A 57,671-nucleotide genomic window follows, 5' to 3' on the forward strand; every position below is an offset into this window, starting at 1 on the left:
AGTCGCCAAACTCAGGACCGGATTAGAATCAATGTCATGCGCTTGTACAACCAATTTTTGTGCCGGACAGCCGTGGGCTCGTCCCGGCCATCCACGCCGCAACGCCGAGGTTTCTCGCAATTTTAGGCTCGACGACTTGGCTTGAAGCGTGAAATCCGCAGATCGAGGCTGTTTTCTCGGCGTGTCTCCGCGGCTTGGCGTGGATGGCCGGGACAAGCCCGGCCATGGCGGCGGCATGCATAGCAAGACGGGTGCATGCGGTAGCCTTAAAGGGGAGGGTAGTACGCCTCTTCCTGCGTTCACCCCATTGCCCTGTGTGGCGCCTCGGCGACAGTGTGCGGAAACCGTCTCTCGACATCGAGGTCGTCATGCGCGCGAAAACCGTGCTCTCGTCGCAAATCGAGGGCGCGCAACCGACCCTCGCCGAGCGTCATCTCTCGTTCAAGACCTGCAACAGATAGGCGCCATATTGGTTCTTGGCGAGCCTGCGCGCCGCGGCGCGCAGCGCATCCGCGTCGATCCAGCCTCGATGAAAGGCGATCTCCTCGAGGCAGGCGATTCGCTGGCCCTGGCGCAGCTCGATGGCGCGCACATATTCGGCCGCCTCCAGCAGCGAGGCCGGCGTTCCCGTGTCGAGCCAGGCGAAGCCGCGTCCGAGCCGCTGCACATTCAGATCCCCGAGCGACAGATAGACATTGTTGAGATCGGTGATCTCGAGCTCGCCGCGTGACGAGGGCTTCAGCTCGGCGGCGAAGCGCGGCGCCCGCTCGTCATAGAAATAGAGCCCCGTCACCGCCCAATTGGATTTGGGCGTCCTCGGCTTCTCCTCGAGCGACAGAGCGCGTCCCTCGGCGTCGAACTCGACGACGCCGTAACGCTCGGGATCGCTGACGTGATAGGCGAACACCGTCGCGCCGGCGCCGGAGCCCTCGGCCCCTGTCAGCGCCTCGATGAGCCCGTGGCCATAGAAGATGTTGTCGCCGAGCACGAGCACGGATTGGCGTCCCTCGACGAAGCTCGCCCCGATGACATAGGCCTGCGCGAGTCCGTCCGGACTGGGCTGCACGGCATAGGTGAGCGAGATGCCCCATTGCGCGCCGCTGCCGAGCAGCCGCTCGAACGCCGACATGTCCTCCGGCGTCGTGATGATCAGAATTTCCCGCACGCCCGCCAGCATCAGCGTGCTCAGCGGGTAATAGATCATCGGCTTGTCATAGACCGGAAGCAATTGCTTGGAGGTGGCGAGCGTCACCGGATAAAGCCGCGTGCCGCTGCCGCCGGCGAGAATGATTCCGCGCATGTCAGACTCCTCGGAGAGACGGCGTCGCCAGCAGGCGGTCGACGCGGGCGGCGAGCGAGGCCCGCCAATGGGGAAGCGCGCGGCGGTGAAGCCGCGCGAGTTCGTTGTTGTCGAGACGCGAATTCGCCGGGAGCCGAGCCGGCGGCGCGCTCCAGCAGATCAAGAGATGATTTGGCCCTGCGCTCCGATGACGGCGGCGCATGGAGGCCGTCAGTCGAATGCGTCCGGGAGGTCGCGCAGGCGTGGCCAGCGGCGGTCCTTGTCGGAGAGGATGGCGCGCTCCGGCGTGACCGGCCATTCGACGCCGAGATCGGGATCGTCGAAGGCGAGCCCGCGATCATTGGCGGCGGAATAGAAATTCGTCACCTTGTAGACGACTTCCGTGTCCGGCTCCACGGTGCAGAAGGCGTGCGCGAAGTCGATCGGCACGATGAGCTGCCGCCAATTCTCGGCGGAAAGCTCCACGGCGACGTGGCGTCCGAATGTCGGCGAGGAGCGGCGGATGTCGACGGCGACGTCGAGAATGCGGCCGCGCACGACGCGCACCAGCTTGGCCTGCGCGAAAGGCGCCGTCTGGAAATGCAGGCCACGGATCACGCCGACCTCGCGCGAGAGCGAATGATTGTCCTGCACGAAGCGATAATGCAGGCCATGAGCGTCCCATTTGCTCTGATTATGCGTCTCGGAGAAGAAGCCGCGCTCGTCGCCGAATTTCTTGGGCGTGACGATCTTGACGCCCTCGAGCGCCGTCTCTTCGACGATCATGCCTTCACTCTCCGGCCGCGACGGCCATGGTCGACGGCCGCTCGCTCGGCGCCGTGAACTGGCCGAGCCGCTCGCCGCGATATTTGCCGGAGCGGATCGCCTGCCACCAGTCCTCATTGTCGAGATACCAGCGCATGGTCTTGCGAATGCCGGTCTCGAAAGTCTCCGAGGCGCGCCAGCCGAGCTCGCGCTCGATCTTCGCGCAATCGATCGCATAGCGCAGATCATGGCCTGGGCGATCGGTCACATAAGCGATGAGCTCGCGATAGGGCCCCGCGGCGCGCGGGCGGATTTCATCGAGAATGTCGCAGATCGTCGTGACGACGTCGATGTTGCGCATCTCCGAGCGGCCGCCGATGTTGTACGTCTCGCCGACGGCGCCGCGCGTCGCCACCAGCAGCAGCGCCGCGGCGTGATCGTCGACGTAGAGCCAGTCGCGCACATTCTCGCCGCGGCCATAGACCGGCAGCGGCCGTCCCTCGAGCGCATTGAGGATCATCAAGGGAATCAGCTTCTCGGGGAAGTGATAGGGCCCGTAATTATTCGAGCAATTGGTGACGATGGTCGGCAGGCCATAGGTCTCGCGCCAGGCGCGCGCCAGATGGTCCGAGCCGGCCTTGGACGCCGAATAGGGCGAGTTGGGCGAATAGGGCGTATCCTCGCGGAACAGCCCGGTGGCGCCGAGCGCGCCGAACACTTCGTCGGTGGAGATGTGCAGGAAGCGGAAGGCGGCGGCGCGCTCGGCGTCGAGCGCGCGCCAATAGTCGAGCGCGGCGTCGAGCATGGTGAAAGTGCCGACGACATTGGTGTGGATGAAGGCCGCGGGACCGTCGATCGAGCGATCGACATGGCTCTCGGCGGCGAGATGCATCACAATGTCGGGCTGAAACTCCCGCATCGCCGCAGCGACCGCCTCGCGATCGCAGATGTCGGCCCTGCGGAAGGAATAGCGCGGGTCATCGGCGACAGGCGCGAGCGAATCGAGATTGCCCGCATAAGTGAGCTTGTCGAACACGAGGAGATGATGAGGCGTCGCCTCGATGATGCGCCGGGAAACGGCCGATCCTATGAACCCCGCGCCGCCGGTGACGAGCATTCGCATAGTGTGGTTAATCCATGTCAGAGAATTTCTCGTATCGGGAGCAATCCGATAGCCTGGAACCCGACCGAAGAACAGCGTCGAAATCTTTGGCGTCGATCCGAACGGCGCTCTCGAGATCGCCGAATTCCGGGCGACGGATCGCGCCAGAAAGATCGAATGTCGTTACCTCATTCAGGATCGTCGTCACCGGTTTGGGCCGCGCATCTCGCCGGCTTCGCGCAAGAAATGGGCCTCGCGCGTCGGGGCGGCGTCGGTCACATCAGCGCGCGCCGTCGCGGGGCTGGCCCCCGTCCCTGAGCATTTCGGCGAGAGACTCCAAGGCCCCCTGCAAGGACGGCCGTTCGAACTCGTTCGATGCAGGGCGGCTCGGCGGCTCGAGCTGCTCCGCTCGATCGTCGTCTCGACGCTCGAGCGCTCGATCCTGTCCGACGATGTCGGACTGCTCCGCAGCCCTTGCTTTCGCCGAAAGCACAGATGCGGCTGGAGCGACCGAACGCGGGCGCGGCGACATCCTCTTCTCGATATGCGACGCCGCCGCATTCGGTCCTTTGTCGTTGCGGATTTGGCTGGGCGCGGACGCCGGCTTCGCGTCCGCGGCGGCAGGAGATTCGACGCGCGGCGACGTCGAGAAGCGTATCGAGCCCACAGCCGACGACGCTCCATTGTCGGAGAACGAGAAGCGGCCCGGCCAAATCCTGGCGTTCGGCGGCGACGGCGCAGCGGCCGCCGTTGTCTGCGGCGGAGCGACGTGCGCGCCGAGGGAGGGCGTCTCCATGGCGATTTCCGAAGACAGGGGCCTCGCCTGCTCTGTCGTGGCGTCGACGGGCGCCTCTTCGATCGTCTCCTGCGAATGCTTTACCTTCGGCGGCTCGGCGATCGCTTCGTCCCGGGTCGCGGGTCGCGCCGCTTTCGGCGCAACGTCCGTCGCCCGGACAGTCTCGACCCTATTCGGTCGCGGAAGCGGATCGACGGCGTCGTCCGGCCAAACCAGCCGAGCCCCGAGACCCGACGCGACGAGCAGGACCGCCGCAGCGATATAGCTCACAGCGGGCAGCCTTTCCGGCCGCCCCGCGGCTCCCGCCGGATTGCGATTCGGCGTGGCCCGCGCGCGACGCCGATCCGTCGGCTCGCTGTCTTTCTCGTCGGATCTCGCGTTTCGCTTCGCTTTCGGCCGCGCGGCGGCGACATCACGGGCCCGGGGACTCTGAAATCGCGCTCCGTCCGCGGCGACGCTGCCGCAGGAGCGACGTTCGTCGTCGAGGCGACCGCGCTTCGGCTCGGTCCGAACGGCGCTTTCCCCACAGGCGTTCGAAGGAGCTCGCGGCGGCTTGTCAAAAATGAGCTTGCGAAGCTCTTCCTTTTCCAGAGTCAGGCGGAACTGCTCGTCGTCGGCGCTGCGATGATCCGGTTTTTCCGGACGACGGCCGACGACGGCCTCGAATTCCACGGTATCTTTCACCATCCGCTCGGCCTCCTGGCTGCCGGCGCATCTCCGAAGAGGATGCAGCGGCCGGATCGGATAGACGCACGGAACAAAAACAGGAGAATCGCATCGGATCAACGGCGGCGCCGGATGGAGCAGAGCCTCGAGATCGTCGATGTCGAGATTTGACGCGCGATCCGATCATGCCGATCATCGGCCAATCAGGGAAAGATGCGGAAAGCGCGGATCGCCGAAATAACGGCGGCCGCTAAACAAGCCGATCGACCGTGTAGCGGACGAGATGGCGTCGTGGCGCGACGCGGGCATGGCCTGTCGATGGGTTCGAACGGCCGTTCGACAACCGCGGGGAGGATCGGCGAAGAAGGCGGCCATCTGTCTCCTGAAGCGAATGCCCTGCATGAAAAACCTTCCCTGATTTCAGAACCCGACTCTCAAACGGCGGCGTAGGCGCCGACGCCGACAATTCGCCGACGGACGCTCGCGCCGATTTTTGGCGACGGGCCGTCTTTGCCTGCACACACGCCCAACTCTCATCGGCACGCCCTCTCGCCGAGGCCGATCAGTTCACGGCCGGTGAGAGTATTCTCGGGATTCAACGTCATGTCGTCGAGCATATGGCGCCGAAGCACCTCCTCTCGCACTCGCGACGGATAGGCGTCGAGCAGCAATGCATTCCCGGTCGTCGAGACGAACGAGCCCTCCAGCGCGGCGTGGAACCAGAGGATGGCGTTCGGTCGCACGCATCTGTTCTTCGCAGCCAATTTGATCGTGCAAGCGGAAGCGCAGGTGCCTTCGATCACAACCAGAGCCTCCGATCTGTTCGCAGCGGCGACGGCGTTCACATAGCTCGAAATGTCTCCGCCACGATCCACGGGATGCGGCCCAAAGAGCTTCGCCCAGCCGGTCACCTCGTTGTGCGACGATGCGGCCGTTCGAGGGACGAGCAACAGCAGACAGGCCAGGACGACGACCAAGCCAAAGGCCGGAGTCGCGCTCGGCTTCGCCGTTACCGAATGGTCGAACCGCGCCATCACGCAATCCCTTCCGCGTCAGCGCAAAATTTCCTCTGGAATTTCGAAGCCGATCGGATCCGGGCAATATTCGTGACCCCGAAAATAGGCGCACGCCACATAAGAATGGACGCGCCCTGGAACGACGTCGGCGTCGAACAACTGCCCCGATAGGCCATCCGCCTGGACATATTTCGATCGTCCGGCGGGGATGCGATATATTCTCAAGTCGTGGGGCGTCGGCTCCCAGGTCAAGACGACGCCCATGGCGCCCTCGCGCCAATCGAAACCCGCCCGGAGCTGGGCCGGAGCAAAGGCCGCCGTCGACAGATCGTCGGAAAGGTGGAGCTTTTCATTCCCGGCGGAAATAGCGACGACCTCTGAACGAACTCGTGTCTCGAACGGTGAAGATCCGATCAGATGGACTGCGCCAGCCGCGACAAGCACGGCGAACGCCACGCCTCCTTTGACCAGATAGCTTCGCTCGAAGAAGCCGCCGAGTCGCCGAGCGGCTCTCGCGGCCGTGAGCAAATTTTCGATCCAGCGGAAAGGCGGACGCAAATTCAGATCTGTGGCCATTGCGCCGAGATCCTCCTCAAAGGCGCTCGAAAAAACAGCCGCGAGCGCAACAAGCGTTGCCCATTCTGGAGACCTTTCCGTCGCCGATGGAAACAAGGACTGGCCGCGTGATTCAGCCGATTTGACAGGGCCGACAGAGCGCGCCTGAAGGCTCGCGGTCCAAGCGCGGCCCTGGACCGCGAGCCTTCAGGCATCGCTCTCGAGATGCTTCAAATTCGTCGACGCAAGCCACTAGCGAGCCGCGGTCCGATGCGCCGAACGAACGACCAGGCGGTCGTCCAACGCGCCGACTCCTGCAACCGCCGCGACGTTACGCCAACCGACCAGATTCCCGCACGCCAGGGCAAATACGCAGGCCAGGGCGGTCGTGCGCAGCGGGTAATCCACCAGGGAATGAATCGCCAGCAGCAAAACCACGATGCTGGATGCGCGCGCCAGTCTCTGGTCGAAATCGTCGACGCCATTGCCGACGTCGCGCCAGACTCGCCTGCTCGCGGCCAATAGGCTGACGGACAATACGGCGACGACCGCCAAGCTCGGCAAGCCGCCTTCCAGCCACAATTCCAACCAGTCGTTATGAGCGCGATTGATCAGCTCCGGCGTGATCTGCTGCGGAGTCTCGAACCATTGATAGATCGACGCAAAGGTCCCGAATCCCGCCCCGACCGGCGTATACGCGCTCGCCGCAGTCCATGTCGTGCGAAAAATCTCGACGCGCGGCTCGATCCTCTCGACGATCTGGACGAGCGCGTCGCTCCAGACCGCCGCCGCGAGGACGGCGGCGCTCGCCGCAACCGCCAACAGCTTGCCGAGACGCCGAGAAACCTCTCCGGCGCGAGCCGCGACGAGGCTGTCCAAACGACCGAACTCGCGCAAAGCCATCGCCCCGAGCCCCAGCCCCGCCAAAACCATGAGCGACAGTCCTGCGCGCGAGCCCGCGGATACGACGCCGAAAATGAGCGTGACATAGAGCAAGAGACAGAGGACGAGCGGAACGGCTCTGATCTCGTCTCTGTCTCGAGCCAGGCCGATCGACCACGCGCCGAGCAGCGCCGCCGCGCTGTAGGACAACGCGCTGTAGTGATTTCTATTGGCGAAGAACCCCACCGCCGCGTTCACATTGGTGGTCTCGAAGAAGCGCAGCGGCGACTGAGGTCCGCCAGCGACCTGCGCAACTCCGAGAACGACGTTCAGCGCCGCGAACATCAGCACGAGAAACGCCATCGATCGGCGCGTTCCCGGCCCGAGAAACGCGGCTGACAGGAACACGGCGATCGGCGGAGCGAGCGAGAGACAGCTGCGCAGCGTGGTCTCAGGCCGAAGGCTGAGCGGGAGCCACGGCGGATCGATTCCCGCCTGAACGAAACCCTCATAAATCGACGATCTTCCCGCGAGGCTCGACCAAATCCAGGGCGGCAAGGGCCATAGCTGGACCGTTGGGACCGCGACGATGATCGCCGCGAGAAAAAGCGGGCCGAGACCAGACGCCGGCGAATTGAAGCGCATCAGACGGATCGCGGCGAGGAGGATGAGCGCCAAGCTGGCCAGCTGCGCGATCGCGTCCGACCAATGACCTTGCGTGGTCGCGCCGCCCAACGGGAGCATGACGGCAAACAGGGACACGACCAGCCACTCGCCGCCCGACTTGCGCAATGTGCGGTTCACCATCGAATGCTCCGACTATGAGCTTCTGGCGTCAAAAAAATGCGCGCACGCGTCGGAAAGCGTGCGCGCATTCGGGCAACGACACGAATCAAGGGCTGATCTGGATCACCACCGGAAAGGCGGAGCCGCCGTTAGAAGAATTGGAAGCGGCGAGGCCGGCGGCGATGCCGCCGCCCGCGAGGATGGCCGCGCCGGGGAGTATATATCCCGAGAGATCCGGGTCCGAGGATTGCGCCTTCGCCCCCTCGATTCGCTTCGAGCACTCTTTCCCGGAGACCGAGATCACGGCGATCGAACGGGGACCGATTTCGCGTTCTCCTTTGCACTTGCCGCGCAGGTAGGACACGGTCGCGGAGCCGTTGCCGACGGCCAAGCGATCGCCTTCCGACAGCTGGGTTCCCCGATTCGCCGTGACAATGCCCTCCACGGTTTGGATCGACACTTGGCCCGACGTCTCGCGGACGACGGCGACGGGCGCCGCCAGCGCCACGTTCGCGCTCAGTAGGACCGCTGCTACAGAAACCATTTTCGGCGCAATTTTCATATCAGGTCTCCCTTCGAAGGGCGCAGTTAGAACGCAATGTCGAATCGTCGACGCATCAACCTTTAAAGCGCAAATTTCGTCATGCATATCCAAGTCGCGCCTTGCCAAAGATAACAGCAACGTGTTTCGACAGACAAATGAAATTTCAACGTAAGTAGCTAGGACTTCAGCTTTGCCGCGCGTGTCGGCAGCGCTTCAATGCGCCTTTGCTTCGGCAGGCGAGCGCCCGGCCTCGAGCGGAACGGCGATGCTCGCGTCGCTCGTCCCCCGGTTCGCGACGACGAACGGCTCCGCGGCCGGCTCGACGGGAGACCTCCACGATGCACCGTCGCCCCGATGAACAATGCGGTGAGCCCGGTCGACTTACGCAATATTGCTAAATGACGCCGATCGAGCGGCCGATCCGATGATAGATCCTATGGACAATGCCGTTCACATGCGCCACGTAAGGGACCATTCCCTGTCCGACGGCTCTCGGATCGGCCGGCGTGCATTTGTACCGCCCCAGATCGACGAGGGCCGGCTTGCCCGAATAGGGCTTTCTCGCCACGAGCATCGCATCTGCCTGGGTCGCGCTATACCATTCCTTGTTGTCTTTCGATGGCGCGCTGTTGGTATGCGCATGCAGAACCTCCAGATTGACGTATCTTGCGAGGGCGATCATTCCATCCGTGAAAAATCGCCAGCAATCGACGGGGTACCGATGCTCGGCAAAGCCATTGGGAGCGATGATGCACAAGACCCCGTCCTTCTTCAGCACCCTGGTCATCTCGGCGACGGTGATCCAAAAGAACTCGATATGCTCGAGCGCCTGGCCCGAGATCACCACATCGAAGCTGTCGTCCGCCAATTCCTTCCAGGAATAGGGAGATTCCGGCACGAAATCCACGTTCGGGCCGGCCTCGATGTCCAAGCCGACATATTCGAACCTCGGATCGTCGAAAATTCTCCTGTAGGTGCCATTGACGCCGTAGCTCCCGACATCGAGAATCTTTGTCCTTTTGTCATGTGCCGACACATAATTTTGAACGAACCACTCCATTCTCAGCAACGAGCTTTTGTGCATGAATAGCCCTCCTCTCATCGAACAGCGGCATTTTGCGCTGATCTCTCCAGTGATGGAGACGCCGAAAGCGCGCACGCTCGACGTCGCAGCCATCGCCTTCGTTCTTGCCCGGAGGCAGTCGACGGCAGCATCAGCGGCTTTCAATCGACGGCTTCATGTTCTGGAATTTTGACGTGAAGCCTCGGAAGCTGCCGGCGCTTCCTGACGGCGGCGAGACCGTCGAAGAATTGGATGCTTTCGATCTCGGTCGTCCGCTCCGCCGAGCGCAAGCCCTTGCGCCAGTAATGCCTGTGCATGTCGTCGATCTTTTCCTTCAGGAATTCGATCGCCGTGCCCTTGCGCTCGAGTCCGCCGTCGTAGCACAGCGGCCAGTAGGCCGTTTGCATGTCCTCGATGATGTAGAGGCAGCCTTCGTCGAGCAGCGGAAAAAGCGCGTCGAAGCTCGCGCGCTGATCACTCGCAATATGGGAGCCGTCATCCAGCACAACGTCCAGCCCGCCCATTTCATCGACGACGCTGCGGAGAAAATCAGGTCGCTCTGCGAGCCGATGCGAACGAGCGCATCGTCGCCACCATAGGACGCGCATTGCGGGTTTATGTCGATTCCGAATATGCGCGCCTCCTTGCCCAAAAGCTTGCGCCAAAGTGCGAGAGAGCCGCCCTTATAAACGCCGATCTCAAGCATCTTGACGTCGGCGCCGCTATACGGCCCCAGCAAACAATCGTAAATCGGAAGATAATGCAGCCATTTGTAGACCATCCTTCCGTTGTTAGAAAAAAATATCTCGGCGGAACGCCCTCTATACCGAGACCTCAGCTCGTCTGTCGCGCTCGCGTAGAATTCGGAAACGGCCGGGTGCGGGAATATGAAATGCCGAAATCTGTTTTCGAGGCGCGCGAATATCGAAAACATTTCTTACCTCCAAAGACCACCGCAAAAATCGTGAGCCCCCGAAGCGGGGCGCGCTTATTATCCAGCTGGAGCCCGAGAATTCGCTAGGACATCCTCCCAGACGTCGAGCACCTTCGGCAGCCGATATGCCTCTCGAATTCGCATCGCGCTTGCGCGAGAAAGTCGCTCGATCTCTTCGGGAGCGGCCATTAATCGTTCCAATGCGATCGCCAGCGCCTCGACTCGGTCTCTTTTTCCATCGACGAGAACACCATTCACGTCGTTTTCGATCAGCGTGTCGGTTCCGGGACAATCATCGAAGGCCACTGCCGGCGTGCCACTGATCAAGGACTCGGCCGTCGCCAAGCCGAAGCTTTCATATCTCGACGGCGACACGAAGAGGCGGGCTTTGCGATATTCGAGGTCGATTTCCCTGATCGCGCCAGGCAGGTCGACACGATCTCTAAGGCCCAAATCGGCAACCTGCCGTTCGAGGTCGCCGCGCAGCTCTCCCTCGCCGACGATCCTCAAGGTCCAATCGGGAAAGCGCCATGCGAGTCTGGCGAAAGCGGCGATGAGGCAGGCGTGATCCTTCTGCGAGGCGAGGCGTCCGACCGCGAGCAATATCTTTCGATCCGCGGCAGCCTCTTTCACAGTCGAACCTTCGGGCGGCGGCGAGCCGATCGGATTGGGCACGACAACCATCCTGCGCCTCAGCCAATATGAAAATTGCATTCTGATCTGCTCGGAAACGACAGTGATCCTGATCGCGATCAAGGGCGTGAGCATGAGGAGCGCTTGCTGAAAAGGCCGGAGTCGATAATGCTCGAAGCCTATGTGCTCGCTCGCGACCACGGGAATGCCCGTGCCCACGAGCGCCATTCCGATCGGAATATACGAGCTGTGCATGAAGGCGATGACGACGTCCGGACGACGGTCCAATATTTCTCGCCGGATGAGCCAGACACGCTTGACGACTTCCCAGAGCTTCGAGCTGCGCTCGACCGTTCCGACGCCCAGAAACAACCGCTGCACGGAGGGAGAGAGCGGATAGTACGGCTGCGTATCGGGCGGATCGCTGGTGATGAGAGTGACGCAGTGCCCGCGGTCGACGAGCCCGGATGCGACACTGGCGAGCACGCGCTCCGCGCCGCCGCCGGGAAGGCTCATGGCCTTGATCACAAGCGCTATATTCAGGCGAGACACAGGCTCCTCCATTGTCGTTATGCCAGCCCCAGGGCGGCGAGATGACGCGCGACGACCTCATCCGTCGTGAACGGACGCACGGCCTCCTGCAGCTTCTCGGCCTTCGGCTTCGTCTCGAGCGCTCTCAGGATCGCCCGCGCCAGGTCCTGCGGCGATCCGACCGGAACCAACTCACCGAACTCGCCATCCTTCAGCACCTCGCGCGGACCCGTGGGACAATTCGTCGAGACGACGGGACAGCCGCAAGCCATGGCCTCCACGAGGACATTGGGCAGACCTTCGACGCGGGACGCAAGAACGAACAGCCGCGCCTTCTGGAAATACTTCAGCGGATTGCTCTGGAATCCGAGGAGCTGCGCGCGATCTGCGAGCTCCAATCGATCGATCAGCGCCTGCAATTCCTCCCGCAGGGGACCGTCTCCCAAAATGACGAGCCGTGCGAATCTGCTGTCGTTGACGATCTTGACCGCTGCGATCACATCCGCGAATCTCTTTTCCGGCGCCAGCCGGCCAGCGGAAACGATGAGCGGAACGTCCGTATCCGCGAACCACGGATGGTCCACGCTTTCGTTCTTCTTTCGATGCAAATCGTCGTCGACAATGACATTGTAGATAGCCCTGTGGCGGGTCTGGCCGAAAACATTCCGATATTGCCCGACCATGTCTTTCGAGACGCATGTCAGCACGTCGGCTCTTCGCCACAGCAGCCGGCTGGCCTGCTTTAAAACCCATTTCTTGGAGAACGGAACGTTCGAATAGGCCTCATAGGGAGTGACGCGGGAGGAAACGCTCAATTTCGCACGCGATCCAGAAAGATATGTGGCGAAGGCCACCACAGCGTTGAGGTGATCCTCCGCGGAGAAGATCACATCCGGCTGCCTCTCGCTGATGAAGCGCGTGATGGGGATCAGCAGATTGACGGCGCGCGGTTGGCCGAAGTCATATATGCTTACTCCCCCGCTCTTCGGCGCGTCGACGCCGGGGGGCACATAGCCGAAAACGAAGTCCACGCGGTATCCTCTCTCGAGGAAGGCCTTGGCGAGACGAAGCTGAGCCAGAGGCACGCCCGACACGGAATATCTCGCGGTAAAAAAGCAGATCGCTTTGGTCACCTTTTGCATCCCGCGCGAGTTGGCTTATACGCCGCGAATGTGTCACCGACCGCCAAGCGCCTGCGCATACCGGGCGCGCGCCGCCGGATAGGAATACCGCTCTTCGTAAAGCGCCCTCACGTTTGGATCGAAGCTCGGCAATGAGACCCCGCCCAGCGAATTGATGGTCGCGACGAAATCATCACTGTTCTTGCAAATCCAACCGGCGCGCGCGGCGATGTCCTCATAGCCGCTGAAGGCCTCCGGCGTCCCGGCGATTTTTTTTCCGAACATCAAGGCCTCCGCGACCTTGGTCTTCATTCCCGAGCCGTCGAAAATCGGGGCGATCACGAGCTTCGCGCCGAAATACCATTGCGACAAGCTTTTCACGCCGCCGACAATGCGCACCTTCCCAGGACGCTCCAGATCGGGCTTCAACTCTTCCATGCCGCGTCCGACGACCACGGTCTCGCAATCGATCCTGGGCGCGACATTGTCGACGAACCAAACGATGCCGGCCTTGTTGGCGTAAAACGCGCCTCCCACGAACAAGACATAAGCGCCGCGCCCGATATCGCCGTCGACGTCCTGCGTCGACGTCATTTGATCTCTGAGCGCGAGGGGCGAGATCAACGACGCGCCTCGTCCATATGTCCGCTCGAGCCCTCGGCTGTCGGCCTCCGAGAGCGCTATGATCACGTCGCTGTGCTTCACCGCTTTCCGCTCGGCCAGGTAATTCGCGATCAGCACGAGCAGCGCGCGCGGAGTCCACGACGCACGAAGCGAGCCGAGGAAGAATCGCGCTTCGACGTTGTGGAAAAAGGTCGTGATCTTGACGGGACCGCCCTGCGACCGCAAGGCGGCCGCGACCTCCCCCATGTTCGAGCCGTCGATGAAAACCTGCGTGATCCTATTTTCCTGGACCATCTTCAGGATTGCGATCAGGGAAGCACGGCTCACCCCGTCGATGTGGCCGTTCATCGCAGCGACAACCGCGGCCGGCGTGCGCACCGGGGTCGGCTCCAGCTCGACCACAAATAGATTCTCTCCGAATATGTCGCGCAGACAATCACGGTTGAATCGCCAAAACAGCTCGCGTCCACCGGGGTATGACTCCCCCAATTTCTTCGTGACCAGCAACAGTCGCGGCATCGTGGAACCTTTCATTCGGCTTTCGGGTCTCGTGTCGACGTCACTGCGCCGCCAGCTCCTCGTATACCGCGAAGGTCTGCGCGATCACGATCTGCTCGTCGAATTTGGAAAGCGCTTTCTTGCGAGCGGCCTTCCCGAGGCGCTGAGCGAATTCTGGCTGGTCTTGCAGACGCGCGATCGCCGAGGCCAGCGCCTTCGTGTCGCCGACCGGCACCAGGAGACCGTCGATTTCGTGGGTGACGACCTCCCGACAGCCCGGCGCATCAGTCGTGACCAGCGCACGAGCACAGGCCGCGGCTTCGATCAGGATCGTGGGCAGGCCCTCGCGATAGCTCGGCAGCACGACAATGTCGACGCTCGCGAGCAGAGCGGGCATGTCGCCGACGTGGCCGAGCCATTGCACGAGCCCCTCCGCCTGCCACTCCCGCAGCTTGCGCTCCGGCACGGCCGCTGGATTCCCCTCGTCGGGAGCGCCCGCCAGCAGAAAATGCACGGACCTGTTTTCGTCCTTCAGCATTCGCGCGGCTTCGACGAATTCGGCGACGCCTTTGTCCCAGAGCATGCGCGCCGCGAGCACGACGCGGATCGCTCCCTCGGCGCGCGTGGGCGCCTCGCTCGGAGCCACGAACCGCGAGCAGTCCACTCCCGCGCCGCATATGAGCCGAATTCGTTCGCGCGGGGCGATATTCGACTGTTCGAAGAAATGCACATCGTCTGGATTCTGAAGAACGAGGCGCGCCTGCTCTCCTCCGAGAGCAGCGCGCATCAGCGCCCGCAGCGGCGGCCGGAGCACGCGCGCCTTGAGTTCGTTGTTCGTGAAAACATAGCCCATTCCAGCGACGGCGCTGACGCAACGCGCGCCGACCAGGCGCCCGGTGAGCGCGCCATAAACTGCACATTTTATGGTGAAGCTATGCACGATGTCGGGCTGCTCACGCTGCATGAAGTTCCACAGCCATGCGAGAAGCGTCAGCTCGCGAAAAGGATTCAAGCTGCCGCGATCCATCGGAGCGGCCACCCAATCGAAGCCGAGAGATCGAAGCTTCGCGCCATAGGGCCCCGGAGGCGACACCAGAATCACTCGATGGCCGCCATCGCGCAGCGCTGCGGCGAGAGATTTTTCGAAATTGTACAGATACCAGTCGGTGTTGGCGAAGAGAAGGAGCTTCAAAACGAACCATCCCATGGATAAAATTGATAAGGCAGCCAAAAATGCGCGTAGGTGGCGAAGTTCAGCCAGACAAAAAGGACTGCGCCATAATAAACGAGGATCGCAGCCGTGACAACCGGCGCATCCGCGACGGCGGTCCGCTTTCCCTCCCTCGGATCGGGCGTCGCCAGCGCGTCCGGCATTCGCGCAAAGACGACGAGCTGAAGAGGGAGCATATAGAGCGCCATTCGATCGATCGCCGTCGAGGCGCTCGTCACGGCCAGAGCAACCGGTAATGTCGCGGCAATGACCGCGAGCCATGTCCAGAGGTCCGCCTCGGCCTTCTCGAGCTGGAAACGCTTTCGCCAAACCAGAAAAATGATCGCCGGGACGGCGCCCATCAGAGTGCGCACGAGCGCTCCTTCCGATTGCATATCTGCCGTCACATAATTGCGATAGAGGTTGTCGGCGTCTTTCTCCAGCAGCACCTTGTAAAGACCGGCGCCGAGCAGAGCGATCCAGGCAGCCGTCGCATAGCGGTTCTTCGAGGATGCGAGCGCCGCGATCGGCATGATCAGCACCGCCGTCTTGTGGAAGGTGGCTCCGAGCGCGATCCAGATCGCAAACTTCAAATTGGAGCCTTTGCAGAGCGCGACGAAGCCGAGCATTGTGAACCCGAGGGCAATGCCCTGGCGGCTGTATCCCATGGCGACGACGATCACCAGATATGGCATCGCCACCGCCAGCGCGAGCCAGGGCTGTGGCTGCGCCCGACAAAAAGTCAGCAGTCCAAAGGAGAAGATCGCGCCGCCAGCCAGATTGACGCCGTAGATGTCCCATCCCAGGCCGACGCTGATCCAATTGAACAGATTATAGCCGGGATCACCACGCAGCAGCACCTCCCCGAGGTCGAGACCCGCTGTGTTGTCCAGCATCCTTTCATAAGACGCCCAGTCGCCACCCACTTCGTGGCGAAAACCGATCAGCAAGGTCAGCGACAGCCAGACGAAGTCCCAGACGATGGCTTTGCGCGCGTCGGCTATCGGCGCTTTCACGCTGCTGGAACTCGCCGCCAACAGCGCCGGCGCGAGGAACATCAGCCAATAGGGCAGCATTCTAGCCGTTGGCCTCCAGCCGGTTCTGAAAGATCAGAACGCTCCAGAGCTTCGCCGTCCGGTCGCGCCGGCCGCCGAGATATTCACGCCATACACGCCGAATGGGCGCCGCATCGAAATGGCCATCCCGTTCCAGCGTCGACTCCACGAGCAGGCTTTCCGCCCAATCACGCAGCGGTCCTCGCAGCCATTGGTGCAATCGAACGCCGAAGCCGGTTTTCGGCCGTTCGATCAGCGCGCGCGGCACATATTTGTCGAGCACTCGGCGGAGCGCCCATTTGCCTTGCCCGTTTCTGATCTTCTTATCCAGGGGGAGCCGCCATGCGATCTCGGCGACACGATGATCCAGAAAGGGAGCGCTCGTCGCGAGGCCGATCGACATGGCGGCTCGATCCACCTTGCATAATATGTCGTTTGGCAGATAGCTCATGCAGTCGCGGTACATCATCCGCAATTGGCCATGCTCCACACCAGTCGCCGGCAAAACGTCGCTCAATGGAATGGGCCGCTCTGGATCTCGCGCCGAGTCGTATCGAAGCACGTTCGACGACACTTGCCATTCCGAGACGAGATTGCGGTACAAATCGTCGAGGTCACGCGCGCCATGCAGGCGCGAAGCGAGCTTTTGCGCCTTCTCGCCCAGGCGAGCGACGCCTCGGCTTCCCGGCAACAGAGCATTGATCGGTCCGTTCAGGACCTCTCACCCCGCCATCGGCGCCGCCGCGAGCGACGCCGCGAGCGCGCTTCGCGCAGGATAAGGCAACCAAGCGAGGCGACGCCATATGCGCGGGGCCCAAAAGTAGCGGTGGTAGCCGCCGAACAGCTCATCGTCGGCATCTCCTGAGAGCGCCACGGCCACCTGCTCGCGGGCTGCGCGACAGACCGAATGAGTCGGGATCCGGGACGAGTCGGCGAACGGCTCGTCGTAAATGGCGGGTAGACGGGGAATGATGGCGCGCGCCTCGGCGGCGGTCACGAACAGCTCGGCGTGTTCGGTGCCGAGATGACGCGCGACGGCGCGCGCATGTGGCGCCTCGTCGAAGCCCGCGTCCTCGAAACCCACTGTAAAGGTGCGCACGCGGCGCGCCGATTGCCGTTGCATCAGCGCCACGATGGTGGAGGAATCGACGCCGCCGGAGAGAAACGCGCCGACAGGGACATCGGCGAGCGATTGAAATTGGATCGCCTCCCGCAGCCTGTCCTCGAGCGCGCGCACCGCCTCGTCTTCATTGTCGAACAGCTGACGCGCGCCCGCTTCGACCGTTGCTCCCAGCGACCACCAACGCCGCAGGGTGAGGCCGCGGCGCGCCGTCGATGGGCGTAGCGGATCGCCGGATATCGTCCCGGCCGAAGTGTCGATGCTGAGATCGCATTCCGGCTCAAGCTTGTAGACGCCGCTATAGATGCGGACATAGAGGAACCGCATGTAGAGCGCCAGCGCCTTGTGGCAGACCGGATTGGAGAAGCCTGGGAACGCGCGTAAGGCCTTGAGCTCGGACCCGAACACGAAATCGCGTCCCACCCAACCATAATAGAGCGGCTTCTCGCCGAAAAGGTCGCGCGCGATGTGAAGCGTGCGCGCAGTCGTGTCCCACAGCGCGATCGCGAACATGCCCACCGCGCGATCGAGCGTCGGCTCGACGCCCCAGCGCTCGAACGCCGCCAGCAGCGTCTCGGTGTCCGAATGGCCTCGCCAGGGCGCATACGCGCCAGCCTCCTCCAGCTCGGCCCGCATCTCCAGATGATTGTATATTTCGCCATTGAAAGCGACGACATATCGGCCGCCGATCGACCGCATCGGCTGCCGGCCATTGGCGGACACGTCGATGATCGACAGGCGCCGATGACCGAGAAAAGCCCGCCCCTGCTCGTCGCCCCATGCGCCTGACTCATCGGGCCCGCGGCTCGACAATCGCTCGCTCATTGCTGCGACAATGGACAAGCCTCGCTGCGCCGGCCCGGCGAACAGGCATCCCGCTATTCCGCACATCGATTCGCTGCTTCTTCTCAATGACAATCAAAAGCGAACGGGCGCCGAAGACGGAAGGCGCTCTCCCCGCCGATCAAATCAACAAATCCTTGGCAATGCTCTTCCAACCATAAAAATATTTGTATTTGCCGCGCAGCGCCATATCGGCGATCGCCGCCAGCCTGCCCGGATACGACACGTCGTGCAGCGCCGCCCTGTTTTCAAACGCATCGATATGTCTCGACAGTTCCCCGAGCACATCGCCGTAATCAGCGGCGACCTCGAGACGAGAAAATTCATCGCGCTTGGCGGCAAGATGGATGCACATCCTTCGAAATTGCAGGGCTTTGGTCAAATAATCCGATCTCGAATCGGCCCCTTTGAACTTCGCGCGCCATGTCAACATGGACACGCGTTCGGGCGTCGTCATCTGCGTGGCCGCAGACGAGTTGCTCCCGTGAATCCGCCATGTCTGGAGCACGTCTGTGGTTATGTGCTTGCATCCGAGCGCCTTCGCCCAACGATGTATATAGACATCGTGGTATTTGGGCATTTCAGCGTAATCTTCCGGGAGAATGAAGGCCACAAACTCTTTCGTCATCGCGGTGCAAGCCCCCGCGATATGCCCACCCGCGCTGGCTCCGACGCTCACACATTTTTGGAGCACAGTCAATCCGCAAGGCGTTCCATTCCCGTCAGTATATTCGGCATCGTTCACAAAAACGTGGCGGCGTGGGTTCTCCTCGATCAGACGAATCATCGTCGATATTTTGGTCCTCCGCCACGTGTCGTCCTGGTCGCTCAAAAAAATCACATCGCCGCGGCACAGCGACATCGCCCGAAGAAAGCTCCTGATGTGCCCGCTATTCTTTTCATTCGACACGACGCGGACCTCGAAGCTCGCCCGCCTTCTGAATTGCTCGATGATTGAAATCGTCTCGTCCCCCGAGCAATCGTCGCAGACCACCAGCTCATCAGGACGGCGATCCTGCTGCGCGAAGCTGTCGAGCTGCTCCTCTATCCATCTCGCGCCATTGTAGGTCGCCATTGCAATGGACACCTTCATCTCAGTCTCCTAAGCGCGCCGAGCGGATCAATGGCTTTTTTCCAGACAGGCCGCGTTTCCGCCCGGCGCCGACGGCCGCCCCCACTCCCGACGCACAATATCCCTCAGAAAGCTTCGAACTCCATTGAAATGACGATATTTACCCTGAGCCAGCATCTCCAATGCAATTCTCTTTTGCGCGAGGAAGCCTGCGTCTACGAGCTCGCTTCGGCGCAGCAGCGCTGACATCTCCACTTCCAGCTCAGCGAGCGCGGCGTCGATCACCCCGGCGCGAAACCTGCAGCCGGACGCTTCTCGAACTCGCGTCAAGCGTTCAGCTAAGCAATTGTTGTAATCCAATCGGTCTTTGTAGGACGACGCCGGCTCCGTTCTCATCTGGCTCACGAGAACATCCATCTTATTGATTCGAGCGACCGAGCTCGCGACCCATGTGGACGTGTTCTCGCCATGGCGCCGGATCAGCTGCAGCGGCTCCTCTATGACGCCATCGACCTTCAAGCCTCGTGCGATCGCATAAATCCACCAATCATGTCCGACTATCTCGTCGGGAATCGGGAAGGCGATGGATTTCAAGTCTCGATGCATCGCGGAAAGCGCCCCGGTCGCAAGCCCCATATTCGCTCCCCATCCGGATTTGACCTGACCGAGCTTCGTAGCGCCACGCCACCGCAGGTCACGATCGACGATTTTTCCGTCGTGGACGAACAGCAGCTTACTGTCGTCGGCGCGAAACGCGGCTTCAACGGCTTCCATTTTTCTCGGCAACCAGACATCATCCTGATCGGAAAAAAATACAATGTCTCCCCTGCAGCGGCGCGCGGCCGTCTCGAAATTCTTGGTGTACCCGAGGTTCGCCTCGTTTCTATAGACCATGACCGGAAAGGGTGCGCGTTTCGCAAAGGCCTCGACGATCGGAAGCGTCTCGTCGCTGGAACCGTCGTCGCAGACGATGAGCTCGTCAGGCAAACGGGTTTGAGAAAGAAACGATTCGAGCTGCGCGCCAATGTTCCTCTCGCCATTGAACGTCGCCATCGCGATCGACAGCTTCATTGTCTCGATCCTCCGCCCATCGTTACGACTCCCGTCGGATCGCGAAGCGTCCTCACACTCGCGAGGCGTTCGCCGAGGTATCTTGCGCCATGAATTGTCAAGTGGGAGCCGTCATAGGAGAGCAGCTTTCCGTCCTCCGTGAACAATCCGCATGACGTCTCGCTTCGACATAATAGATCATTGACGTCGATAAATTCAGCGTCCCTCAGCGACGCCTCGATGGCTCGGTTGATGGCCAAATGCTCCTCGGGGAGCTTGCTGCGATAGCGCAATCTCTCCTGGCTCTTCATCCGTATGAGTTCGCGCAGATCGACCTCTCCAAACGTCTTTGTTCCGAACACGACCACCGGCTTCCCAAATTCGCGCTTCAAGTTGGCGACGCTCCGCGCGACGAGAGGCGCTTGCCAGGCTTGCCAAGCCGATGCGATCCAGACAACGTCGGCTGCGAGCAGTAGGCCTCTGAGCTTCTCGTTTCGGTAGCCGCCATTCGCGCCGCTTCCGAGAAGACAAAAATTGCGGGCTTCATCGGCAATCTTTAGCAGAATGTCTTCGACATAGAGATTGCCGCAACGATGGGAAATGTGAAAAGTCGACAGCTCGATCCGTTCCTTTAAACCATCCGTCCCATCCAGCACCGCGTTCGCGATGTCTTCGGCGAAACTGTCACCGATGAGCATGACTTTCAGACGGCCGGAAGAACGAGAGAAGTTGCGAAGGAGCAAAGTGGAGAAGTTCTGTTCCACATATTTTCCGGCTTCCACTTTGGAAATGGCCCCCAGAGCTCTGTCCTCCTCGGGCAAGCGCGAGGCGAATCCGTTGGTATGATAGCCGACCACGCCAAAGCCAATGAATGCCGCCGACGCCACGCTCGATGACATGAAAATGCTCTTTCGATCAAATAGGCTTCGGTCTCTAAAGGGTTGCTCGACCAACCGCCAGCTCACGAAGGCTGAGAGGAACACCAGGGCGACGAGGGCGGGTGCGACCAATATATTCTCGCTGCTCGGCAAAGCATAGCGTGCGAATGCAAATATAGGTTGATGCCAGAGATACGCGCTGTAGCTGATAACGCCGACGCCCGTCATCAACTTGCAGCTCAAGAGCCGACCGACGCATGTCTCCCGCGTTGCAAAAACGACGATGAACAGAGCGCCAAGGGTCGGAGCGAGCGCATAAATGCCCGGATAGGGCGTGGCGGGCCCATAGAACAATATAGAAATCGCCACGAGCGAAAGTCCGGCCACGCCTCCATATTCTTTCAGCGATGGCGAGAGACCGGGCGCCTGCGAGAGGTAGAATGCCGAAAAGCAGCCCAGTATCAATTCCCAGGCTCGGGTCGGCAGCAAGAAAAAGCCGGCATTTGCGTTGTGGTATGCGGCCCAATGAGCGAGCAGCAAGCTGACGACGCCCCCCGCCGCCAAGGACCACAGCACAAACCGCTTTCCCAGTCGACACGATAGCAGGAGGAACGCCGGATATAAAATATAGAACTGCTCCTCTACGCTCAGGCTCCATGTGTGTAGCAATGGCTTCATCTCACCGGAAACATCGAAATACCCGCTCTCTCTCCAAAGGACAATGTTCGAGACAAAAAGCGGAACGCCGATCACGGTCTGCAGAAATTGCTTCATGTCTCCGGGCAGCAGGAGCAACCAAGCGAAGGGAAGGCTCGCCGCCATCACGAAAAACAGCGCCGGGAGGATTCGGCGCGCCCTGCGTTCGTAGAATTCCAGAATCGAGAACCGGCCAGACTCCATGTCCGAGATTATGATGGTCGTGATCAAATAGCCGCTTATGACGAAGAACACGTCCACCCCCACAAAGCCTCCTTTGGCGAGCCCAATTCCCGAATGGAAAAATATGACGGGGAAGATGGCTAACGCTCTGAGGCCGTCAATCTCTGGTCGATATTTCATAGTGTCAGGTCTCGAACGGTCTTGTCTCGACGATCGATAAGACGAGCGTCGCGTCCTCGGCGCTATGCCGCCGCGCTTCGTTTGCGGGCCGTCAAAGTGATGAATTCGAGCTTGTCCGTTTCGACATGCGAAAGCGCGATGCCGAGCGTCTCGAGAAACGGCAGCGATTTTCGATCGGCGCCATATGGATTTTCGCCGGCGGCAATGGATGCGCTTCTCGAATAGATAGATTTTCGTATCGATGTTCGACGAATCTTTGTGATCCCTTCGAAACCGACGGACGTAAGGACATGAGACAGGCTGGAGGGATTGAACAGGACGAGGTGTCGGGGCGCTTCGATCCCCCGCCAGTTCTTGCCGAACCGCTCGGCGCCGTGGCTGCCGATATTCGGCGTATCGATGTAGACGATTGCTCCCGGCTTCAAAAGCCGGTGGACCGCCATGAGCACGGACTTCGGCTGGTGAACATGTTCGATGACATGGCTCAACGTGATCGCGTCATACGCATTCTCTTCGGCTGTCGTGTCGTCGAGGATTCCGACCCGCACGTCGAGGCCTTTTCGTCGGGCAATATCCGCCGCGACCGGATCCGGCTCCAGACCCGAGACCGCCCATCCTGCATCGCGCGCATGCAGCAAGAAATCACCATTGCCACAACCGACATCGAGCAGCCGCGAGCCGCGATCAGGCTTTGGCAAATATCGAAAAGTGGCGTCTATCATCTCACGCTGCCGCGTCATGATCAAGGCCGCCAAAATTCCCAAATCGCTCGCGGGCTTCCGCTGCGTTCCATAGCGTCGGTTCGCATAGCCGTTCGCCAGCGATCTTTTTATTCGATTGAACGCGCTCAGTTCGTCGTTGCTTTTCCGAACGGCTTCGCTGTGCGTGTAGTATGAGCCATATGCTCCGCCTATGCTCGATGGGTTCGGACGCGGGTCGAGATAGGCGCTTCGGCAGCTTCGGCAACGGTAGAGAGTCCATTTGCCCTTGGCGACAAAGAAAACCTTATCGAAGATTTCGTCATGAAGCAGCGTGCGCTCTCGGTCGCCGCAGACAGGACACGCAGCAACCGCCTCCAGCTCCGAAGGCGGCCAGGGAATGGACCATGGCGGAGAAGAAATGCCTTCTTTTTCCGTTTTCGATTCGATCTCGATCACGCGAATGTTCCTTTGCAGAATCGATAACTGCCCGTTTCGGCTTTCTCCAAGAACGACGATATCCGATCGCTCAGCAGATCCGGCATTGCCTGAGCGATGTCCGCCTCCTGCCAGTCCCACCAGCGCAGAGCCAATAATCGATCAATCGTCTTCTCATCGAAGCGGTATCTGACGAGCCTTGCTGGATTCCCAACGACGATCGCATAGGGAGGAACGTCACGTGCGACGACGGCTCGAGCGCCTATTACGGCGCCGTCGCCGATCGTCACTCCAGACATGATCATCGCCTCCGCGCCGATCCATACATCGCTCCCGATGACCACGTCGCCCTTCGTTTTGGGATGGCCGGGATAGCCTTGTGCGCACGGCCACAGCCAACTGAAGGGAAAAGTGGTCACCCAATCTGTCCGGTGCTCCCCACCGAGAAAAATTCTTAGCCCCGGACCTATCGACGTATAATGGCCTATCTCGAGCACGGCGCCTTCGTTCCAAGAGAAGACCACAAGGTCGCCTCCGTATGTTCCCCGGCCGATCCGATATTGCGGAAAGCGCTCAGCGAGCGTCATTCTCCGCTCTCCAAAAAGCCGTCTGAAGATCTTGGACGCCAGTCGAAGCCAGTGAGTCACGACGAGAACCCCATTTTCCGGAAGCCGAAGGCCTTTGCCTCGGCGAAGATCAACTCTCGATCCATCAGCAGACAAACCCCGATCAGGCCGACCGCCAAGCCGAGATGCGCGAACAATGCGCGAGGAAGCCACCAGGCGCCGGCCATGGCGATCGCCACCAAAACCAGGTAGGGAGCAGCAAGCCTGGATGTTCTAGACAATGCGTCGTTCACGTAGAGCAACAGACATGTCTCCAGCAGAATGCGCAATGACCAAGCGCCGGCTGCGCCTTGAATGTTCCAAAATTTTAGTCCGAGCCACAGCGCTGCAAAATAGGCGGGCATCTCGCAAAGATATACGATCGCCGCCGTACGCGCGTCGCCCGACGCCATCCGAGCGATGTGATGAGGAATGACCAGCGTGTTCAACCACACGCCCAATAGCAACAGTTCGGACACGCCGAAAGCCGCCTCGGAAAACGAAGGCCCCAGCCAGAAATCGTAGAAATCCCGGGAGAGAGAAACGCCGGCTATGACGACCGGCGTCATCACAGCGAGCAGAACCTTGCCATATCGATAGGCGAGAGCGCGGGCATCCGCCCGGCTTGCGGAGGCGAGACGCGGGAAAAGCGCGCTCGAAAAGCTTCCGGAGATGATCAGCGTCCGGGAGACGAGATCATAGGGTACGGTATAATTGGCGACCGCTGCGGCGCTACATTGAGAGGCTATGAGAAAACGATCGGACGTCAGTAAGACCGGGCCGAGAAAGGCCTTCATCGACACCCAGCCGCCATAGCCGAGCATGCCTTTGAAATGCGCCCAATCGATGCAAGGCCGGCCGACGAGAGGAACATGGCGGCGGCACAGCCAGAACAGCAGCATCGCCACCAAGACCCGCGATGCGAGAGCCGCAGGGACGAGCGCTTCGAGGTCGGTTCTTCCCGACAACGCAATTGCGAGAGGGAAGAGTTGGCTGCATGAGTTGCCCAGCACTTGAACGGCGCCGATCTCTTCGAAACGCAGTCTCGCCCCGAGCGCGCCCGCCATGGCGGTGATCGGCAACAGGAACGACGGCGCCAGAGACAGCCAGCACAGGGCGGCGCGCGCCTCCTCGCGTTTGCCGGCAGGCACGACGCCGGTGAGCTCGAGCAGCGAGCCCGAGAAGAGATACAGCAGGACGCCCGAGATCGCGCCTAGGAAAACCGTGCTGAGCAAAGCTGTCCATAACATCCTGCTCGGCTCCGAGCTGCTGTTCGTGGAGAGGCTCGCGATACGCTGACCTACCGCTATTCCAAAACCAAGGTCCAGGAAGCTGAAATAGGTCAATAGCGCCCAAATCACGGCGAGAACGCCGTAACGTTCTCCGCCTATCGCGTGAAGGTACAGCGGAACAGTCGCGAGACCGAGCGCCATCGGCAGAATCGCGCTGGCAATGTTCACCAATGTGTGACGCCCGACGCTCATTTCGCCTCTCGGACTGCGGGACGGACATTGTACGATCGGGAGCCTGCGAACTTGCTGGCGACCGACTGAATTCCCGTCGGATGGAAGCGCGCTCTCTGCAATACGACCCAATTCACGAAACGCACGCCGCAGCCATCTTGGTCACGTCGATAAAAGGCATCGCTTTTATCTGTTGCCAAAATTTATCCGTCGGCGCCAATGATCCGTCGGGATATGACTTCGTGAGCGGAACGTCGTCGATGTCGATTTTTTTCCAGTGTCCGGCAAGAACGTCATTGCGAACGAAAAACGCATTCACTCCGTTTCGGCTGATCTCGACCAAGCTGTAGTCGTTGTTGGCGCACAAATAATCGATGGCGGCTATGGACGCGCCGTAATATTCACCTGTCTCGTGCTTCTTCTTTCGATCGAAGGCGGGATCATAGGGGACGGTTATCGGCCTCAATCCGAGCGACACGTTGAACTCTGCGACGATCACAGCTGGCCTGATCGTTATGAGCTTTTCCAAGAACCAGAAATCATTGCCGTCGACGTCGACGGACAGCACGCCGACTTTTTTTGATTTCGCGTAATCGAGGATACGCTCCAGGGAGTCCAGATCGATCCACATTTCCTCCGCCCGAATGCCCCTGTGCAGAGTGAGCCTGGCAATTCGAACGTTATAGGCGCCGCCATCGACCAGAAGCCCTTTCCAGTCGCGTTTTTTGGCAAGCTCGACGGTGTTGAACTCGAATCCAGAAAAGCCGAACTCGATAAAGCACTTCGGAATATCGAGCCGAGACACGATGCGACGCAGAATCTCAGCCTCGTTGCTTTGTGAAGTCGCCCTCGTCGTCAGGTTCTTCACCAGGATGTACGGGACAGCCAACGGCGTCTTTTTTACGATCTCTTTGACATTGTCGACGACGAGCATTTTTTCCTCCCGCGGAATCTCCTCCTCGCCTCATCGGCGATGGACAATCTGTCGATGTAGATGAGCGGCTGCCGCCGATTTCAGCAAAGCTGATTCTTCGGCTCGGCGATCCGCGTTGCAGAACCGCCCTGGGCTTGCGCAATGTACCATGGCATCGCCAAGCTCAGCCCCTCGCGGATGCGATATGCGGGGGCATATCCGAGATGGGCGGCCGCCTTGCCGATGTCGGCTTGGCTGTGCCGGACGTCGCCGGGCCGGAAGTCGCGATAGATGGGCTCGGCGCGCTGCAAATGAGGGAAGGACGGCGCCAGCAAGCCGCGGAGTGTTGCATAGAGCTCGTTCAGGCTCGTGCGATCGCCGACAGCGACATTGTAGACTTGGTTCGACCCCGGCGGGCTCTGGGTCGTCGCTGCGAGAAGATTGGCTTCGACGGCATTCGCGACATAGCAGAAGTCGCGGCTCGTCGCGCCGTCGCCATGGATATAGACGGCGTCGCCCGCGATCATCGCAGCCGTCCATCTCGGAATGACGGCGGCGTAGGCGCCGTCGGGATCCTGTCGCGGCCCGAAAACGTTGAAATAACGCAGACCAATCGTCTTCATGCCATAGCAGCGCGCAAACACCTCGGCATAGAGCTCATTGACCAGCTTGGTCACGGCATAGGGGCTCAGAGGCCGGCCGATCGTTTCCTCGACCTTCGGCAGAGCCGGGTGATCGCCGTAGGTCGAGCTGCTGGCGGCGTAGACGAAGCGCTCGACTCCAGCATCTCGGGCCGCGACCAGCATATTGACGCCGCCGACGACATTCGCGCCATTGGCGCCGATGGGATCGACGATGCTGCGCGGAACGCTGCCGAGCGCGGCCTGATGCAGAACATAATCGACGCCGTCGCAGGCGCGGCGGCACGCATCCAGATCGCGGATGTCGCCTTCGATGAAATCGAACCTTTGCCACCGCTCCGGACCGACGAAGCTCTTCACTTCATCCAGATTGCGTCGGTAACCAGTCGCAAAATTGTCTAGCCCGACGACTCTCTGATCGAGTTCGAGAAGCGTCTCGAGAAGATTGGAGCCGATGAATCCGGCGACTCCCGTAACCAGCCATGTTCGCGTCGTTGCGCGCAGGTTCTGGCGCACGTCTTCATAATGCGTCATTGAAAGCGCCTTCAAATGCAGTCGACCGCCATGCTCTCCCGCGATCCGATCAGACGGAACCGTTCTATGCTTCGGAAATTTGTTGCGTCGCCGCGCGCCCGGCGGCTCTCAGGCGGCGGAGATAGTCGTTGCAAGGCTTTTCGACCAGAAGATAAAGAAGCCAACATATCATCAGCGTCGGAACAAGGAAAACTATCCATGCCCAGTACGAGCTGATTTCATAACCCCTGACATGGAACACCTCAAATAATGCAAAACTGATGACAACTAGTATTGCATAATGGAATACATATATAGAATAGCTGAAAGCTCCAAAACTGCGCAACTTGCCCCTCGTAAGTTCCGCAGGCAGGTTTCTGACTGCGAGCAGAGTGAAGCAAATCATAACAAAATTAGAAAAAAAGTTCGAGTAACCAATTACGTATTTGATCGACCACGCCGATACGATCAGACATGCCGAGCTGGTCCAAAATGCGATCGGGGACAGTCTCGGAATTTTGGCGTAATAGTAAAATCCGATCGCGCCGCAGAGGAACCAAAACAATTCATTGATCAGAAAATTGATAAATATCGATCCGGACGGATTGATGGCGACCCCGTACCTGGCGAGTCCAACCAGCGCGAATCCTACCGAGCAGGCAAATGCGAGGCGCATGCTGCCCTCAGAAAAAAGAATGATCGGACAAAAAATATAGAACAAAACCTCATAAGGGAGCGACCAAAATTGCGGCGTGAGGCTGGACGATGGATTAATATAAAACACCATTTTTACAATTTCATTGGCGCTACACAACTTTTCAGCGCATGTGGCGCTGAACACGTTATCCGGGCGCAGGAGCCCCATGCCGTAGCAAAGCGCGACAGCAAAGGCGACAGCCGCGATGAAGGGCGGCCAGATGCGGATCATTCTCTTCCTGTAGAAGAGGAGCGGATCGGGCGCCGACGCCATGGAGTGCGCCATGGCGATGCCGCTCACGCAGAAGAAAAGGATAACGAACTCCGTCCCGAGCGACGTGCCTTGCAGGATGGAAAGCGAAAAATAATCGAAGAACGACAGAGCCGACGAACCGGCTTCGCGAAAAACCGCCTTTCCCCCTTTAAAGAACGCGCCTCTCGTATGATTGACGAGAACATAGACGGCGGCGACGCCGCGTAGGAAATCCAGGGTTTCCGTCGTGACGGATTCTGCGTGTCGAGACATTTCAAATCGTCTCCTCTGCGACAATGATCCGTGCTTCTACAGGCGAACGTCCGCCTCCTCCGGCTTGAAAATATATTTCAGATCATAAAGCACATGCGTGCTCTTACCGAGCGCGCGAATTTTATTCACGCCGATTGCGCGAAATCGATCATGCGCGACAGCGACAATGATCGCGTCGTAAACGCCGTCCTGCAGCTCCACCACCGGCGTGATGCCATATTCATGTCGAGCCTCCTCGAGGCTGACCCATGGATCGTAGACGTCCGCAACGACATTGTATTCTTCGAGCTCACGGACGATGTCGACGACGCGCGTGTTGCGCAGATCCGGGCAGTTTTCCTTGAACGTCAGCCCCATCACCAGAACGCGCGCGCCTTCGACCTGAATGCGGCGCTTGACCATGGCTTTGACGAGCTGCGAGACGGCATAGGCCCCCATGCCGTCATTGAGCCGGCGGCCCGCGAGGATGATTTGCGGGTGGTAGCCGATCGCCTCGGCCTTGTAGGTCAGATAATAGGGGTCGACTCCGATGCAATGTCCACCGACAAGTCCCGGCCGAAAGGGCAGAAAGTTCCATTTTGTGCCCGCCGCCTCCAATACCGCCTCCGTCTCGAGGCCCAATTTGTTGAAGATGATCGCCAGCTCATTGATCAAGGCGATGTTGAGGTCGCGTTGTGTATTTTCGATCACCTTGGCGGCTTCCGCCACGCGGATGCTCGACGCCTTGTGGGTTCCTGCGACAATGATCTCGCGATAGAGTCGGTCGATGAGCTCGGCGACTTCCGGAGTCGAGCCCGCCGTGACCTTCTTGATGGTCGCAACCCGATGCGCCTTGTCGCCCGGGTTGACGCGTTCCGGGCTGTAGCCGACGTAAAAATCCACGTTGAATTTCAAGCCCGACACCGCTTCGAGCTCCGGCACGCAGTCTTCTTCCGTCGCTCCAGGATAGACGGTGGACTCGTAAACGACGATGTCGCCCTTGTTGAGCACCTTGCCGATGATGCGAGACGCCCTGATCAGCGGCGAGAGATCCGGGCGCTTGTGCGCGTCTATCGGAGTTGGCACGGTCACAATGTAGAAATTGCAGTCGACCAGATCGGACAGCTCGGTCGAGTAGCTCAGCCCGACGGCTTCGCTCAGCTCTTCCTCGGAGACTTCGAGCGTCATGTCCTGCCCGGCTCGGAGCGCGGCGATACGTGCGGCATTGATGTCGAAGCCGACAACCTTGCGACGCTTTCCGAACTCCGCCGCCAGAGGCAGGCCAACATAACCCAGCCCGATGATTGCGAGCCTGATGTCTGCGGTATTGTCGGTGATGCTCATGGCTTGCTTCGCTCTCTATCAAATTCACTGAAGACAAGATCGGCAATTGACGATAGGCGTCGCCAGGCTTCCAGTCCTGCAGGGGCGAAAAACGAAGGATGTCGAATCCCGTCGAATGCGCGGCGCCGCCTCTTGGGCAGTCACTATTGCGGTGACGAAATATCCGATCGGCGCCCGGATGCCCTCATGTCAGCGATTCCCGGCCGCGAAAAAAGAGTAGCCTTCTCGCGAAAATGCTATCAAACAAACGCGATTGGCTTCGACAACGAGAACGGCGGCCTCGGGTGTTGCTTTTTCCAGACGCAAAGCGAACGCCATCCTCGATTCGTCGTCCGAGGCGAACGCCTATCCGAATCATTCCGCTCGTGATCGCCGCGACGACGCGCACTCTCTTCGTAAGCGCAACCCTGGTCGGAGTCGACAGATTCCAGAGTTTTGACGATTTCGTCGTTCCGTCCGCCGCCGAGGTACGACGAGCCTCGGCGGCCGTCGTTTTCAGCGGCGCCTTCGAAAGGGTCGACGCCGGCCTTCGGCTCGTGAACGCGGGCGCTATTCCGCTTCTATATATTTCCGGCCTGAATGCAAATGCCGGCCTACGCCCGACTCATATCGTCAGTCAGTTCTCGACGCGCAATCCCGACATTGCCGATTTGCCGAGCCTCATCCAATGCTGTGTGCGGTGGGGCGAGAACGCCGACAACACGCTTCAGAATGCGTTCGAGACGAGATGTTGGGTGAAGCGCCGCAAGGCGCCGGGCGCATTGCTGTTGATTACCTCGCGGCGACATATGGCGCGCGCACTGACGGCGCTTTCGAGCGAGCTCCCGGAGCATGCGCTCATTCCCTACCCTGTGCCGGACGCGCCTGCATCGGGGTCGCCATTGCGGCCGCGGGCGTTCGAATATTTGAAATACCTCGCGACGATCGTCATCGTTCATATCCCGTCGATCGACGTCCTCCTCGGGATTAATCCACCATTGGCAAAAGGCTGCTCCCCGTGACGTCGACGCTCGGACCGGGTCTGCGAACCAACCGCAGGTTCCGGAAAAACACGGTTCCATTAGCCACCAGCTCGGGCGCGACTTTTGCGCTGAGCGCAAATCGCAGCACGGGAAAATCGCAGCCGTCGGCAGGCATTTCGAAGTCGACGTCGAGGTCCCGCCATGGCGTGGTTCCGCGCAACGGCTCCGTTTCCGCGAGCACACGCTCCCGTTCGCCACGGCATGAAATCCGCCAGACGACGCCGCGCGCGGCGCGCAAGCTATCGGCGCGCGCTTCCATTTTCAGTCGATAGTGCCCCGACGACAAAGATAGATATTGATGAACGGAGAGCTTCGGATTTCGCGCGCCGACGAACTCGATGCGAATCGCCCTTTTTCCACTTGAGTTCGGCTCCTCCACGAATCCGATGCTGCCTCTTGGGAACTCCGTCACATTCCACTCGAAGGGAATGTTGGAGGGACCTTCCGTGAAGTCGCCATCGAAAAGAAGCCTCGCTTTGGACTTCTTGGAGTCCGGAAGAAACTGTATCCAGGCCAGATACGCTTCCGCGATTCGACCTTGCTTCGTCAAGAGTCGAAGAATTGGAGCGAGGTCGTCGGCGCGAACCGCGTCTTGCTTTTTGGCAAGCTCCGCCAGCACTCTCAATCCCGAGTCCGCGTCCTGATAATCGCTGAGGCGCTCGAAAAGCGAGCGACGCCATGAAGGCCCTTCGGCCAGAAATTCGCTCAGCGCCGCATAGCTTCGAGCGTCGATAGCGGCGCTCGTCAGGAATTCGCCGATTATGTAGCGAATTTTTCCCCCGAGCCGCGACAATGCGTCGGCGGTCGCTATCGCTCCGAGATAGTCGGCATGGCTCACCTGAAGGTCGAGCAGTCTCGTATGCGAGGTCACATCTCGGAGCGAGCGATCGCCGGCGAGGCGCAGCAGCGCGACGGATCGAGGCCGATCGCCCATGCGCGCGGCAATGTCGGAGAGCAGCACGAGCGCGCGCTGCTGCGACGGATCGGACATCAGGCTGAGCTGCGCGAACGCCTTCGCCGTGCTCAGATCGCTGTCGCGAAGATTGACGCTCGGATGCTCCTGCACATAACGCGCTGGCGCCGGCGAGCGACGGCCGGCGTCGAACGCAGGCTGGAAGAGTAAATTCGGCCCGACCTGCGCCTCCACCGCAGCCACAACCGCCGCTGCTCGGCTGTAATAGCCCCTGCTGGACTGCAGATCGATCCATCTCGCGATCGAAGCCAGATCGCCGATAATCGGGCGCTCGGCTCTTGCCAGCAAGACATTTACAGCGCGCGCCGGCGCCCCTTCGTCGAGCACGAGCTCCTTGTCTTTCGCTGGTCGGAACAAGATGCTCCGCTGACGCTCCGCGCGCGTCGTCGAGGTCGCTCTGACGAAATGCTCCTCCGCTGACGACAACAGAGCAACAGAATTGTCCGCACGCCAAGCGAGCGCCGCTGTAGCCTCCCGCGCTCCGTAATGATCCGATACGGTCGTCGCCAATATGAGCCATGCGATCCGGAACAGGCCCAGCGTCAAGACGAGGCCGGCTCCGAATTCGACGGCGACCGCCGATCGTCCGCCGAGGGGACTGTCGTTCCTCATCTTACCGCTCGACGACTGCGTTGCTGCATTCAGCCGAGGCGTCTTTCCTGCAGCTGTCGCGCATTTCGACAATCGATGGTCGTGGCGCCAGGCTCGCGCGCCACAATTCTGCGTCTAGAAAATGGGCGTCCGATGCGCGGTCCTGCAGCATGGCGACGGCGACCCCTATCCCCGCGATCGCCATCGCGGACACGATCGTGATCACGATTCTGGATTGTCCGGAACCTCTCGCTTGCGATCGCGCATGCGGCCTCGCCGCCACTCGGCTTCGCGGTGCGGCGAGATGCGGCCGCGAGCCATGTCGATCTTCGTCAGGTCGCATCACGCCTTTTTGCAGCAGGCCGTCGAACGGTCCATGATCGAAAGATCGGGAATCGGCCGCCATATCATTCCACGCCGTCACGACTCTCGCCATAAGAGCGGCCTCCCAGACGTCGCCATTGACATCCGGATGAAGCCATTTGATCAGCCAATGCTTGTGTCGAAGCGCGATTTCGCGCGCCTCGGAACCGCGTAGACCGAGAACGCGCGCTGGCGGAGCGCCCGGAAAAAGCAAGGCGACATGCAGATAGTGCATCGCGGCCGCTCGGACGACTTCCGGCTTTCGCCCGGTCAATTTCTGCAACTCGCGGCATGTATCGTGGCAACCGGCGGCGGCCTTGATCAGGTCGAGAACGTCATCCGGCACCGGCTGATGCCGCAGTTCCTGAGCCAGCCAGGGCATTTGCACGAGCTGCAGGGCGATTTGAATGGAATGTTTCGCCATCAGCGCGCCGCAGACGACTCCGTCGAACGCTCGAGTTGTGGCGAGTCGCGCTCGGCGTCGGTTCCGTAACCATAGTCATATCCGTAACCGCTGACATCGCCATACGGCTGACGATCGAGGCGGTACCTGTTGAGAACTCCACCGAGCAGATGCGCGCGAGCCATGCCGAGACGCTTGAGCGCGATGCCGACGACATCTCGACGGGTTGCCCCGGCCGAGATCACGAAGACGACCTCGCCGGTCGCGTTTGCGATCAAAGGAGCGTCGGCGAGGCCGAGGACGGGCGGCGCGTCCACGATGATCAGATCGAAAAACTCGCCTCCGAGCGAAATAAGCGACGAAAATTTCGAACCGCTGAACAGGTCCGCGGCATTTGGCGGCAATGGACCAGAGGCGATGAAAAATAGATTCTCGATGTCGGTTCGCTGCACAACCTCCGAAGCCTGCATGGCTCCGGCGAGGTAGCTGCTCAGTCCTACCGAGCTCGAAAGCCCGATTGCCAGGTGAAGCGAGGGTTTTCTGAGATCGGCGTCGATCAAAAGGACGCGCATTCCCTGCTCCGCGCAGATTTTCGCAAGGGCAAACGACGTGGTGCTCTTGCCTTCCCCCGGCCTCGCGCTCGTAATGGCAATGCTTTTCGGCAGTCCGTTCGGGGACGAGAATTGCAGCGCCGTCTTCAACGACCGCAAGGCTTCCGATACGTTGGAACGTCGATCCTGCAGCGCCGCCTTTATCGACGCTTCGTCTTCGGTTGCCGGAACCAGCCCCAGCAGCGTCAGCCCGAGTCGCGTCTCGACGTCCTGCGGAGATTTCACGGTATTGTCGAGATACTCGATGATCAGGGCGGCCACGATGCCACAGGCGAAGCCCACGAGCACGCCGACGAGAAGGTTCCTGAACAGATTCGGGGAATGGGGCGTGCTCGGCCTTTCTGCAGGATCGACCACGGAAATATTGTTCGAGTCCAATGCCCCGAGGACGCTGATCTCTTTTGCGCGCTGGAGCATCTGCTCATAGAGGATTCGATTGGTCGAGACCTCTCGCTGCAGCATGTCATATTGGATGGCGCGAGCCTGTTCGTTGATGAGATTGGATTTGAACTGCTGCAGCTGCTTCTCCAACTCGGCTTCCTGATTCTTTGCGGCAAGATATTGCGTTCGAATGGAGTCCTTCACGACGGCGATGATTTTGGCAGCCTGATGATCGAGCTCGTCCATTTGCGATTTGATTGCGACCATCGCCGGGTAGCTCGGCTTGAAAAGCGGCGCCTTCTGCTGGTATTCGGCGGCCAGGTTCGCCCGCTTTTCCCGGTTTGCCGACATCCCTTTATTGTCGAGCACCTGCGGCAGGCCATACACATTATCGGTCTGAGCCATAGCCCAAAGCTGCTCCAGCCTCGTTCTTTCGATTTTCGCGTTGCTCAGGTTCGTGTTCGCCGTCGCCAGGTTGATGGACGCCAGGGTCGATTTGTTGTCACCGAGGCCGGCGCTCATGAGCTGCTCGCGCTCTCCGTAAGCAATGACCTCGGCCTCGCTTTTTTCCAGCTTCGCCTTCAACTCCCGAAGCCGGTCGTCCAAATAGCTGCGCGCATATGTGGACGCCTCGAATCGGCGCTCCAGATTGCGGCTGGTGAAAACATCGGCGACCCCGTTGACGATCAACTGCGCCATGCTCGGATCAGGATCGAAATAATGGATCATCACGAGCCGGGACCCTCGCTTCGGCTCGACGACGAGATTGCTGGCGAACTTCGCCACCGCCGCGCGTCTGCGGGACAATGCATCGGCCTCGGACGGTCCTGCCGAAACAACGCCCCACAAGCGTCGCGCCCATCCCTGCGATTGCGGTGGGACAAATCTCGGATCGTCGAGCAGTCCGAGCCTTACCGCGATCTGTTCCGCGAGCGAACGACTTTGCAGAAGATCATACTGCGTCTTGTAAAACTCCCCGTCGCCCCTCCCGCCTTCTTCACCAGTTTCAACGCCTTGACTCTGCGTGAAGCGGGTTTCGTGTCGTTCGATCTGAATAACCGCGGTCGCCCGGTAGACCGGCGTCTTCAGCAGCGTCACGAACAATGCGAGCACGGCAAAGGCCGAGACGACGCTCGCAATCAGCTTGATATGTCGGAGAAGCAGCCGCCAATAGACAAGGACATTGAAATCGCTATTGCCGTTCGCTCCGGTCATGTTGGAAGCGAGCAGCTGAAGCCCGGGCACATTATGGGTCGGGATAGCGCCGGCGCCGGCGCTCGGCAAACCCGAGTGATCGAACTGATGCCCGTTCTCGACTTTCATTTCGTCAGCCTGTTTGACCGTTGGAGAGGCGTTTGGCGATCTGCGGAGGAAGCTGAAGACAGACCAACCATGAAGATGAGCCGATCATGGCGGTCGCGTTGGCGCTCGCCGCTTGCATTCGGCCAGAAAATGGCAAGCGCAATGCGCGCCAAATCACGCGCTAGATCTCGTGGCCAGCGTCATCGAATTTGATGGGCTTGAAAGAGCGAGCCTGAAGGCTCGCTGTCGAGAGGCTTCGAATTCGTCGATTGCAGGCGACTGACATTCTCGAGTTTGAGCGAATTCCGACCGAATGATTCCGTTCGATCGGAAAGCGCTCTAAGGGACAAAGCGCGCCGCGACCCCCACCCCTTGTATTCCAACGCCGAACAGGTCTTTGAACTCTGTCCACGCGGATCTGATCGCAGATTCTCCGACCACGACGATGTCTCCGGCGACGAGAACCGGATCTTCCCGTTCGCCCGAGCGAATGGCCGAAAGATCATATCGATTGGCGACACGCGCATTGTCGACAGTCCGAAAGACCGCGACGTCTCGATCGGCGGACCTCGTCAGTCCTTTGGCCTGGGCGATCGCCTGCAGCAGCGTCATCCGGCCCGTTATCGGGTAGACGCCCGGCGACGTCACGGAGCCTTCGACCGTAAATCGCTGGCTCAGGTAATCCTTCACCGAAACATGGACGTCTGGGGAATGAAGATAGTTCGAGCCGAGCCGAGCGGCGATCGCAGTCTCCAGCTCCTTGACGCTTTTTCCCTTCGCCTGCAATTCTCCGATCAACGGCATCGAGACATGGCCGGTGCTCGACACCTGTCGCGTCCCGTCGAGCTCCTTCACCTGAAAGACCGTAATTTCGAGAACATCGAGCGGTTGTATCTTGTAGTCGGCATCCGACGGGTTCGACAAGGGAATCTTCGATTGCGCCGCCGGAGCGTAGGCGCGATCGCGAGCAAAAGACCCTGTCTCATCATTGAAGGAGCCGACGCTTTCACTGCAACCGCCGAGCGCCAGCACTATGCAGGACGTCGCCAGCACATGCCGGCGCCTCGCTCCCTTGGCCATCGTGACCGAGCCTCGCCTGTCGATATTCAAGACCTCGGCCCTCCCGCGAATGTCTCGACGCATCGCGGCTCGACATTTGTCGATCTTCCGCAACGCGCGCCGTTCGATCTGCAATGGCGCCGCAATTTGTGACGCCGACGTCAGCAACCAAGTCTCATCGGAATTGCGAACGACCGCCAAGGGGCGCGTCGCCTCGCGTCGCTCAGAGTCACGATCTTTCCGAACCGGATGGATACGCGCCCGGAGACGACGAGCGTCACGCATGTTCCCGCCTCGTCGATGGCTCCTCGAGAGTCGCGCTGCGACTGCGAATAAGCGCCTCGAGAACAGGAAAACGACGATGTCGACGTTCGTCCCATGCTACCGCACTTCGGGTGAAGCCGCTCACCCGAAGCCCAATCCCTGTCTTCGAGGCGCGGCCGGCGTCGTTTACGCCTTCGCCGCGTCGTCGAGTGATGTCACGCGATGCTCTCGATCGGCCGATCGCTCAGAATGCGTTGCATCTCTGGCTGCTCGTCGGCGAGACATGTTGCGCGATAGATTCCGGCCTGCGGCAGCTCGCGCCCTGCCCGTCGAACAGCGGCCACGTCCACACGATCGCATCGGGAGAGCGCGCGCGACTTTGGCCATGCGCGACGTCGGCTTTCGCGATCAGAGAAAAATCGACGAGCAGCAAATGTGGTTGTCGCATCTACCACAGCCTCGAATCGCAGGAATTGCTGGTTCGCAAAGCGGAACGACGACAAATCTCGAAACGCATTTTTGGGCGCCAGCCCGCGCCCTAGATACGGTACATTCGATTGACAGGCTCGCTAGGAAAGTTACCTATGTCTTGCGGCGACGTCACATTGATCGGGCTCCGACCGCAAGGAGCCGATCCGTGGTCGTCTCAGGCGTCCGTCATCGCGATTGGCCTGACCTTCTGGCTCGACTGGGCAAGAGTTTGGACATCGAGGCGTTGGCTGTGGAAAAGCGAGCGCTCGTTCGCCGTCGCGGCGTTCCCGACACGAAGGCGCGGCTTCGTTCGGCTTTGACGCGGGGACCAGGCGGCATGTCGCTGCAGCAGACCGGCCGCCTATGGCCGCGCGGTGTTCGCCGGAATGAAATGGGCGTTCTGATTGCGCCTTATCGGATCGTCGAGAGCGTTTTGCCCTCGACGATCATTGTCGCGCGTCAGGCGGGAGTGGGCTCTTGCTCCAGCCGCGCAGGACGCTCGCGCCTGCGCGAGGCCTCGTGCTCTTGCTCGCCGTGCGGACTCTCCTGCTCGCGCTCGGCGCGCGCCTCCGCGATCAGATCGCCGGCGGCTTCGGTCACATTGGCGAGCGTCGTCTCATAGAAGGCGATCCCGGCCTTGATCGCGCCCTTGGCGACCGGACGCAGCGCCCGCCGCACGCCGGGAAACAGAGCCGGAACCACAATCAGGGCTCCGATGCCGATCGCCACCGGACCCAAGGCCTCCTCGAAGACATCCTCCAACAGCGCCATGCTGTCCTCCTTCCGAGTGTCATCGAATCGCCATCTATCCACTCTCGGCGGGCGTTCAAGGCCGTGCGGCGGCGCGTCGGCGCGGACTCGGCCGCGTGCTCACGCGCCGGCTTCGCCGGCGAGACGGTCGCGCGCCCGGCTGCGTTCGAGCAGCAGCCGGCGCTTCACGATCTTGCCGCCGACATAGAGAAGCAGCAGCATGCCCGCCGAGGCGGGATTCCCGCGCGCGAGCTTCACGACGAGGATGATGCCGAGGACCAGCGCGGCTGAGGCGCTCTTCGTATCGATCCGGCCGCCGCTCCATTGGCGCAGCCGGGCGTCCGCCGCGAGCGGCGAGGGCGCCGTCTCGCGAGGCGCGACGAGCCGCTGCGGCTCACCCATGATCGTCACAATGTCCTCGCGCCTCAGCAGATCGAGCACGAGGCCAGAGTCGCGCGAATGAATCACGACGCTCGCCGTAGCGGGATTCACATCCACGCGCGTCACCGGCGAATAGTCGCGCAGACGCTCGCGCAGCGCCTCGAAAAAGGCCCGGTCGCGCAGCCTCTCCTTCACGGCGAGGCGCAGCCTCTTCGGCGTCTGGTGAGCGATGCGGCATTCCGTGATCGCGGCCATTGCGCGGAGCCTCCCGACGAGAGCGAACGGACACATCGAGGATAATGTCACGTCTTCCGCCTTCAAGAGCGACGAAGGGCCGCGCTTCTCGAGGAAAAGCGCCCGGATCAGAGGTCTGGGACGAGCTCTGGCGGAAGGTGGCGCGCCAAATCCATGGCGTCATGAAGGATGCGAAGGATCTCGATCACATGACCCGGCGCGGCGCGATATATGACGAGATGACGTCCGCGACGCCCTCTGCGTGCGACGTGAAGCGTTCCCAGCTTCGGCAGAATTTCATCGCGCGCGATGCTCCCGAGGACGTCAGGACCGGCTTCCAGCGTCGCGAGAGCTCCACGAAGCGTCTGACGATAGAGGCCAACTTGCCGCTCGCCGAATTTGTCCTTCGTGCTTTGCAATATGTGGATGAAATCCTTCTCGGCCTCTTCGCCGAGACGAATGCGCCATGCGGCGTCAATTCGACCCCGAGCCGGAAACGACGCGATCGGCCAGCTCGTCCAGATGCGCGACGAGCGCCGCCACGTCGGCGAATTCCGTGAACGCTCCACGATCGAATGCGGCAGCGCCGGTTCGGGCGGCGGTGCGTAGCGCCTCGAGCTTCGCAGCCTCCAGGGACTCCCGCCGCTCGATCATGCGCAAGCCTTCACGCAGAACCTCGCCGGCGTTCTGATAGCGGCCGCTCCGCACCAGAGCATCGATCCTGTCAAAACGACGTTGCGTGCTCGGCATCGAACGGCTCCTCGACTGGCATGATATGCCAATGGCGATTTCTATCCACTTCGGAGGAGCCGAGGGAATGGAAGCCGGGCTCGAAAAGCAAAAAAAAATCAGGCGATCATTCGGACAAGCGCGCCGGCCGAACGGCCGAGCACATGCTTGACCACCTCGCCGGCGACAGCCTCTGCGATCGCCCCTGTCGCAACCGACGCCATGGAGTTGGTCGCGAAGCTGCGGGACGGAGGGGCGGCGGCGCTCTGCGGCTCGGCGTCGAGATAGCCGAGGCGGCGTAGCGTCGACCACAGCGCCTCGGTCTCGAAGGACGCGCGGTCGTAGAAAATGGTCACGCTGCCCGAATGGCTGCTGATCGACGCGGATCTGACGCCCGCGATCGCGAGCAATTCCGAATGAAGTGGCACGATGGCGCGCGCGTGCCCTTTGAGGCGCGCGAGGCGGACGCGCAGCCGGCCCGGAACGTGATGGAGATGCAGCACCATGGAATCGAGGCCTAGCCGGCTTCCGTTGCAGAAGTGTGACGGCCTCGAGACTTCAAAATCTTTCCACCCTGTAGGGCGTCGGATCGGTGAAGGGCTCCTCGCCGGTCATCATTTCGGCGAGCAGCCTTCCGCTGACCGGACCCAAGGTGAAGCCATGATGCTGATGGCCGAAGTCGAACCACAGCCCCTCGTGGCGCGGGGCCTTGCCGATCACCGGCAGCATGTCCGGGAAGCAGGGGCGGCAGCCCATCCAGGGCTTGGGGTCGAGCCGCTCGGCGAGCGGAAACAGCGTGCGCGCCAGCGCCTCGTCGCGGTCCACCTGCACGGGGGTCGGCGGCGCGTCGCGGCGGGCGAATTCCGCTCCCGTCGTCAGCCGCACGCCGCGCGTCATCGGCGCCAGCACATAGCCATTGTCGGCGTCGAGCACGGGATGCGAGAGGCGCGCGCCCTCGGCGACGCCGTAATGCATGTGATAGCCGCGCTTGACGGCGAAGGGCAGATCATAGCCGAGCGGACGGAAGATCTGGTCCGACCAGGGGCCGAGGGCGACGACGAGGTCGCGCGCGATCAGCGCGCCCTCATGCGTCGGCACGCTCCAGCGGCCGTCGCGCGTCTGCTGCAGCCCACGCACATCGCCGGCGAGGAAGCGGCCGCCGCGCCGCTGGAACAGATCCGCATAGGATTGCGCCACCGCGCTCGGATCGGCCACCGAGGCGGTGTCGAGGAAATGCACCGCGCCTTTCACCGGCGAGAGCGAGGGCTCCAGCGCAGCGAGGGCCGCCGTGTCGAGCGTTTCGATCCGCAGCGAGAAGCTGCGCAGCGTCTCGGCGTCGGCGATGCCTTTGGCGAGCGTCTTGTCGCTGCGATAGAGCTTGATCCAGCCGATGCGCCGCACGATATCGCCGGCGCCCGAGAGCTGGATCAGCGCGTCATGCTCCTCGAGGCAGCGCTCGACCAGCGGCAGCGCGTCGTGCGCATGGCGCTCGGCCCGTCCCGGCGCGCTCTCGCGGAAATAGCGCCACAGCCAGGGCGCGATGCCGGGCAAAGCGGCGAAATGATAATGCGCCTGCGGCGACAGATTGAGCGCATAGCGAAAGAGATCGCCGAGATCGCGCGGAAACAGATATGGGAAGATGGAGGCGCGCTCGATCAGCCCCGCATTGCCGAAGCTGGTCTCGAGCCCTGCGGCGCCGTGGCGGTCGACGAGCGCCGTGTCGCGGCCGCGCGCCTGCAGATGCAGGGCGGCCGACACTCCGACCATTCCGGCTCCGAGCACGGCGACATCGGCGGTCTGCTGCATGAGACTCTCCAAACAAGCGGAATCGTCATGAATATGGCCGCGAGAGGCGGGAAACGCCAGCGCGGGCGCAGGTTCATGCGGAGCAATATTCCGGCCAGACGGAGATCATCCGGCGCGCCAATCCTTCGGGCGGAAACAGGCCTCGGCGCCTCCTCAACGACGATTCCGTTTGAGTTCCAGATAATACGATACCGGCGCGGTCAGCCTGTGAACCAGTCGCGGATCGGTGTCGGCGAGGCCCGGCAGCCGGCCCGTGTCGAGACGCCGAGCGATCTCGTCGTCTTCGATCAAGCCGATCAGCCCGCCTTTCAGTATGGAGCGCAGCTCCTCGTCCTGATGAACGCGCTTTTGCCGCGCTGTCGGCGCCGGAAGCTTCAGCTCCTCGGGTTCTGATCGCACGGCAAGCGGCATCGTCATTTTTTCGAGCGCCCCCGCATAGGCGGCGCCGGAGGCGACGGACGGATGCCACGCCCCTCCGGTTATCGGGAAGAACGCTAGAGGCGGATAGAGCGCCAACATCAAGTCGAATGCGACCTTTCCTCGCGCTCGCAGCTCGCCGGGCAGCACGTAGGACGCAGCGAGCGCCAGGAACGAGTTCGCCGGATTCGCTTGAGCGAATAGGCGCCTTCTCGCGCGGGTCGCAAGGCCGGCATGAAAACGGTTTCGAGAATAAATATAGAGAAGATCGACGGCCAGCAGCGGGTCCTCCACTGCGAAGCTCGAGGCAAAATTTGTAGCCTGCTCGACACGCGCTCTCGCATAGTTGGAAGACCACAGGGACCAATATTTATACTTCCGCGTGAAGGCGTCGACAGCGCCGGGCAGGCTGTTCTTGATCTCCGGCCTCGAGCCGACGATCATAGGCGCAAAGAACCCCCGAAAGGTCTCTCCGCTTGCTCCGCCGATGACCAATCTGTCCGGCAACGGAGAGTCGCAATAGTAGCTGACATCGTCCATCTGGCGAACGAGGCCGTTCTTGGCCTTCGCGAGCTGCACGGCCTCCGAAGCAGAGACTTCGTACGTATAAGGCGAGCTCGCCCGTCGAATGCCGAATGTCGTCCGAAGCAGAGAGGCGATGATCTGATCCGGGTCTGTCAGCTTCCCTCGGCAATATCCCGCGAAGGAAAGATCCTTCACGCCGAGCAGGGCCGCGAGAACGACCCTGCTGTCGCGACCGCCGGTTATTTCCTGCACTTTATACTGATGCGGAGTTTCGCCGACCGCAATCGCGGCGGAGCGGATCTGCCCCACCGCGCCGGAGAGCAAGGCTTCGTAGGAATGCTTCCCCGCCCTCGCGTCGGCGATGAAGCGCCAGAACGAGCGGTCCAGGAGCCGCAGCAGACCGTCGCGCTCGAGCTTCACATATTGATGCAAAGGGACGAGCTCGACTTCGGCGTAGCCGCTCGATGGCGCGAGCGGCGATCCGATGCAGAACAGGTCCGCGAGCGCATTCGGGTCCGGGGTGAGGGCCAGGCCCAGCTGGCGGGCCGCGGCGTCGAGCGGCTCATGTCCGTTCGCCACCAACACATAATCGGCGGTTTGGAGGACGAGCAGATAACACAGTCCGACAGGATCCGTCGCAAAAACCGCTTCGTTCTCGTCGATCAAGACGAAGCTGTATTCCCCCGTCGGCGCCTCTTCGCTGCCCACCGGAGCGACGCCGTCGATGAAACGCTCAGCCGCCTGCAGGCTGACGCCGTTCGCATCTCCCTCGCAAAAGAACATCGGAAGCGATGCGAATGTCGGAACCCCGACGATCTCGGCCCGCCCGTCCCAGAACTTTTGCCCCCCCAATAAAGGAGCCCGGCCATTGCCATAGAAGACTGCAGCGTAATCGGCGACGCTCATGAAATCCTTTCCGACAATGGAACGCTGCGCAACCAGTTCATGCGCCACGCCTTCGGTCTCGCTACATCATCCGCCGCTTCATCACAAGGCGCCAAAATCCGGATCGGCGTCCGATCCAAATGGATCGGATGCTGATCTAGGCATATTCGACGAGCCGAACTATACGGACGTCACGCCCCCGACCGACCACGGAGCCCCGATGCTCGACGCTCTTCGCGCCTTTCTCGACGAAATTTCCGGCGCGCCGTCCCGGCCGCGGCCGTTCGAAGCCTCCGACCATCGGCTCGCCGCCGCGGCGCTGCTGGTGCATCTCGCCGCGATCGACGGCGTCTATGACGTCGGCGAGAAGCAATTGCTGCATCGCCTCGTCGAGACGCGCTTCGGTCTCGATCCGGCCGCGGCCGGCGCTCTGATCGCCGCCGCCGCCGAGAGCGAGCGCGACGCCGTCGATCTCTACCGCTTCACCAGCGTGCTGAAGCGCACGCTGGACGAGGAGGGCCGCCGCGCCGTCATCGCAATGTTGTGGGAAATGGCCTATGCCGACGGCACGATCCATGAATTCGAGGAAAATGTGATCTGGCGCGTCGCCGAATTGCTCGGCGTCTCGACGCGCGACCGGGTGGAGCTGCGGCAGGCGGCCAAGGACGCCGGAAAGCCGATCACGCCCGGGCCTTGGGGAGGCTAGCGGCTCGCGTCGACGAATTTGAAGCGAGCCTGGAGGCTCGCGGTCCCGGGCCGCGCTTGGACCGCGAGCCTTCAGGCTCGCTTTTCGGGCCGTCGGCTCATTTGACCAAAGACCATGATATCTCGGGGAGGATAGATTGAGCGACAACAAGACGGCGATCGTGACCGGCGCCTCGGACGGCATCGGGCTGGAGCTCGCCCGCATCTTCGCCCGCAAGGGCCATCATGTCACTCTGGTCGCCCGTCGCGGCGATCGTCTCGAGGCGCTCGCCGCCGAGATCGTCGCCGCGGGAGGCGAGGCTCCGCTGGTCGTCGCGCTCGACCTTTGCGCCGAGGGGGCGGCGGAGCGGCTCGAGGCAGCGCTGGCCGACGCCGGGCGCTCGGCGGAGTTCCTCGTCAATAATGCGGGGTTCGGGCTCATCGGCCGCGTCGCAGAGCTCGATCCGAACGAACAGCTCGCATGCGTCGACCTCAATATTCGCACGCTGACCGGCCTGACCTTGCGCTTCCTGCCCGCCATCGTCGCGGCGCGCGGCGGCATTTTGAACGTCGCCTCGGTCGCCTCTTTCATGCCCGGGCCGGGATTTGCCGTCTATTACGCGAGCAAGGCCTATGTCCGCTCGTTCAGCGAGGCTCTGGCGGAGGAGCTGAAGGGCGCCGGGGTGCGCGTCACCGCGCTCTGCCCAGGTCCCGTGCGCACCGGCTTCCAGGCGCGCGCCGGCTTCGATTACAAGGGCGAGATGATGGCGATGCGGCCGGCGCTGCTGCCGGCGAGCGAGGTCGCGCGCCAGGGCTATGAGGCGCTGGCGGCCGGCCGGCGCGTCATCGTGCCGGGGCTCGTGAACAAATTTTTTGTTCTGGCTGGCCGGCTGGCCCCGCGCGCCTTTCTGATGCCGTTGCTGGCGCGGGCGCAGAGGGCGCGCTGAAACGTCGCCGCGTCATTGCGGATACGCACGGCGACGAAGCAATCCCCAAGCCGCTGGGCGGCTTGGGGATTGCTTCGCCTTCGGCTCGCAATGACGGCGGATGGACGGGCTCAGGCTTCCTGAGCCTTGACCTTCAGCACCTGACGGCCGCGATACATGCCGGTCTTCAGGTCAATATGATGCGGACGGCGCAGCTCGCCCGAATCCTTGTCCTCGACATAGGTCGGCGCCTTGACGGCGTCGGCGGAGCGGCGGAAGCCGCGCTTCATCGGCGAGGTCTTTCTCTTCGGAACGGCCATTGTTTCTCGATCTCCCACTCCCCGCGCCGGGGCGGGGCGAAAACTGGTCCGGGGCGCATACACCAAAACCGCGCGGCTGGCTACCCTCCCCCGAGCTGCATCGCCGGAGGAAGGAAGCCGGCGCAAAGCGCGAGCTTCAGAAATCCACGCACAAAGCCCCCCTCGCCATCCAAAGGCTCGCCGCCGCGGTCGAAGGCCGTCGAGCAATTATGAGGGGAGGCAAGGCGCGAAATATCTCACATTGCCGACGTTGTCGATATTGAGCCGGGCGGTTTCAGGGGAACGGGTGAAGGAGAAAATCCCTAGCCCTAGCGCGCTTTCCGATCGAACGGAATCGTTCGATCGATCAGAATTCGCTCAAACTAAACACCGCAAGAGGCGCGCGCGAGCGGCGCGTCAGCGTGAGCCGGACGACAGGATCGCGCCGACCGCCGGCGGCATGGCCGGGTCCTCCTCGATCAGTCGGCTTTCGCCGCGGTCGTCGACGGGCCGCGCCGCCGCGGCGACCGGCGCCGCCTGCAGGCCGGTGACGGAAGCGAGCCATTCCCTCCATTGCGCATGACTGCCGTGGAAGGCGTTCTGGTCCACCGCCCCGGTGATGCCCGGCACGCTGCCGTCGGAGCGATATTGCCAGAACGTCCATTTGCGGTCGCCGTAGCGCACCGTCGGATGATATTTGGTCGAGCGCACCCAGATCGGATATTCGGCGAGCGCGCCCGAATGCAGGATCGCCTGATAGAAGTCGACCGAGCTGTAGATGATCGGCTTCTTGCCGTAGTGGCGCTCCATATCCTCGAGCATCACGCGCATGTCGCGCAGCACTTCCTCGCGATAGAGCGTGCGCTTGCAGCTCCGCGAGGTCGGCGTCGCCTCGACGTCGAGCACCGGCGGCAGAGCGTCGGGCTCATTGGGGACGACCGATTTGAAGAAGCCGGTCTCTTCATGCGGCGGGCGGCACCAATAGACGAAATGATAGGCGCCGCGCGGCACGCCCGCCGCCTTGGCCGCCGCCCAATTGCGATAGAATTTCGAGTCGAGCGCGTCGCCGCCCTCGGTCGCCTTGATGAAGGCGAAGGAGACCCCCGCATTCTTCACCGCCTGCCAGTCGATGTCGCCCTGATATTTGGAGACATCGACGCCGTGCACCGCATATTCCGCGCTGCGCGTCGCCGGATAGGCGTGAAGCTCCGTCTCCGGCACCGCATAGGCCAGAAAGGTCGGGTCCTTGCGCTTGTTGAGGGTCGGCGGCGCGGCGGTGGCGAAGCGCGGCCGGTGGGTGGCGGTCGGGTCGAGCGCGCCGCCGCAGCCCGAGAGGGCTGTCGCGAGCAGAGCGGCGGCGGGCGCCGCCAGTATGAGGCGGTAGGGACGCATTGAGTGAGATTATACCCCGACCGGTAACGAAGCGTTAATAGGGCGCGGGCGGGACCGCGGAAGAATGGATTTTTTCCTCCGCGAATCGGCAAGTCGAAGATCGGCAGGTCGAAGATCGCCGCGACGGCGCGCCGCCGCTGCCGTCGATCCTGCGCCGGCCGGGTCGTGGAAGCAGGGGCCGGGCGCGGGAGGCGACGGAATGATCTCGCCTGTTGCTGCTTTACGTAATTAAATATTCCTTTCATACAGTTGTGATGAAATATGAAGCTTTGAAATTCCCCCGCCAACCTCATGATCCGTCGATATCATCTAACGTATGTACCTGGCGTCGCCCACAACAAGGCCATTTGTAAAATTTGTTTTGCATAAATTGGCTATGTATTTTCTTGCGCCTGCCATTCGGCTGACGCATTCTCGTCCCAACATATTGGGGTAAATCATGAAAAAGACGTTTTTGGCTTCCCTCGCGAGCGCTATGCTCGTCGCCATGTCGGGTTTCGCGCAAGCCGCGATCGTTCAAGTCACCTACTCCGGCAATGTCTCGAGCGGCGTCGACACGACCGGCGTGTTCGGCGCGCCCGGCGTCAATCTGGCGGGACTTCCGTTCACCGTGTACTATGTCTTCGACACCGCCCGCGGCGCCGTCACCATGGGCCCGCCCCAATTTTCCGCTGTCGGCGGCGCCGCCAACGGCACGACGTCTCCGTCGATCACGACTCTCGTCGTGATCAACAATCGCGGCCTCCTCTATTCTGGAGCTAAATTCGGTCAGATACTTGGCTATAATGACGGTCAGGTCAGCCAGCAGGCCCATGAGTCGGACCTGACGCTCAATTTGGGCGGCCGCACTTTCAACGTCAACCTCGCCGAAAGCATCACCGACTTCGGCGTCGCGCTGCCCGCCACGATTACGGGACCGCTCAACTACGTCGTCGGACCGAATGACAGCGCGGCTGGCCAGCTCAGCTTCACCATCACCAACACCGCGACCGGCCAGAGCGTCGGCAGCGCCGAGGCGATTCTCGACACCTCGTCCTTGCGGGTCAGGACGCTCTTCGGCGCGGCCTCGGTGTCGTCCGCCCTGCAGCCGTCCAGCGCTCTGTCCCACGTCACCCGGCTGGGTGTCCGGTAAGAGCCGATTATTGCCGGGAGCGACACGGCCGGGCGCCGATGCTCGTCCCGTGTCGACCCCGGCGGCGGCTGGCCGCTGGCCGCTGGCCGCTGGCCGCTGGCCGCTGAGCGCGAATGACCGATCAGGGCGGCGATGAGCAATATATAAACGCATCGCCGCCGTTCTATCGATTGCGCGCCAGAATAGTTGTCGCGATCGAATCGGAGCAAAGCCGGGCGGCAAAGGACGAAATCCCCAACCCTCGTCCTGAGGAGTCGCCGCAGCGGCGTCTTCAAAGGCCCCCTCGGCAGCCCGTTCGAGAAACGTCCGCTTCGGGCATCCGCCGACGCGCTTGACATATTCGGATTTTGTTCCAATTGCCCATTCCGCTTCCGCCGCATGGGGCGGCGTCCGAAGGTCGGGCGACGTTGGCGGGGCACGGTTCGCAAGGACGGGCGGCGCGACCCTCGTCCGAACCCTTGCGACGCCACCGCGCCGCCGGCGCCGGCTTCTCCTTCGTGCGGAGGGCCTGCCTGAACAAGGCAGGCGCGAGCCGGGCCGAGTATCCGAGGTTGCGCACGGGGACCGATTAACGGAAAGGGAGCAAAGACCCTGGGCCCGGAGGCGGCAAACAGAAGGCGGCCGTGGTCCGGGATTTCCGGCTCCGACGCGCTTCTTTTCACGTCACGGCCGAAACGGAGCCGCGGCGTCCCGGACCTCCCTTCGCCCGCGCCGGATTCCGGCGGCGGGGGCGTCCGCGCTAGAAGCATTCTTTAGTTTGAGCGAATTCCGATCGATCGAACGATTCCGTTCGATCGGAAAGCGCTCCTAGCCCAAGTGGAACCACAGGGTCGCAATGCCGAGGAAAGAGCCATAGCCGACGACGTCGGTGACCGTCGTCACGAAAGCGCTCGAGGAGACGGCCGGGTCGACATTCAGCCGGTCGAGCAGCATGGGCAGGAGAATGCCGCCGAGCGCGCCGGCGGTGAGATTGGTGAGCATGGCCAGAGCCATCACCTGCCCGAGGCCGACATTCTCGAACCAATTGGCGGCGACGAGGCCGGTGATGAGGCCGAAGGCCGCGCCGTTCAGGGCGCCGGTGCCGAGCTCGCGGACAATGATGCGCAGCGCATTGGCGCGCGAGAGCTCGCGCGTCGCCAGCGCGCGCACGGTGACCGTCATCGTCTGGGTGGCCGAATTGCCGCCCTGGCTGGCGACGATCGGCGCCAGCACGGCGAGCGCCACCATCTGCTGCAGCTGCGACTCGAAGGATTTGAGCACGCTCGCCGAAATGAAGGCGGTGCCGAGATTGACGAACAGCCACACGAAGCGGCTCTTGACGATCCACCAGAAGCTGTCGGTCAATTCCTCATGCGGATTGACGCCGCCGAGCGCCTTGATCTCCTCCGAGGCCGCCTCCTGGATCACGTCGACGACGTCGTCGATGGTGATGACGCCGACCAGCCGCTCGGCCTCGTCGACGACCGGCACGGAGACGAGATTATAGCGCTCGAACAGCCGCGCCACCTCCTCGCTCTCCTCGTCGAAGCGCACGCGGCGGCGGTCCGCCTGCATGATGTCCTCGACCCGCGTCTTGGGATGGGCGCGCACCAGAGCGTCGAGAAACACCGTGCCGAGCAGGCGATAGGCCGGATCGACGACGAACACCTCGAAGAAATTGTCCGGCAGGACGTCCGGCTCGGTCTCGCGGAAGAAATCCAGCACCTCGCCCGCCGTCCAAAAGGGCGGAACGGCGACGAGGGTGGTCTGCATCAGTCGCCCGGCCGTGCCCTCGGCGGCGTCCAGAGAGCGGCGCAGCACCACCCGCTCATGGGCCGGCAGCGCCTCCAGCACCTGCGCCTGCTCCTTGGGCTCGAGCATCTCGAGCAGAGCGACGGCGTCGTCGCTCTCGAGCTCGCGCATCGCTTCGGCCAGGGTCGCGACCGGCAGCTCCTCGAGAATGTCCTCGCGCGTGGTCTCGCCGACCTCGGTCAGCGCCAGGAAGTCGAACTCCGCGCCCATCAGCTCGACGAGCTTGGGCCGGGCCTCATGGCCGAGCAGCTCGATCAGCGCGCCGAGATCGGCCTCGTGCAGCGGCGTGACCAGCGCACGCACCGCCTCGGCGTCCTCCGCCTCGATCGCCGCCTCCACGTCGGCGACGAAGTCGGCGCGCGGCTCGCCAGTCTCCTCGTCGCGAAAACACCTCTCCGGGGGCGCCGATTTTTCATGGTCTTGCGACATAGGGAGCCCCATCTTGCGAGAAATGCCTCCGGCGAACGAAGTCGGGAGCGAGGGGTGCATAACGCGCCGAGACGGGAAAGCAAACCGCCGATGCCGCTGAAAAATGGCCTGCTGCCGATCATCCTCGGCCTTTTCGCCGCGACCGCGGCCGCCGCCGCGCCGGGGCGCGAGTGTGGGCCGCAGGCGCTCGGCGTCGCCCGCGAGATCGCCGTCGACGGGCGCGAGAGGCTGGCGCTCGGCCTCGAGACTTATCCGCGCACGCTGGCGCTCGCCGACCATGAGGTCGTGCTCACCTTCGACGACGGCCCCGTGGCCGGGACGACGGCGCAGGTTCTGGACGCGCTGAAGGCCGAATGCGCCCGCGCGACCTTTTTCCTGGTCGGCCGCCACGCCGCCGAGGAGCCGGCGCTGGTGAAGCGCATCGTGGCCGAGGGCCACAATGCCGGACATCATTCCTACAGCCATCCGGCGCGGACGCTGCGGCTGATGAGCGATCCGGCGGCGCGCGCCGACATCGACAAGGGCTTCGCCGCCGTTGACGCGGCCGGCTTCGGCGCGGCGGGACCCTCGCCGCGCGCGCCCTTCTTCCGCTTCCCCGGCTTCGCCGACACGCCCGAGCTGGTGAGCTGGCTCGAGGACCGCTCCATCGCCGTGTTCGGCGCCGATCTCTGGGCCTCGGACTGGCAGGACATGACGCCCCAGGCCGAGCTCGAGCTGGTCATGTCGCGCCTCGAGGCGGCGCGCAAGGGAATCATTCTGTTTCACGATTCGCGCGCCTCCACGGCGCGGATGATGCCGGAGTTCCTGAAGGCGCTGAAGGCGCGCGGCTTCAAGCTCGTGCATCTCGTCCCCGGCCCCGGCCCGACGCCGATCGAAAACGCCAAGCCCGGCTGGACCTCGAATACCGAAGCGATCATCGCCAAGACGCTCGGGCCGAAGGGGCAGAGACGCGAGCCGCAGGAAGGCCGCGGCGTCAAGACCAACGACGATCTGATGCGCTGAAAAGAGCGCGACGGACGCGCGCATCCTGCGCCCAACCTTGCGACAAAACCGCGCGCGTCTCATTTCCAAGCTGCGCGCGCCCTGCGGCGCCGAATTGACAAGCCCTTCTATTCACGCGCGAAAATGATGCTTGTTTTCATTCGCCTGTGACATTTGTGCGCAGCGATCGCCGATGAGCGGTTTTGTTGATCGAAGTCAAATCGCGCGATCGCGCCAGCGTTAGACTCTTTTCCGCGATCCGAGACGAAGGGCGCGCGCGTCGAATTCGAAAGAGAACGACGCGCCCTTCGCTATTTCCGCGCAGGGGCATCTCATCATGGCGCTGTCCATTTCTCCCCCGAAATCCGTGACCTTCGGCGAAGCCATGCTGGCCTTCGTCTTCGTCGCCTTCGCCGCGCTCGCCGGCTATATCGCGACGAAAGCGCATGCCGCTCCTTACGCCTTCCATGCGGCCTTGTTCGCGCTCGGCTCGATCGGCGCCGTCGTCGCCATCGTGAAGCGCTATGAGCTGCGCAGCGCCGAGCCGGCGCCGCGCGTCATCGACGGCAAGCCGAACTATAATTACGGCCCGATCAAATTCGCCGCGCTCGCCGCTCTGTTCTGGGGCGTCGCCGGCTTTGCCGTCGGGCTCTATATCGCGCTGGAGCTCGCCTTCCCCGCCTTCAATCTCGATCTGCCCTGGATCAACTTCGGGCGCCTTCGCCCGCTGCATACATCGGCGGTGATCTTCGCCTTCGGCGGCAATGTGCTGCTCGCGACATCCTTTTATGTCGTGCAGCGCACCTCCCGCGCGCGGCTCGCCGGCGATCTTTCGCCCTGGTTCGTCGTGCTCGGCTATAATTTCTTCATCCTCGTCGCCGGCACGGGCTATCTGCTCGGCGTCACGCGCGGCCATGAATATGCGGAGCCCGAGTGGTACGCGATCCTGTGGCTCGTCGTGGTGTGGGTCGTCTATCTCATCGTCTTCCTCGCGACGCTGGCCCGGCGCGAGGAGCCGCACATCTATGTCGCCAATTGGTTCTACCTCGCCTTCATCGTCACCGTCGCCGTGCTCGTGCTCGGCAACAACGCCGAAATTCCGGTTTCGCTGTTCTCGCCGAAATCGGTGATCGTCTGGGCCGGCGTGCAGGACGCGATGATCCAATGGTGGTACGGCCATAACGCCGTCGGCTTCTTCCTCACCGCCGGCTTTCTCGGCATCATGTATTATTTCGTGCCCAAGCGCGCCGAGCGGCCGATCTATTCCTACCGCCTCTCCATCGTGCATTTCTGGGCGCTGATCTTCCTCTACATCTGGGCCGGGCCGCATCATCTGCATTACACCGCGCTGCCCGATTGGGCGCAGACGCTCGGCATGGCCTTCTCGATCATGCTGTGGATGCCGAGCTGGGGCGGCATGATCAACGGCCTCATGACTCTCTCCGGCGCCTGGGACCGGCTGCGCACCGATCCGGTGCTGCGCATGATGGTCGTCTCGGTCGCCTTCTATGGCATGTCGACCTTCGAAGGGCCGCTGATGTCGATCAAGGCGGTGAATGCGCTCAGCCATTACACCGATTGGGGCATCGGCCATGTGCATTCGGGCAGCCTCGGCTGGGTCGGCTTCGTCTCCTTCGGCGCGCTCTATTGCCTCATCCCTTGGGTGTTCGCGCGCCCGCTCTATTCGCTGAAGCTCGTCGACTGGCATTTCTGGATCGCGACGATCGGCATCGTCTTCTACATCTCGGCGATGTGGGTGGCCGGCATCATGCAGGGGCTGATGTGGCGCGCCTACACGCCGCAGGGCTTCCTCGAATATTCCTTCGTCGAGACCACCGATGCGCTGCATCCGGAATATGTGATCCGCGCAGCGGGCGGCGGGCTGTTCCTGATCGGCGCGCTGATCATGGTCTATAACATCTACAAGACAATTCGCTCCCCCGCCGAGAAGCGGGCGAGCGCGCTCGCCCCTCTTCCCGCCGCCGCAGAGTGAGGAGAGCCGCCATGTCCGACATGATGCATGCACGCCCGTCCCGCAGCCTGCAGAAGAGTCTCGAGACCAATTCGATCCTGCTGCTGCTCGCTATCATGCTGCTCGTCTCGATCGGCGGAATCGTCGAGATCGTGCCGCTGTTCTATCTGCACAACACGATCGAGAAGGTCGACGGCGTGCGGCCCTATTCGCCGCTCGAGCTTTCCGGCTACAACATCTACGTGCGCGAAGGCTGCTACACCTGCCATTCGCAGATGATTCGCCCTCTGCGCGACGAGGTCGAGCGCTACGGCCATTATTCGCTCGCCGCCGAGAGCATGTACGACCACCCGTTCCAATGGGGCTCCAAGCGCAACGGCCCCGATCTCGCGCGCGTCGGCGGTCGCTATTCCAATGATTGGCATCGCGACCATTTGCGCGATCCGCGCGCCGTCGTGCCGACCTCGATCATGCCGGGCTATCCGTTCCTGGCGAGCGCGCCGCTCGACTATGCGCATATCGCCGAGCAGATGCGCATGCTGCGCGTCGTCGGCGTTCCCTACACGGATGAGGCAATCGACGCCGCCGCCGCCGATCTCTCCGCGCAGGCGGCGCCGGACGCTCCCGGCGCCGAGGCGCTGCGCCGACGCTATCCCAACGCCGTCGTCAATGATGTCGCGAGCAAGAGCGGCGTCACCGAGGAGGATGCGCTGATCGCCTATCTGCAGCATCTCGGCGTCTCGGTCGATTTCAAGCTCTATGACGACAAGGCCGCGGTCAATGTGAGGTGAGCCATGACCTATGAATTCTGGCGAGATTTCGCAGCGGGCTCTGGATTGTTCTTCTTCGCGGCCATCTTCGGCGTCGCGGTCGGCTACGCCTTCTGGCCGGCCAATCGCGAACGCTTCGACCGCGCGGCGCGCGCGCCTCTGCGGGAGGACTGATCATGTCGACCAATGAAATGCGCGAGACGCATGTGAAGACCACCGGCCATGAATGGGACGGCATAGAAGAGCTCGACACGCCATTGCCGCGCTGGTGGCTGATCACCTTCTACGCGACGATCCTGTGGTCGCTCGCCTATTTCCTCGTCTACCCCTCCTTGCCGACGCCAAGCGGCGCGACGCAGGGGCTCCTCGGCTGGCATTCACGCACGGCGGTGACACAAGACCTCGACGAGCTGCAGAAGATTCGCGGGCCGGTGATGGCGCGGCTCGCCACGGCGACGCTCGAGGAGATCGAGAAGACCCCGCAATTGCTGAGCGCCGCGCGCGCGCTCGGCGCCGCCGCCTTCGCCAATAATTGCGCCGGCTGTCATGGCGCCGGCGCGCAAGGCGCGAAGGGCTATCCCAATCTCAATGACGACGAATGGCTGTGGGGCGGCAGGCTCGCCGATATTCGCCGCACCATCGAGCATGGCGTGCGCTGGGACGCCGACAAGGAGACGCGCACGGAGACCATGCCGGCCTTCGGCCGCGACGGCCTGCTCGACGCCGGGCAGATCTCGCTCATCGCCGACGAGGTGCGCGCATTGGGCAAGCTCCCCGGCGCAAAGCCGGCCGCCGCCGGCGCGAAGCTCTTCGACGACAATTGTTCCGTGTGCCATGGCGTCGACGGCAAGGGCAATCGCGACATGGGCGCGCCCAATCTGACCGACGCCTTGTGGCTGTTCGGCTCCGACAAGGCGACGATCGTCGCGCGCATCGCCAATGGCGGCGGCGGCGTGATGCCGGCCTGGGGCAACCGCCTCGACGACACGACGATCACGGCGCTCACCGTCTATGTGCATTCGCTCGGCGGCGGGGAGTGAGGTTTCACTCCCTCATCCTGAGGCGCTTTTCGCCGAAGGCGAAAAGCCTCGAAGGATGTTCCAGAGGGCGCGCTGTTCCACCCTTCGAGACGCCCGCTCTCGCGGGCTCCTCAGGGTGAGGGGCTGAGTTTGCAACGGAGAGAACCAATCATGAGCGCGACCGAAAGCAGCCGAACGGCGAGCAGTGGTTCTCTCTACGCCGCGCGCAAGGCCATCTACCCGAAAGAGGTGGAAGGAAGCTTCCGCCGCATCAAATGGGGCCTGCTCGCCTTCACGCTCGCGGTCTACTACCTGCTGCCCTTCGTGCGCTGGGACCGCGGCCCCGGCGCGCCAACCCAAGCCGTGCTCGTCGATTTTCCACATCGGCGCTTTTACTTCTTCTTCATCGAGATCTGGCCGCAGGAGGTCTATTATCTCACCGGCCTCCTGATCCTCGCCGCGCTCGTGCTGTTCCTGATGAACGCCGTCGCCGGCCGAATTTGGTGCGGCTATCTCTGTCCGCAAACGGTGTGGACCGATCTCTATCTTTCCGCCGAGCGCTGGATCGAGGGCGACGCCCGCGAGCGCGCGCGCAAGGACGCCGGGCCTCGCACGTCGAAAATCCGGCGCGAGAAAATCGCCAAGCATGCGCTGTGGCTCGTCATCGCCTGGTGGACCGGCGGCGCCTGGGTGCTCTATTTCGCCGACGCGCCGACGCTCGTCCATCAGCTCGCGACCTTCCAGCCGGGCGTCTCGCAGGCCTATGTCTGGATCGGCATTTTCACCTTCACCACCTACATGCTCGCCGGCCATATGCGCGAGCAGGTCTGTCTCTATATGTGTCCCTGGCCGCGCATACAGGCGGCGCTCACCGACGAATATGCGCTGAACGTCACCTTTCGCTATGACCGCGGCGAGCCGCGCATGTCGTTGAAGCAGGGGCTCGCGCTGCGCGCGGCGGGCGGACGCGCCGGCGATTGCGTCGACTGCGGCCAATGCGTCGCGGTCTGCCCGACCGGCGTCGACATTCGTGAGGGCGCCTCGCTCGGCTGCGTGCAATGCGGCCTCTGCATCGACGCCTGCGACGGCGTGATGGCGAAGATCGGCCGCGCGCCGCGCCTCATCGCCTATGACACGCAGATGAATTGCGAGCGGCGCAAGAGCGGCGCCGCGCCGATCTTCAAGCCGCTGCGCGCGCGCACGCTGATCTATGCAATGCTGATCCTCGCGATCGGCGGCATGATGTCGCTCACCCTCGCGACCCGCGGCGACGCGCGTCTCAGCGTGATCCATGATCGCAATCCGCTCGCCGTTCGCCTCACGGATGGCGCTCTGCGCAATGCGTATACGGTGCGCTTCGCCAATATGAGCGGCGAGCCTCGCCGCTTTGCGCTCGAGGTCGAAGGGCTCGATCAGGCCGAGGTCGAGATCGTCGGCGTCGAGCCCGATGCGCAAGGACGCTTCGTCGTCGTCGTCGGACCGGATCAGACGCGCGAGGCGCGCGCGCTCGTCACCTTGCGCGGCGACAAGCCCAGCGCCGCGCAGACTCCTATCGTCTTCGTCTCGCGCGATCTCGACAGCGGCGCGAGCGTGGAGGCGAAAGACGCCTTTCTGCAGCCGTGACGGAGGGACCCATGTCGCAGACCAGCTCCATCTCTTTCGCCGACGCTCCGCGCCGTCTCACCGGCGCCGCCGTGCTGATGACGCTCGTCGCCTTCTTCGGCGTGATCGCAGCGGTCGATGTGACGATGATGTTTCTCGCCGTGTCGACGTTCCGCGGCGAGGACACCGCTCATGCCTACGAGAAAGGCCTCGCCTATAATCTCGACATCGCCGGCGCGCGCGCTCAGGAGGCGCGCGGCTGGAAGGTCGAAGCCTCGCTCATGCGACTCTCGGAAACGCAGAACCGCATCGAGGTCGCCTTGCGCGACGCGCAGGGCCCGATCAGGGGACTGAAGCTCGCGGCGTCGATTCGATCTCCGGTCGATGCGAAGCAGGATATCGGCGTCGCGCTCGTCGAGACCGCGCCGGGGCGCTATGCGGCGCCGCTCGCCATAGAGCCGGGCTGGCGCGATCTCGTGCTGACCGCCGCGCGCGACGGGCGCGAGGCCTTTCGCTCCAAGAATCGCATTCGGCTGGATTGAGCCGCCGCATGAGCGTCGACCTCGATTATTCCTCGCTGGCCGAGCGCCGCGCCGATGGCGCGCGGCGGCTCGATCTCGCGCTCGACGGGCTCACCTGCGCCGCCTGCGTCTATGAGATCGAAGCGGCGCTGAAGTCTGTTCCGGCGCTCCGCTCCGCGCGCGCCAATTACGCCGATCGTCGCCTCACGCTCGAATGGAGCGACGATACATTCGCCTTTCCGGAGGTCGCGGAGCGGCTGCGGCGCATGGGCTATCGCGCCCGTCCCTTCGCGCGCGCGGACGGCGAGCGCGAGGCGATGGAGACCTCGCGCCATCTGATGCGCTGCTTCGCCGTCGCCGCTTTCGCGGCGGTCAATGTCATGCTGCTGTCGGAGGCGGTGTGGATCGGCCAATGGGGCGATCTCGATCCGGCGACGCGCGATTTCTTTCACGGAGTCTCGGCGCTGATCGCCATTCCCGCCTCGGCCTACGCCGGCCAGCCCTTCTTTGCGAGCGCCTTCGCCGCTCTGCGCGCCGGGCGGCTGAACATAGACGTGCCGATCACGCTCGGCGTGCTGCTCGCGCTCGCAATGTCGGTCTATGAGACCGTCGTGCATGCGCCGCACGCCTATTTCGATTCCGCGATCATGCTGCTCGCCTTTCTGCTGCTCGGCCGCTGGCTCGACAGCGCCATGCGGCGCAAGACGCGCGCCGTGGCCGCCAATCTCGCCGCCTTGCGCGCGCCGATCGCCCGCCGCATCGGCGCCGACGGCGCCCGCTCGGCCGTGCCGCCGTCCGCGCTCGCGCCGGGCGACATCGTCGAGATTCTGCCGGGCGAGCGCGTGCCCGCCGATGGCGTCATCCTCGCAGGCGCCTCGAAGCTCGACGAGAGTCTCGTCACCGGCGAGACCGATCATCGCGCGGTCGGCGTCGGCGAAAGCGTCTACGCCGGCAGCCTCGCCTTCGACGGCGCGCTGACGATGCGCGTGGAGGCCGCGAACGGCGGTTCGCTGATCGACGAGATCGAGCGGCTCGTCGAGGAGGCGACGGCGGCGCGCTCGCGCTATCTGCAGCTCGCCGACCGCGTC

General features: G+C 62.3%; 51 protein-coding genes and 1 pseudogene (1 of these 52 running past the window's edge). 13 read left to right on the forward strand and 39 right to left on the reverse strand.

Features of this window, described 5'->3' with window-relative positions; all coding sequences use genetic code 11:
- Positions 1 to 430: 430 nt before the first annotated feature.
- The 3 genes from rfbA to rfbB all read right to left on the reverse strand — a co-directional run bounded on the left by rfbA (position 431) and on the right by rfbB (position 3,167).
- Positions 431 to 1,300: a glucose-1-phosphate thymidylyltransferase RfbA gene (rfbA, locus tag K3F48_RS14915; RefSeq protein ID WP_222576228.1), complete on the reverse strand. Its 870-nt coding sequence runs from the start codon at positions 1,298 to 1,300 to the stop codon at positions 431 to 433.
- Between the two features lie 210 nt (positions 1,301 to 1,510).
- Positions 1,511 to 2,065: a dTDP-4-dehydrorhamnose 3,5-epimerase gene (gene rfbC, locus K3F48_RS14920; RefSeq protein WP_222576229.1), complete on the reverse strand. Its 555-nt coding sequence runs from the start codon at positions 2,063 to 2,065 to the stop codon at positions 1,511 to 1,513.
- A gap of 4 nt (positions 2,066 to 2,069) precedes the next feature.
- Entirely contained in the window at positions 2,070 to 3,167 is a 1,098-nt protein-coding gene (gene rfbB / locus K3F48_RS14925) for a dTDP-glucose 4,6-dehydratase (protein WP_222576230.1), read from the reverse strand.
- A gap of 1,399 nt (positions 3,168 to 4,566) precedes the next feature.
- Here rfbB and K3F48_RS14930 point away from each other — a divergent pair.
- A complete protein-coding gene (locus K3F48_RS14930) occupies positions 4,567 to 4,779 on the forward strand; it encodes a hypothetical protein (protein WP_222576231.1) in 213 nt (70 codons plus the stop codon).
- A gap of 21 nt (positions 4,780 to 4,800) precedes the next feature.
- On the opposite strand, the gene K3F48_RS14935 is transcribed toward K3F48_RS14930, so the two are convergent.
- The 23 genes and pseudogenes from K3F48_RS14935 to tviB form a co-directional block, all read right to left on the reverse strand.
- On the reverse strand, positions 4,801 to 5,010 hold the full coding sequence (locus K3F48_RS14935) for a hypothetical protein (RefSeq protein ID WP_222576232.1): 210 nt from the start codon (positions 5,008 to 5,010) through the stop codon (positions 4,801 to 4,803).
- A 131-nt stretch (positions 5,011 to 5,141) separates the two neighbouring features.
- Complete coding sequence (locus K3F48_RS14940) at positions 5,142 to 5,642, reverse strand: hypothetical protein (RefSeq protein WP_222576233.1); 501 nt, start codon at positions 5,640 to 5,642, stop codon at positions 5,142 to 5,144.
- A gap of 18 nt (positions 5,643 to 5,660) precedes the next feature.
- Complete coding sequence (locus tag K3F48_RS14945) at positions 5,661 to 6,200, reverse strand: hypothetical protein (RefSeq protein ID WP_222576234.1); 540 nt, start codon at positions 6,198 to 6,200, stop codon at positions 5,661 to 5,663.
- Between the two features lie 231 nt (positions 6,201 to 6,431).
- Positions 6,432 to 7,868, reverse strand: a complete 1,437-nt coding sequence (locus tag K3F48_RS14950) for an O-antigen ligase (protein ID WP_222576235.1) — start codon at positions 7,866 to 7,868, stop codon at positions 6,432 to 6,434.
- An 85-nt stretch (positions 7,869 to 7,953) separates the two neighbouring features.
- Entirely contained in the window at positions 7,954 to 8,409 is a 456-nt protein-coding gene (locus K3F48_RS14955) for a hypothetical protein (RefSeq protein WP_222576236.1), read from the reverse strand.
- Positions 8,410 to 8,785: 376 nt separating this feature from the next.
- The gene (locus tag K3F48_RS14960; RefSeq protein ID WP_222576237.1) at positions 8,786 to 9,475 is read right to left on the reverse strand and encodes a class I SAM-dependent methyltransferase; all 690 of its coding nucleotides are present in this window, start codon (positions 9,473 to 9,475) and stop codon (positions 8,786 to 8,788) included.
- 140 nt (positions 9,476 to 9,615) lie between these two features.
- Entirely contained in the window at positions 9,616 to 9,978 is a 363-nt protein-coding gene (locus K3F48_RS14965) for a hypothetical protein (protein WP_222576238.1), read from the reverse strand.
- Positions 9,979 to 10,445: 467 nt separating this feature from the next.
- A complete protein-coding gene (locus K3F48_RS14970; RefSeq protein ID WP_222576239.1) occupies positions 10,446 to 11,573 on the reverse strand; it encodes a glycosyltransferase family 4 protein in 1,128 nt (375 codons plus the stop codon).
- A 17-nt stretch (positions 11,574 to 11,590) separates the two neighbouring features.
- On the reverse strand, positions 11,591 to 12,685 hold the full coding sequence (locus tag K3F48_RS24940) for a glycosyltransferase (RefSeq protein WP_222576240.1): 1,095 nt from the start codon (positions 12,683 to 12,685) through the stop codon (positions 11,591 to 11,593).
- Between the two features lie 42 nt (positions 12,686 to 12,727).
- The gene (locus K3F48_RS14980; protein WP_222576241.1) at positions 12,728 to 13,699 is read right to left on the reverse strand and encodes a glycosyltransferase family 4 protein; all 972 of its coding nucleotides are present in this window, start codon (positions 13,697 to 13,699) and stop codon (positions 12,728 to 12,730) included.
- A 157-nt stretch (positions 13,700 to 13,856) separates the two neighbouring features.
- Positions 13,857 to 15,002 (reverse strand): glycosyltransferase family 4 protein, encoded by a 1,146-nt coding sequence (locus K3F48_RS14985; protein ID WP_222576242.1) that lies wholly within the window; start codon positions 15,000 to 15,002, stop codon positions 13,857 to 13,859.
- The gene (locus K3F48_RS14990) at positions 14,984 to 16,081 is read right to left on the reverse strand and encodes an EpsG family protein (protein WP_222576243.1); all 1,098 of its coding nucleotides are present in this window, start codon (positions 16,079 to 16,081) and stop codon (positions 14,984 to 14,986) included. The genes K3F48_RS14985 and K3F48_RS14990 overlap by 19 nt, the downstream gene beginning before the upstream one ends.
- Position 16,082: 1 nt before the next feature.
- Positions 16,083 to 18,071 (reverse strand): annotated as a pseudogene (asnB, locus tag K3F48_RS24945) (asparagine synthase (glutamine-hydrolyzing)).
- Positions 18,072 to 18,144: 73 nt separating this feature from the next.
- Positions 18,145 to 19,116: a glycosyltransferase gene (locus tag K3F48_RS15000; RefSeq protein ID WP_222576244.1), complete on the reverse strand. Its 972-nt coding sequence runs from the start codon at positions 19,114 to 19,116 to the stop codon at positions 18,145 to 18,147.
- Positions 19,117 to 19,143: 27 nt separating this feature from the next.
- Positions 19,144 to 20,166 carry a glycosyltransferase family 2 protein gene (locus K3F48_RS15005; protein WP_222576245.1) on the reverse strand — a complete coding sequence of 341 codons (1,023 nt, stop codon included), beginning with the start codon at positions 20,164 to 20,166 and terminating at the stop codon, positions 19,144 to 19,146.
- A complete protein-coding gene (locus K3F48_RS15010) occupies positions 20,163 to 22,082 on the reverse strand; it encodes an acyltransferase family protein (RefSeq protein ID WP_222576246.1) in 1,920 nt (639 codons plus the stop codon). The genes K3F48_RS15005 and K3F48_RS15010 overlap by 4 nt, the downstream gene beginning before the upstream one ends.
- A 62-nt stretch (positions 22,083 to 22,144) precedes the next feature.
- On the reverse strand, positions 22,145 to 23,239 hold the full coding sequence (locus K3F48_RS24950) for a class I SAM-dependent methyltransferase (protein ID WP_222576247.1): 1,095 nt from the start codon (positions 23,237 to 23,239) through the stop codon (positions 22,145 to 22,147).
- On the reverse strand, positions 23,236 to 23,805 hold the full coding sequence (locus K3F48_RS15020; protein ID WP_222576248.1) for a CatB-related O-acetyltransferase: 570 nt from the start codon (positions 23,803 to 23,805) through the stop codon (positions 23,236 to 23,238). Before K3F48_RS15020 ends, K3F48_RS24950 begins: the two co-directional genes overlap by 4 nt.
- Before the next feature lie 56 nt (positions 23,806 to 23,861).
- Positions 23,862 to 25,307: an oligosaccharide flippase family protein gene (locus K3F48_RS15025; protein WP_222576249.1), complete on the reverse strand. Its 1,446-nt coding sequence runs from the start codon at positions 25,305 to 25,307 to the stop codon at positions 23,862 to 23,864.
- 112 nt (positions 25,308 to 25,419) lie between these two features.
- Positions 25,420 to 26,220 carry a hypothetical protein gene (locus K3F48_RS15030; protein ID WP_222576250.1) on the reverse strand — a complete coding sequence of 267 codons (801 nt, stop codon included), beginning with the start codon at positions 26,218 to 26,220 and terminating at the stop codon, positions 25,420 to 25,422.
- Positions 26,221 to 26,300: 80 nt separating this feature from the next.
- A complete protein-coding gene (locus tag K3F48_RS15035) occupies positions 26,301 to 27,374 on the reverse strand; it encodes an SDR family oxidoreductase (protein ID WP_222576251.1) in 1,074 nt (357 codons plus the stop codon).
- A 64-nt stretch (positions 27,375 to 27,438) separates the two neighbouring features.
- The gene (locus K3F48_RS15040; protein WP_222576252.1) at positions 27,439 to 28,575 is read right to left on the reverse strand and encodes an acyltransferase; all 1,137 of its coding nucleotides are present in this window, start codon (positions 28,573 to 28,575) and stop codon (positions 27,439 to 27,441) included.
- Between the two features lie 36 nt (positions 28,576 to 28,611).
- Complete coding sequence (gene tviB / locus K3F48_RS15045) at positions 28,612 to 29,898, reverse strand: Vi polysaccharide biosynthesis UDP-N-acetylglucosamine C-6 dehydrogenase TviB (RefSeq protein WP_222576253.1); 1,287 nt, start codon at positions 29,896 to 29,898, stop codon at positions 28,612 to 28,614.
- 233 nt (positions 29,899 to 30,131) lie between these two features.
- Between tviB and K3F48_RS15050 the strand changes: the two genes are divergently transcribed.
- The gene (locus K3F48_RS15050) at positions 30,132 to 30,899 is read left to right on the forward strand and encodes a YdcF family protein (protein WP_255609128.1); all 768 of its coding nucleotides are present in this window, start codon (positions 30,132 to 30,134) and stop codon (positions 30,897 to 30,899) included.
- Here K3F48_RS15050 and K3F48_RS15055 read toward each other — a convergent pair.
- The 10 genes from K3F48_RS15055 to K3F48_RS15100 all read right to left on the reverse strand — a co-directional run bounded on the left by K3F48_RS15055 (position 30,865) and on the right by K3F48_RS15100 (position 43,086).
- Positions 30,865 to 32,067, reverse strand: a complete 1,203-nt coding sequence (locus tag K3F48_RS15055; RefSeq protein WP_222576255.1) for a lipopolysaccharide assembly protein LapB — start codon at positions 32,065 to 32,067, stop codon at positions 30,865 to 30,867. The genes K3F48_RS15050 and K3F48_RS15055 overlap by 35 nt on opposite strands.
- A gap of 1,203 nt (positions 32,068 to 33,270) precedes the next feature.
- Positions 33,271 to 35,565: a polysaccharide biosynthesis tyrosine autokinase gene (locus K3F48_RS15060; RefSeq protein WP_222576256.1), complete on the reverse strand. Its 2,295-nt coding sequence runs from the start codon at positions 35,563 to 35,565 to the stop codon at positions 33,271 to 33,273.
- Positions 35,566 to 35,883: 318 nt separating this feature from the next.
- Positions 35,884 to 36,624 (reverse strand): polysaccharide biosynthesis/export family protein, encoded by a 741-nt coding sequence (locus K3F48_RS15065; RefSeq protein ID WP_222576257.1) that lies wholly within the window; start codon positions 36,622 to 36,624, stop codon positions 35,884 to 35,886.
- 1,173 nt (positions 36,625 to 37,797) lie between these two features.
- Positions 37,798 to 38,109: a DUF5132 domain-containing protein gene (locus K3F48_RS15070; RefSeq protein WP_255609131.1), complete on the reverse strand. Its 312-nt coding sequence runs from the start codon at positions 38,107 to 38,109 to the stop codon at positions 37,798 to 37,800.
- 99 nt (positions 38,110 to 38,208) lie between these two features.
- Positions 38,209 to 38,724, reverse strand: coding sequence for a hypothetical protein (locus K3F48_RS15075; RefSeq protein ID WP_222576258.1), 516 nt, complete (start codon positions 38,722 to 38,724; stop codon positions 38,209 to 38,211).
- Positions 38,725 to 38,831: 107 nt separating this feature from the next.
- A complete protein-coding gene (locus K3F48_RS15080) occupies positions 38,832 to 39,272 on the reverse strand; it encodes a type II toxin-antitoxin system RelE/ParE family toxin (RefSeq protein ID WP_370631432.1) in 441 nt (146 codons plus the stop codon).
- Positions 39,178 to 39,453, reverse strand: a complete 276-nt coding sequence (locus tag K3F48_RS15085; protein WP_222576259.1) for a type II toxin-antitoxin system ParD family antitoxin — start codon at positions 39,451 to 39,453, stop codon at positions 39,178 to 39,180. The genes K3F48_RS15080 and K3F48_RS15085 overlap by 95 nt, the downstream gene beginning before the upstream one ends.
- Before the next feature lie 98 nt (positions 39,454 to 39,551).
- Complete coding sequence (locus K3F48_RS15090) at positions 39,552 to 39,938, reverse strand: HMA2 domain-containing protein (RefSeq protein ID WP_222576260.1); 387 nt, start codon at positions 39,936 to 39,938, stop codon at positions 39,552 to 39,554.
- A gap of 52 nt (positions 39,939 to 39,990) precedes the next feature.
- Positions 39,991 to 41,238: an FAD-binding oxidoreductase gene (locus tag K3F48_RS15095; protein ID WP_222576261.1), complete on the reverse strand. Its 1,248-nt coding sequence runs from the start codon at positions 41,236 to 41,238 to the stop codon at positions 39,991 to 39,993.
- 153 nt (positions 41,239 to 41,391) lie between these two features.
- The gene (locus K3F48_RS15100) at positions 41,392 to 43,086 is read right to left on the reverse strand and encodes a hypothetical protein (protein WP_222576262.1); all 1,695 of its coding nucleotides are present in this window, start codon (positions 43,084 to 43,086) and stop codon (positions 41,392 to 41,394) included.
- 199 nt (positions 43,087 to 43,285) lie between these two features.
- On the opposite strand from K3F48_RS15100, the gene K3F48_RS15105 reads away from it, so the two are divergent.
- Together K3F48_RS15105 and K3F48_RS15110 are read left to right on the forward strand one after the other, a co-directional pair.
- Complete coding sequence (locus tag K3F48_RS15105) at positions 43,286 to 43,771, forward strand: TerB family tellurite resistance protein (protein WP_222576263.1); 486 nt, start codon at positions 43,286 to 43,288, stop codon at positions 43,769 to 43,771.
- Positions 43,772 to 43,907: 136 nt separating this feature from the next.
- Complete coding sequence (locus K3F48_RS15110; protein ID WP_222576264.1) at positions 43,908 to 44,696, forward strand: SDR family oxidoreductase; 789 nt, start codon at positions 43,908 to 43,910, stop codon at positions 44,694 to 44,696.
- Between the two features lie 110 nt (positions 44,697 to 44,806).
- Here the strand turns inward: K3F48_RS15110 and rpmF are convergent, their stop codons facing one another.
- Both rpmF and K3F48_RS15120 read right to left on the reverse strand, forming a co-directional pair.
- Positions 44,807 to 44,995 carry a 50S ribosomal protein L32 gene (gene rpmF, locus K3F48_RS15115; protein WP_003609948.1) on the reverse strand — a complete coding sequence of 63 codons (189 nt, stop codon included), beginning with the start codon at positions 44,993 to 44,995 and terminating at the stop codon, positions 44,807 to 44,809.
- Positions 44,996 to 45,391: 396 nt separating this feature from the next.
- Positions 45,392 to 46,366, reverse strand: coding sequence for a GH25 family lysozyme (locus K3F48_RS15120; protein WP_222576265.1), 975 nt, complete (start codon positions 46,364 to 46,366; stop codon positions 45,392 to 45,394).
- Positions 46,367 to 46,841: 475 nt separating this feature from the next.
- Here K3F48_RS15120 and K3F48_RS15125 point away from each other — a divergent pair, with 475 nt between their 5' ends.
- Positions 46,842 to 47,498, forward strand: a complete 657-nt coding sequence (locus tag K3F48_RS15125) for a hypothetical protein (protein ID WP_222576266.1) — start codon at positions 46,842 to 46,844, stop codon at positions 47,496 to 47,498.
- An 807-nt stretch (positions 47,499 to 48,305) separates the two neighbouring features.
- Here K3F48_RS15125 and mgtE read toward each other — a convergent pair.
- Positions 48,306 to 49,718, reverse strand: a complete 1,413-nt coding sequence (gene mgtE / locus K3F48_RS15130) for a magnesium transporter (RefSeq protein ID WP_222576267.1) — start codon at positions 49,716 to 49,718, stop codon at positions 48,306 to 48,308.
- 90 nt (positions 49,719 to 49,808) lie between these two features.
- On the opposite strand from mgtE, the gene K3F48_RS15135 reads away from it, so the two are divergent.
- The 8 genes from K3F48_RS15135 to K3F48_RS15170 all read left to right on the forward strand — a co-directional run.
- Entirely contained in the window at positions 49,809 to 50,720 is a 912-nt protein-coding gene (locus K3F48_RS15135; RefSeq protein WP_222576268.1) for a polysaccharide deacetylase family protein, read from the forward strand.
- A gap of 316 nt (positions 50,721 to 51,036) precedes the next feature.
- Entirely contained in the window at positions 51,037 to 52,692 is a 1,656-nt protein-coding gene (ccoN, locus tag K3F48_RS15140; RefSeq protein ID WP_222576269.1) for a cytochrome-c oxidase, cbb3-type subunit I, read from the forward strand.
- An 11-nt stretch (positions 52,693 to 52,703) separates the two neighbouring features.
- A complete protein-coding gene (gene ccoO / locus K3F48_RS15145) occupies positions 52,704 to 53,462 on the forward strand; it encodes a cytochrome-c oxidase, cbb3-type subunit II (RefSeq protein ID WP_222576270.1) in 759 nt (252 codons plus the stop codon).
- Positions 53,463 to 53,465: 3 nt separating this feature from the next.
- A complete protein-coding gene (locus tag K3F48_RS15150) occupies positions 53,466 to 53,615 on the forward strand; it encodes a cbb3-type cytochrome c oxidase subunit 3 (RefSeq protein ID WP_222576271.1) in 150 nt (49 codons plus the stop codon).
- A 2-nt stretch (positions 53,616 to 53,617) separates the two neighbouring features.
- A complete protein-coding gene (gene ccoP, locus K3F48_RS15155) occupies positions 53,618 to 54,481 on the forward strand; it encodes a cytochrome-c oxidase, cbb3-type subunit III (RefSeq protein ID WP_222576272.1) in 864 nt (287 codons plus the stop codon).
- A gap of 150 nt (positions 54,482 to 54,631) precedes the next feature.
- Positions 54,632 to 56,083, forward strand: coding sequence for a cytochrome c oxidase accessory protein CcoG (gene ccoG, locus K3F48_RS15160; RefSeq protein WP_222576273.1), 1,452 nt, complete (start codon positions 54,632 to 54,634; stop codon positions 56,081 to 56,083).
- A gap of 11 nt (positions 56,084 to 56,094) precedes the next feature.
- Positions 56,095 to 56,604, forward strand: coding sequence for a FixH family protein (locus tag K3F48_RS15165; RefSeq protein WP_222576274.1), 510 nt, complete (start codon positions 56,095 to 56,097; stop codon positions 56,602 to 56,604).
- Between the two features lie 8 nt (positions 56,605 to 56,612).
- On the forward strand, positions 56,613 to 57,671 hold the 5' end (the start) of the coding sequence (locus tag K3F48_RS15170) for a heavy metal translocating P-type ATPase (RefSeq protein ID WP_222576275.1). 1,182 nt of this gene lie beyond the right edge of the window; only the first 1,059 of its 2,241 coding nucleotides appear in the window; it begins with the start codon at positions 56,613 to 56,615; its stop codon lies off the right edge, out of view.

Origin of the sequence: Methylosinus sp. Sm6, from assembly GCF_019802345.1 — a bacterium.
GTDB lineage: Bacteria > Pseudomonadota > Alphaproteobacteria > Rhizobiales > Beijerinckiaceae > Methylosinus.

Excerpts from the sequence above, each read along its gene's own strand:
- rfbB (WP_222576230.1), bottom strand. The coding sequence starts at position 3,167 with ATGCGAATGCTCGTCACCGGCGGCGCGGGGTTCATAGGATCGGCCGTT.
- K3F48_RS15060 (WP_222576256.1), bottom strand. The coding sequence starts at position 35,565 with ATGAAAGTCGAGAACGGGCATCAGTTCGATCACTCGGGTTTGCCGAGC.
- K3F48_RS15090 (WP_222576260.1), bottom strand. The coding sequence starts at position 39,938 with ATGGTGCTGCATCTCCATCACGTTCCGGGCCGGCTGCGCGTCCGCCTC.
- K3F48_RS15040 (WP_222576252.1), bottom strand. The coding sequence starts at position 28,575 with ATGTCTCGACACGCAGAATCCGTCACGACGGAAACCCTGGATTTCCTA.
- rfbA (WP_222576228.1), bottom strand. The coding sequence starts at position 1,300 with ATGCGCGGAATCATTCTCGCCGGCGGCAGCGGCACGCGGCTTTATCCG.
- K3F48_RS15030 (WP_222576250.1), bottom strand. The coding sequence starts at position 26,220 with ATGCTCGTCGTCGACAATGTCAAAGAGATCGTAAAAAAGACGCCGTTG.
- K3F48_RS15025 (WP_222576249.1), bottom strand. The coding sequence starts at position 25,307 with ATGAGCGTCGGGCGTCACACATTGGTGAACATTGCCAGCGCGATTCTG.
- K3F48_RS15000 (WP_222576244.1), bottom strand. The coding sequence starts at position 19,116 with ATGAAGGTGTCCATTGCAATGGCGACCTACAATGGCGCGAGATGGATA.
- rfbC (WP_222576229.1), bottom strand. The coding sequence starts at position 2,065 with ATGATCGTCGAAGAGACGGCGCTCGAGGGCGTCAAGATCGTCACGCCC.
- K3F48_RS14985 (WP_222576242.1), bottom strand. The coding sequence starts at position 15,002 with ATGGGATGGTTCGTTTTGAAGCTCCTTCTCTTCGCCAACACCGACTGG.
- K3F48_RS15035 (WP_222576251.1), bottom strand. The coding sequence starts at position 27,374 with ATGACGCATTATGAAGACGTGCGCCAGAACCTGCGCGCAACGACGCGA.
- ccoO (WP_222576270.1), top strand. The coding sequence starts at position 52,704 with ATGTCCGACATGATGCATGCACGCCCGTCCCGCAGCCTGCAGAAGAGT.
- K3F48_RS14960 (WP_222576237.1), bottom strand. The coding sequence starts at position 9,475 with ATGCACAAAAGCTCGTTGCTGAGAATGGAGTGGTTCGTTCAAAATTAT.
- mgtE (WP_222576267.1), bottom strand. The coding sequence starts at position 49,718 with ATGTCGCAAGACCATGAAAAATCGGCGCCCCCGGAGAGGTGTTTTCGC.
- K3F48_RS15165 (WP_222576274.1), top strand. The coding sequence starts at position 56,095 with ATGTCGCAGACCAGCTCCATCTCTTTCGCCGACGCTCCGCGCCGTCTC.
- tviB (WP_222576253.1), bottom strand. The coding sequence starts at position 29,898 with ATGAGCATCACCGACAATACCGCAGACATCAGGCTCGCAATCATCGGG.
- ccoN (WP_222576269.1), top strand. The coding sequence starts at position 51,037 with ATGGCGCTGTCCATTTCTCCCCCGAAATCCGTGACCTTCGGCGAAGCC.
- K3F48_RS14945 (WP_222576234.1), bottom strand. The coding sequence starts at position 6,200 with ATGGCCACAGATCTGAATTTGCGTCCGCCTTTCCGCTGGATCGAAAAT.
- K3F48_RS14990 (WP_222576243.1), bottom strand. The coding sequence starts at position 16,081 with ATGCTGCCCTATTGGCTGATGTTCCTCGCGCCGGCGCTGTTGGCGGCG.
- K3F48_RS15120 (WP_222576265.1), bottom strand. The coding sequence starts at position 46,366 with ATGCGTCCCTACCGCCTCATACTGGCGGCGCCCGCCGCCGCTCTGCTC.
- K3F48_RS15020 (WP_222576248.1), bottom strand. The coding sequence starts at position 23,805 with ATGACGCTCGCTGAGCGCTTTCCGCAATATCGGATCGGCCGGGGAACA.
- K3F48_RS15050 (WP_255609128.1), top strand. The coding sequence starts at position 30,132 with ATGCTATCAAACAAACGCGATTGGCTTCGACAACGAGAACGGCGGCCT.
- ccoP (WP_222576272.1), top strand. The coding sequence starts at position 53,618 with ATGTCGACCAATGAAATGCGCGAGACGCATGTGAAGACCACCGGCCAT.
- K3F48_RS14935 (WP_222576232.1), bottom strand. The coding sequence starts at position 5,010 with ATGCAGGGCATTCGCTTCAGGAGACAGATGGCCGCCTTCTTCGCCGAT.
- K3F48_RS15095 (WP_222576261.1), bottom strand. The coding sequence starts at position 41,238 with ATGCAGCAGACCGCCGATGTCGCCGTGCTCGGAGCCGGAATGGTCGGA.
- K3F48_RS14965 (WP_222576238.1), bottom strand. The coding sequence starts at position 9,978 with ATGGGCGGGCTGGACGTTGTGCTGGATGACGGCTCCCATATTGCGAGT.
- K3F48_RS14955 (WP_222576236.1), bottom strand. The coding sequence starts at position 8,409 with ATGAAAATTGCGCCGAAAATGGTTTCTGTAGCAGCGGTCCTACTGAGC.
- K3F48_RS15150 (WP_222576271.1), top strand. The coding sequence starts at position 53,466 with ATGACCTATGAATTCTGGCGAGATTTCGCAGCGGGCTCTGGATTGTTC.
- K3F48_RS15125 (WP_222576266.1), top strand. The coding sequence starts at position 46,842 with ATGCTCGTCGCCATGTCGGGTTTCGCGCAAGCCGCGATCGTTCAAGTC.
- K3F48_RS14930 (WP_222576231.1), top strand. The coding sequence starts at position 4,567 with ATGATCCGGTTTTTCCGGACGACGGCCGACGACGGCCTCGAATTCCAC.
- K3F48_RS15135 (WP_222576268.1), top strand. The coding sequence starts at position 49,809 with ATGCCGCTGAAAAATGGCCTGCTGCCGATCATCCTCGGCCTTTTCGCC.
- K3F48_RS15100 (WP_222576262.1), bottom strand. The coding sequence starts at position 43,086 with ATGAGCGTCGCCGATTACGCTGCAGTCTTCTATGGCAATGGCCGGGCT.
- K3F48_RS15070 (WP_255609131.1), bottom strand. The coding sequence starts at position 38,109 with ATGGCGCTGTTGGAGGATGTCTTCGAGGAGGCCTTGGGTCCGGTGGCG.
- K3F48_RS14940 (WP_222576233.1), bottom strand. The coding sequence starts at position 5,642 with ATGGCGCGGTTCGACCATTCGGTAACGGCGAAGCCGAGCGCGACTCCG.
- K3F48_RS15085 (WP_222576259.1), bottom strand. The coding sequence starts at position 39,453 with ATGCCGAGCACGCAACGTCGTTTTGACAGGATCGATGCTCTGGTGCGG.
- K3F48_RS15105 (WP_222576263.1), top strand. The coding sequence starts at position 43,286 with ATGCTCGACGCTCTTCGCGCCTTTCTCGACGAAATTTCCGGCGCGCCG.
- rpmF (WP_003609948.1), bottom strand. The coding sequence starts at position 44,995 with ATGGCCGTTCCGAAGAGAAAGACCTCGCCGATGAAGCGCGGCTTCCGC.
- K3F48_RS15010 (WP_222576246.1), bottom strand. The coding sequence starts at position 22,082 with ATGAAATATCGACCAGAGATTGACGGCCTCAGAGCGTTAGCCATCTTC.
- K3F48_RS15075 (WP_222576258.1), bottom strand. The coding sequence starts at position 38,724 with ATGGCCGCGATCACGGAATGCCGCATCGCTCACCAGACGCCGAAGAGG.
- ccoG (WP_222576273.1), top strand. The coding sequence starts at position 54,632 with ATGAGCGCGACCGAAAGCAGCCGAACGGCGAGCAGTGGTTCTCTCTAC.
- K3F48_RS15005 (WP_222576245.1), bottom strand. The coding sequence starts at position 20,166 with ATGAAGCTGTCGATCGCGATGGCGACGTTCAATGGCGAGAGGAACATT.
- K3F48_RS14950 (WP_222576235.1), bottom strand. The coding sequence starts at position 7,868 with ATGGTGAACCGCACATTGCGCAAGTCGGGCGGCGAGTGGCTGGTCGTG.
- K3F48_RS15065 (WP_222576257.1), bottom strand. The coding sequence starts at position 36,624 with ATGGCCAAGGGAGCGAGGCGCCGGCATGTGCTGGCGACGTCCTGCATA.